The organism is Pallidibacillus pasinlerensis (assembly GCF_009996845.1).
Taxonomy (GTDB): domain Bacteria; phylum Bacillota; class Bacilli; order Bacillales; family Caldibacillaceae; genus Pallidibacillus; species Pallidibacillus pasinlerensis.
Map to the genome: position 1 here is coordinate 1 of NZ_JAACYS010000005.1, position 57671 is coordinate 57671.

The following is a 57671-nucleotide window of genomic DNA, read 5'->3' on the forward strand; positions in this document are numbered from 1 at the left end:
CTACAAGAGGAAATGTCTGCTGCTGAAATGTTAAATTAGAGGAGGCTGTCACGAAGACAGCCCCGATAAGCCAATATATTTAGTTTTGTGAGTAGTTTCCACCGTTAAGTTGTTGTTGTGCCATTGATACTAAACGTTTTGTAATTTCTCCACCTACAGATCCGTTTGCGCGAGAAGTCGTATCCGCTCCAAGATTTACACCGAACTCTTGCGCAATCTCATATTTCATTTGATTTAATGCTTCTTCCGCTCCAGCTACTAATAATTGGTTACTGTTGTTCGAACGTGCCATAACGTTATCTCCTCCTAAGTTTAGAGCGTCAAGCTCATTTTTGTAATCAACATTTTAATTTTTGTTGATTACGGTACTTATTTTGTTAAAAAACGAGCTTTATATACTTTTTTTAACGTGGTAATCCATTCCAAGTTACTGGTAATGTTTAACTTTATAATCTATAGTAGTTTGTTTGTATATTTTTTTACGTAAATTATAATCTTTTCAACTTGAGGCAAACTATAGAAAAAAGAAAGGGGATTGCGTATGTCAATTTGCCCGTTATGCAATGGATTTACAAATGTTCAGGAAACTTGTGAAAATTGCTCGACTAATTTAGAAAATCAAGGAAAAGTGAGCGATTATTATGATGATTATAGCCCTTATATGGATATTGATTTAATGAAATTAGAAGATGGTTATGAAAATAATTTGGCCGACCATCAATGTGTTCATCTACTACAATGTCCTTCTTGTGGAAAGGAACAAGTATATTTTGTTCAAGAATAGCAAAGGACATACAATTCTTGAGAAGAGATAACGTTATTAGATATTTTCGGTAATCAAATTATTGTAAAACTAGTTCGTGAAAGATTTTTTCAGGTTTATCGATAACTAATTTTGTTAAATTTACAGCATATTTTAATATGAGTTTATGTGTATAACGTTCATTTTTACTTAACTTTGGATGAGTAAAGATTAACCGTCCTGGTTTTGCGTTAGCTTCAAACAACCAAACTTTCCCATTCTGGTCGATCCCGATATCAAACCCAATTTCAGCGAGTTTTGCATCCCAATATTTATTAAGTTCTTTACTAACGGCAACGGCTGCTTGACTTAATTTTTTTGTATTTTTTTTACGTATTTCATCGTCAGGGAATACTTCCTGCAATGTTTGTACAGTACCGCCTAATAGGAGATGGGTCGTAGGGCTACATTGTGCTGATGCTTTACTCGCGATTGCGGTTACAATCCAATCACCGTTTTCATCTTTATTCGTATGAACACGAAAATCAATCATCCGATTGTCACTCGTAATTAATGGGATTCCTTCTTGGACTATATATTTATTTTTCTTTTCGTCAATTTTTAGGAAGTTAATCAAGTTAGTAAGCTTCGTAAATTTATAAAGGCACGTTTCATCATTTTCATCGCGAAAACGTACATAATAATGTTCTTTATATTTTTTTATTTGATAAATGCCGTTCCCTAAACTACCGTGGATTGGTTTTAAATATAGGTAATGAAAATCTTCTAATGCAGACTCAATTACGGCAGCCCCTGTTAAAAGAAAGGTCTTCGGTAATAACGGTTTTATTTGATTATTTTTCCGTAATTTTACATATATATCCCATTTATTGAAAAAGCCAGGATTAAACCATGGTATGACATACTCTTCAGAAAGCTTCATTTTAACTTCTTGAATCATTTTTAAATTCTCAACCGTACGATTAGGTAAGCGGTCATAAATAACATTAGGGATTGGGACTTTAACCTGTTGCCAATTATTTTCTGAATAAAAATATCCCGTTACGAGTCCTTGTTTCCAGTTAATATGTTGAAGTCCGAAAACGATTGGAAAGACTCCAACTTGATCATGTAAAGATAAAAGTTTAGCAAAATAACTTGAACGATTGCCAAGGGGTGTATGAGGATAATTTGTAAATCCCGCTGTAAAAATACCTAAAATCGGACCGATAAATAAAGTTCCTTCTTTTTCAAATAGATGAAGTTTTAACGGTAAATCAGGAATGTGTAACTCTTCAGCTAAAGACGAACTAATTTCGATTGTTTTTTTCTTAGATTGATGTGGTTCTGCCGATCCGATAACACTTAAATTACCAAAAGCAATCGTTTGAATCGGTTGAAGATTTAATTCCTGTGGATAGAAGACAATTCTTTTTTCATTTTGAATAATTTTAATTGGGTAAAACTTGTTCATTATTGAACACACCTTTCTTGGTGAAGCTTATGTTCATTTTAGTTGTACAACAGTTATTTACGCACTATCATTTGCTCGATGTCCATCGAAAAGGATATAATAAGTCAGTATTTACTTATTGTTAAAGAGTTTTTCTTATAGTCTTTTATCATTGTTTATCATATGTGTATTCGCCCAATTTGGTGATTTTGTTGGATTTAAAAAATTAAATAAAGAAGGTAGAAAATTTTATGGAAGCAATATTAACTATTATTTTTATGGCAGTCATTGGTGCAATTATTGGTGGGGCCACAAACTCATTAGCGATTAGAATGTTATTTCGCCCGTATGAAGCAAAATATATTGGCAAATGGCGTTTACCCTTTACTCCGGGACTAATTCCAAAAAGAAGGGACGAATTGTCTAATCAGTTAGGACGTTTAGTTGTTGAGCAATTACTAACTCCAGAAACATTACAGACGAAATTGAAAGAAGGAAAAATTTATTCCGAAATTGAAAGTTTTTTCGTCGATAAAGTTCGGTCATTTTTCAAAACGGAAGAATCAATCGAAAATATTCTTCATCGCATTGGAATAAAAAATGTTGGTCATGTAGCTGAAGAAAGAATAGTTAATTGGTTACAAGAAAAATACGGGGATTGGAAAAGTGAAAATAACGAGAAAAAATTAGCTGAGTTGATTCCTCAATCTGTATGGGAAAAAGTAGATGGAAAAGTAGATGAAGCGACAGACATTATTATTAGTAAGTTTAAAGTTTTTATTATGAGCCCAAAAGGGTATGAACTGATTAAACAAAATGTAGATCGTTTTTTTGAAGGTCGTGGTATGTTTGCTGGTATTATCCAAAGCTTCTTAGATAATCGAAATATTGCTGACCGGATACAACAAGAATTAGTGAAGATGGCAAATAATGAACAAACAAAGGAAGCCATTCAGCAATTATTACAAAACGAGTTAGAACAAGTGAAAAACTGGACTTTAGAAGAGACAATGAATAAATTCGTTGAAGGAAATTGGGAAGAAAATGTTTGGAAACAAATCCGAGGAAAATTGTCACTTCAAAAATGGTTAGATCGACCAGTTTCTTCGTTTCCTACGGATGAATTACAAGCGAAACTTATCGAAGTCGTTATCCCTGAATGTTTAGCTAAAGGCATCCATATACTGAGTTTACATGTTGGAAAATTAATGGAGCGGTTAGAAATAGAACAACTCGTCAAAAACCAAGTTGATACGTTTCCTACTGAGCGTTTAGAAGAATTAGTTATTGGTCTAAGTCGAAGAGAATTAAAAATGATTACATATCTTGGTGCATATCTAGGTGGTATTATCGGGATCGTACAAGGTATTATTGCTATATTTTTAAATTGAAAAGAAATGTGAAAGTACAACCTAGAAAATCCATTTAGAAAAAGGGAAGCACGCCCTCGCTTTTTTTATCATAGTTTGTTATAGTAAATTGACTGGTGTGTAACCAATTCGATAATTTTGGAGGTTTTTTTATGGCAACAATTTTAGATTCCGCTAAAGCGTTAGAACAAACAATTCGTGAAAGTGCTGAATTTGCGCATTTAAAACAGCAATACGATAATGTATATGCAGATGAAGCAACAAAAAAATTATTTGATGATTTCCGTAATCTACAATTTACTTTACAAACAAAACAAATGCAACGTGAAGAAATTACACAAGAAGAAATCATTCAAGCACAAGAACATGTTGTCGCTGTGCAACAAAATGAAAAAATTTCAGCATTATTAGAAGCTGAACAACAAATGAGTAATGTTATTCAACAAATTAACCAAATCGTAATGAAGCCTTTAGAAGAGTTATACAACGATTAATACTTTACGATAATGAACAGGATCGGTAGTGATCCTGTTTTTTTATTGTTTTTCCCTGTTCTATTATAAATGCGACTTTCATAAATATTTTATATATACATCTAGATCGGGCAGGGGGGCTTGTTCATGATTTATCGTTTACTAGCGATGAATATTGATGGCACGATCCTTCATGATAAACAAAAATTGAATAAATCTGTTAAGGAAGCGGTTGAGTATGTTCAATCTAGGGAAGTGATTGTTACTCTTGTAACATCTCGAAATTTTGTTTTTGCAAAAAGAATAGCGAAAGCATTAAAACTAGACTCCCTACTTGTAACCCATCACGGAGCATATATTTCACAAAATAATGATGAGCCATCCTTTGTAAGAAGAATAAATGATGAAACGGTTAACGATATTGTACAATTTCTAGAAAATTATCATACGCATATCCGCATCGTTAATGAAAAATTATCAGTTAGCAATGTCCCACCGAAACAAAAACGCTTATCACGCACTGTAATTGACCCGAATAGTTTCTCAGCATATCATCACCAATTTGTTAACAAAGTAAGTGATTATTTATTTAGTGAACAAGTTCATCCAACACATATTGAAGTTGTTTTCCATAATCAAGCGGACGTAGCTGAAGCAAAACTAGCTTTACAAAATATGTTTTATGAAGTAAACATTAATCAGTTTGGTAACCAATTAATTATTTTGCCAAGAGGCATTTCAAAATTAACAGGATTGCTTTATCTTTGTGACCAATTAAAAATTTCATTAAAAGAAACGGTTGTTATTGGTAGTGGTTTGGATGATAAAGAAATGATTGAGGCAGCAGGTTTAGGCGTTGCGATGGGGAATGCGCCAAAATCGGTAAAAGATGCTGCAGATTGGGTAACAAGGTCTAATAATGAACACGGTGTAGCTTATATGGTTAAAGAACATTTTCGAAAACAACAGCCTTTATCTTTTTTAGAAAAAATGAATATTATAAAAAAATAAATTAATTGTTCGTTTCGTTGGCGGACGCTTTCCGCGGGCACGGCCTCAGCCTCCTCGTCGCTACACTCCTGTGGGGTCTTCAGCTCGTGCTTGTCCCGTCGGAGTCGCCGCCAACTCCCTCTATTTTTTACCTGTTGGACAACCCCCATAAAAAAATATACTGATTAAAATCAAAAATTTATGAAGGGATTTTATAATTTTTGTAGAATATGTTTAAATGGAAATATTATTTTTAATATTCGAAATGTAAACGTTTACAGGGGAGGGGTAAATATGGTAAATACACCATTATTAATTTCACAAATGGTTGAGCGAGCAGAGAAGTTTTTTCCAAATAAACAGGTAGTTTCACGTACGTCAGCTGGGATTCAACGGTTTACGTACAAAGAATTTGGTGAAAGAACAAGAAAACTTGCAAGTGCTTTAGCAAAATTAGGGGTGGAAAAGGGAGAGCGAATTGGTACTTTAGGGTGGAATCATCATAGGCATTTAGAGGCGTATTTTGCTATTCCCGGAATTGGTGCCGTGTTACATACGATAAATATTCGCCTATCTCCGGAACATATTATTTATATTATCAATCATGCTGAAGATAAAGTTTTATTAATAGATGATGATTTTCTTCCGCTTATTGAAAAGGTGAAAGATCAATTAACATCCGTTGAAGCCTTTATTGTAATGAGTGACAAAGAAGAGCTTCCGGAAACGAGTTTATCACCAGTTTATTCCTATGAGGAGTTAATTAAAGATGGGGATGCAAAATTTGAATTTGTAACAGACTTAGATGAAAATGACCCAGCAGGAATGTGTTATACATCGGCAACAACCGGAAATCCAAAGGGGGTTCTATACTCTCATCGTGCCATTGTTCTTCATAGCTTAGTCCTAGGTTTGGCTGATACAGGTGCCATTAGTGAGCGGGATACAATTATGCCAGTTGTACCAATGTTCCATGTTAATGCCTGGGGTCTTCCATTTGCTAGTGTGTGGTTTGGTTCAAATATCGTACTACCAGGACCATTTTTCACACCGAAAATATTAGTAGAGTTATTAGAATCAGAAAAAGTGACACTATCTGCAGGTGTTCCAACTATTTGGTTAGGTGTAGCTAAAGAGTTAGAGGAAGGAAATTATGATTTATCAAGTGTTCGTGGTCTATTATGTGGTGGTTCTGCTGCACCAAAAGGTTTAATTAAAACCTTTGAAAAGACATTTAATATTCCGTTTATGCATGCTTACGGTATGACAGAAACAACGCCGTTAGCATTGGCTGCCAAATTAAAATCAGAACATGACGAGTTACCAGAAGAAGAAAGATATGATCTGAAGGCAAAACAAGGGATTTTAGTTCCTGGAATAGAAATGAAAGTCATCGGCCAAAATGGTGAAGTGGCATGGGATGGAAAGGAAATGGGTGAACTTTGCCTACGTGGCCCTTGGATTGCTTCAGAATACCATAATGATGAAAGAACGAAGGAAGCTTTTAAAGATGGGTGGCTTCACACAGGTGATGTTGTTACGGTTGATGAGCACGGATTTGTTAAAATTGTAGACCGGACAAAAGATTTAATTAAAAGCGGTGGAGAATGGATTTCATCTGTTGACTTAGAAAATGCATTAATGGCCCATGAGGCTGTGTTTGAAGCAGCAGTTATTGCAGTACCTCATGAAAAGTGGCAAGAAAGACCGGTCGCCTGTGTTGTGTTAAAAGATGCGTATAAAGATAAAGTGACAAAAGAAGAATTGATTGATTTTTTAAAACCACAATTTGCAAAATGGTGGTTACCGGATGAACTAATTTTTATGGATGAAATACCAAAAACTTCCGTAGGTAAGTTTTTAAAGCGTGCATTGCGTGAACAAGTTAAAGGAATGTTATCTGGAAAATAAAATTAATGATTTCAATGTTTCGGTTGTAAAGAAAGGTTTTAAAGGGAGCATTCTATCGTCATTAAGATGCAATGGATTGCTCCTTTTTTACAATAATAAGAATTATTTTCTGAAGAATTGTGTTAATTAAATTTCACTGTGTTAAAATTGTTAAAAAATGCTATGTAATTTTGTCTAATTTATGAAAAGTTTTTTTGATTTTTAAAGAAAAATAGGTTATCATAATATTGAAGAGAGGTAACTTTAATTATTATAAGGTATATAAAAATTTTATAGGGAAGTTTGTGAAAAACGAAACAAGGGAGTTAAAAATTGAAAGGGTTTGCAAGACGGCCTTATTTAGTTATATATCATTTTTTATTATATACCTTAATCATACCTTAATCGTGTTGAATACAAAATGAAGGGAGAAAGGGAAATGTCAAAAGTATTGGAAGAAGAGAACGTACAAACTCAAACAACTGGGATTCAAGATGAGCGTGAATTATTAGATCAATTATTAAAGCCAGAAGTACAAAAGTCATTAACGACTTTAGTTGCATTACTTCCACAACTGACAGAACTTGTGACAACTTTAGCGAAGTCAACTGAAACAGTAAAGTCCCTTGTAACGGATGAAAGACTACAACAAGATACAATTGGTGCGATGAAAGAATTTGTTGGACCGGTAACAAATTCAGTTAAACAAGTAGCAGCAAATGTGATCGAAGCAAAAGACCGTGCAGAAGAAAGCCAAGAAGTAATTGGTATTTTTGGCTTGTTAAAAATGTTAAAAGATCCTCAAGCACAGAAATTATTCCGTTTCTTAAACGCTTATCTACAAGTTTCTGCAGAGAATGCAAAAAAATAATATGGGAACGTTAAAAAATAATATGAGCAAATAATAATACACATTGAAAAGCGGGGGATTATACAATGTCAAAAAATATCGTTATATTAGGCGCAGGTTACGGTGGTGTATTAACCGCTTTAACGGCTCGTAAATATTTAACAGAAGATGAAGCAAAAATTACGATAGTTAATAAATATCCAACACATCAAATTATTACAGAATTACATCGTTTAGCTGCAGGAAATGTTTCTGAAAAACGTATTGCTTTACCATTAAAGAAAATTTTTAAAGGTAAAAATATCGATATCGTTATTGCTGAAGTAGAATCTTTCTCCGTTGAAGATAAACAAGTAAAACTTTCAAATGGCGATACTTTATCTTATGATGCATTAGTTGTTGGTTTAGGAAGTGTTACTGGATACTTTGGAATTCCAGGGCTTGAAGAAAACAGTATGGTATTAAAATCTGTGGAAGATGCCCACAACATTCGCGAACATATTAAAGAACGTGTTAAAGCATATGCAGAAACAAAAGATCCAGCAGATGCTACAATTTTAATTGGTGGTGGCGGTTTAACAGGTATTGAACTAGTTGGTGAATTAGCTGACGAACTACCTGAGTACCTAAGAGAACTTGGCATTCCACGTGAAGAAATTAAACTAAAACTTGTTGAAGCCGGACCAAAAATCTTACCAGTTTTACCTGATGAGTTAATTGAAGTCGCACAAAAGAGTTTAGAAGACCGTGGTGTTGAATTCTTAATCGGTGTAGCTGTAACAAGTGTAGAAGGAAATGTTGTTTCTCTAGGTGATGGTAGCACAATTACAACAAATTCCTTTGTATGGACAGGTGGTGTAGCTGGTAACCCAGTTCTAGCTGATAGTGGCTTAGAATTAAACCGTGGTCGTGCATCAGTAAATGAATACTTACAATCCACAAACTTTGACAATGTCTTTGTTGTAGGTGATAGTGCAGTTGCAATGGCTCCAAATGGTCGTCCATATCCGCCAACAGCACAAAATGCATGGCAAATGGGTGAATTAGTTGGTTATAATTTATTTGCATACTTTAACAATAAGCCGATGGAAAAATTCAATCCAACTGATTCTGGTACATTAGCTAGTCTTGGCCGCAAATACGCAGTAGCAAAAGTTGGCGACAATCAAACTCAACTTAAAGGCTTACCAGCTATGTTATTAAAAGAAGCTAGTAATGCACGTTATTTATCTCATATTAAAGGTTTATTCGCTTACGTATATTAACCATTTGACCGGATGGGCATTGCCTATCCGGTTTGTATTTTACTAAACTATCTGAATTAACATGTTAAATTCTTTGCAGGAGTTAAAAGAAATTTACTTTATAATCAAGGTGAGATTTTTATTTATACATGAAACAGTAGTAATCTTCCATCTGGAGATACACAACGGTGAGTTTTATCTAATAAATTCTTTTCAGCTAATAATTGTTCAGCTAGTTTTTTTGCCTCTTCATCGCTATTTGCTTCAATAGCTTCATCTAATAATTTTTCCCCATTTTTTTCAAAAGCTGTACATTTATAAATAGCCACATTTTTACCCCCCTTAATCAATTCGCTTATGAAAATACTTTGTGAAATCATAATTTTCTCTATATGATAAATTCTACAATATTTCTAAAATTCCTGCAAAAATTAAGCCTTTATAAACTTTTTCGTTTTATATTGGCTAATCTATTATAATAAAAATACGACGTTACATATGAAAGGGGTAATTTATCATTGGCATTAGTAATCAAATATTATTATTAATAATCGGGCTTGCGATCGGGATTATCGGAATTATACTAAAATCATTTTTAAAATCATTATTTGTAGGTATTATTGAAGGGGTATTAATCGTTGCCGGTCTTATTTACATATTTATAAAAATGGAAATGTTAGAAATCCCTTTAGCTATTAGCTTACTTGTTTTTGGGTGGGCAACGTTTACAACTGTTTTTACACGAAATAAAAACAATAAAAAGTTATCGAATGAAATTGTGAATCGTCCTGAAAATCGTCAAGTTGAGTTAAAGAAAAAGGTAACTCGTCTTTTAATCGATATACTTTTTACTACTGTATTGTTAAGCCTATCAATCATTTATTTCATATTTAATCCAAATCCGATTATTTCTTTAATTCTCCTTTTTGGACTATTCCAACTCATTTTAGAAATGATCAAACGTATCATTGTTTTTACAAGTTTACGTGTTTATTATGAAGAAGAATTAAATTCCCTTTATGTTTTAACTGTTTTTGATGTGAAAAAATATCCGTTGGCTGAAGCGACAGAAATTGAAATTCACTCTAGGGTTGATGTATTAAGGTTATTTCCGTTATTTACGATGTTTAATAGCACCGCAGATTTTACAACGGAAATGGGGAGAACCGTGAAGATTTCTTTTCCGGGAGAAAAGGTGTTTATCAATATTCCTGAAAATCAGCTAGAAATCATTGATCGCGATTCTTCGGACATTAGTGAGCAGAAAGAAAGTACTGATGCGATAAATGAAAAAGAAGTATTGCCATTTTACCATCGGAAAAACTTGAAAAGACTTATAGGTAAAGGTTATTTTGCCGTCACTGTAAAAGGTGTAGGTGCCTATGCGACATTGCTTTTGATTTTATCATTATTAAATGTTGAAGTTTGGATAAAGATTACTGCAATAGTCGTATTTTGGATTTTTAATTTATTAATTTCAGATCGGATTATTAAAATTGCATTAGATGTAGAAAAAATTACGGATGAAGAAGTATTGGAAGTAGGAAGGAAAATTTTTAAGCGGGCTAACTTGCCAAATATCACATTATATCAAACGGAAACAGCAGATTTTAATGGCTTTGCTGCAGGAGCTAATATCGGTCGTTCGATAATTACATTAACGACAGAAACGTTAAAACTACCATTAGAAGCAATTGAAGGGATTTTAGCCCACGAGGCTATCCATGTAAAGAAAAGAGATGTATTAATTGGTCAATTAATGCGTTTTGTAAGTATGGGAATTGTAATTGCGATTATTTTTCTTTTCAAAGATTTTTTTGAGAAACAAACGATGGTCCTTTACTTTGTTGTTTGGATATTAATGATGATTTTTCCTGCCATATATTCTTTATTTACCCAATGGATGGAAGTTCGTGCCGATCATTTAGGGGCTACATTACTTGATGATGGTAATGTACAGATGGCTAATAGTTTAAAACAATTAGCGATGAAACAGGATGAGGCGATAGAAAATTCTGAACAGTATAATATAGACGATGAAAAGGAAAATTCTTCTGATAAAAAGATGTCATCAATAAATCGCGATAAATGGTTTATTCGTTTACTAGAGTTCCAATTTTTTTCCCATCCACCGATGTATTGGCGAATCCAATCGTTGGAAGAAAGTTTTTGTAATTGGGACAGGAAGAAGTTGAAGAATTGGTGTGTCGACCGATTTAAAGAGTCAATTCCTGATAAAGTAATAAAATATTTTGCAAAGTAACAAGCACTTTTCCTAGTGTTTGGTACAGGGGGACGGGTTCGGTGTTTCATTTTCGAAGGTGGAACATTGGACCCGTCCCTTTGTTGCATAAGAAGCGGTACAGGGGGACAGGTCCGGTGTTTCAATATTGAAATTGGTACGAAGGACCCGTCCCCCTGTACCACCCCCCCTGTACCACCCCTGTACCACATATTAATTAATGCATGTTCGGAAAAAATATGGCATAATAAAAGAACATACATTCGATTGTTGCGAGAGCTTTTTGATATAGGAAAAAGAGGTGATTTTTTGAAAAAAATTAAATTTCTTCATTGTGCCGATCTTCATTTAGATAGTCCTTTTGTCGGTTTATCAACTTTGCCTGCAACGGTTTATGAAAAAGTTAAAAACGCAACTTTTGCATCTTTTACAAAAATAATAGATTTAGCAATTGAAGAAAAAGTTGATTTTATCATTATTGCTGGAGATATATATGACGGTGAGGACCGAAGCATCCGAGCACAACTATATTTTAAGAGAGAAATGGAACGGTTAGATAAAGCGGGCATTCCTGCTTATCTTGTACACGGAAATCATGATCATTTAGGAGGGAGTTGGACGAAGATTTCCTTACCGAAAAATGTTCATGTGTTTCCGGCTAATGTACAAATGCTTCCTTTTCAAAAGAACAGTGGGGAAAAGGTCCATCTATATGGATTTAGTTATCCAAAAAAACATGTGTTTGAACGAGAAATTCAGCATTATAACAAAATAAGTGGGGCTGATTTCCATATCGGAATTCTTCATGGCCATGATACGAACAACCAACATCATTATGCCTATACCCCATTTTCCCTCGAAGAACTACTGGAGAAGGACTTTGATTATTGGGCTTTAGGTCATATTCATAAACGTGAAATTTTACATAAACATCCATATGTAATTTATCCTGGAAATATTCAAGGAAGGCATCTTAATGAACGAGGTGAAAAGGGCTGCTATATTGTAGAAATGGATGAATTAAATACAGATGTACATTTTTATGTAACAGCCTCCATTCAATTTCTATCAAAAACAGTTGAACAGAATCAGCCTTTTAAAACCTTTGAAGATTTATATAATACTTTAACAAATATAAAAAGTGAACTACGTGTAAAAAATATTGATTTATTTTTAGAAATTAATATGAAGGAAGAGATAATAGATACGAGTGTACAAGCCTTTCTTAACTCTGGTGAACTATTATCTCTCTTACAAGAAGGAGAAGAACATCATAGTCCCTTTGTATGGATTGATCGAATCAATATCGAAAGACAAAATACGACGTTAGATACGGTTAATGATGACTTTTATAAAACATTACATAAAGAGTTACAAGAAGCGGATTTGCAAGATGCCTTGTCTCTTGTTTTTAACAATCCGCGCGTGAAAAAATATTTGGACTCATTAACACAAGAAGAAGAATTACAAATTAAAGAAGAAACTGATCAACTGTTAGCCCAATTATTAAAAGGAGCAGGAGGTGATTTCAGATGAGGATTAAAGAAATCTTGATATACGGCTACGGGAAATTTGAACAATTCCATTTAAAATTTTCTCCATATCATATCGTTTTTGGAAGAAATGAAGCGGGAAAGTCGACAATTATGTCTTTTATCCATAGCATTCTTTTTGGTTTTCCAACTAGACAACAATCGGAAGTGCGTTATGAACCAAAAATGAATTCAAAGTACGGTGGTCAAATTACCCTCGAAATGGACAATTGGGGAGAAGTTCGGATTGAGCGGATAAAGGGAAAAGCAGTCGGTGATGTAACCGTATATTTAGAAGATGGTACAAGAGGGGAAGAAGAATTATTACAAGAAATTTTAGGCGGGATAGATAAGGAAACGTACCAATCGATATTTTCATTTAATGTCCACGGTTTACAACAAATTGACCGGCTAAAGGGTGAAGAGATAAGTAAGTTTTTATTTTCGACAAGTGCCGTTGGAACGGATCGGATTTTAGAAGCTGAGCAATTAATTCAAAAGGAGCTAGATAAATTATATAAACCTACTGGTGTGAAGCCAGAGCTGAATGTACAGTTAAATAAGCTGAAACAAACAGAAAAGAAGTTGAATGAAGCGAAGGTAAAAATTGATCAATATGAAAAGTTTCTTGATAAATTAGAGACGGTAAAAAATGAATTAGTATCAAAACGGGAGAGGCTTGAACAACTTGAAGCAAACATTATAGAAGGACGCGAGTGGAATCGTATATATCCGTTATTAATCGAAAAGAAAAATATCGTACAACAACTTGAAGAAATTGGGAATATTTCCTTTCCTGACGATGGTTTAACAAAACTTGAACGGTTTGAACATGAAAAAAAATCAATTCAAAACCGGTTATCGGTTTTATTAGAGAAACAAAAACAAATTCAAGCTGAAATTGATAATTTAAATGTACAAGATGATGTGATAAAGAATAAAGATTCAATTGAACTAATCGTTGAAGATATACCGACGTATCGAAATGATGAACAAAAAGTAAAACAGTTACAAGTTCAACTACAACAACTGGATGACGAAATTCAAAGATTAATAGGCAGTTTAGGTTTTCAAGGATCTGTTGAATCAGTTTTACAATATAATCTAAGTTTTGCTAGAAAAGATGAAGTAAAACAGTTATCGGAAAAGCGAAATCTTTTAATTGAAAAGAAAAAGGAATTAGAACAAAGAGAAGAAGAATGCCGTGATAAACTAATTGAGGCTGAAATCTATATCGAACAATTACGAAACCGCATATTAAAAGTAAATGAACAAAAAGAGTTCGAACAACTCATTGAGAATCATGAGAAGCAAAATGATTTATCAAAGGAATTGGAGTTAATAAATAAACAAATACAGATGTTTGAAAAAGATGGCGATAGCAACGCTTATACGAAACCGAATGTTTTTCTTTTAAGTTTTATTATAAGTTTAGTAGCCGGGATACTTACCTTTTTCTTCCAGTACGGAGGGGTAGCAGCCAATCTATTCGTTCTTTCAATTATATTTCTAATCCTTTATTTTACAAAGCGGAAAGGGCCGAAAGGTAACACCTTTATTGATACTTTAAAAAAGCAAAAGGCCCAAGTGGAACAACAAGTAAGCCAAGCTCAGCCGCAATTGAATGAAATCGAAGTGGCGAAGCAAAAACTTGCTGCAAACAATGATTTGCTCAGGAAAATTGAAATTGAGGAAATTCAACTCCGGTCTTTAAATCATCAATTCGATAACATAATTCAAAGTTTCGAACAATGGGAGACTGAATGGGTTAACAATGAAAGTAAGATGCTCAAAATTGGAGCGGAATATAATCTCCCAAAACAAATGGCGACACAATTTCTCATGGAAAGCTTTGAAAGACTTGAACAACTTCGAGAAAAGCTTTTACAACGAAATCAATTAGTAAAGCAGTTTAATCTGTTACAAAAAAATATTCAAGAGAAAGCAACGAAATTAGAGAGACTTGCCGAGCAAGTAGAGTTAAAAGGAACCAACTATCAAGAACAAGTTTTATTATTAAAACAAATGTTAAGTGAACAGTTAGAATTATTAACGAAGCAAAGTCATTTACGTGAAAAATATGAAGAAATAGGTGAACAAATTCAAGCACTTCAAACCGAATTAAAAACGATTGAGGAATCGATTGCAGAGCTTTATCAAGTTGCTCAAGTCGATACAAAAGAATCTTTTATTAAAAAAGGTGAGCAAGCAAAGCAAATTGAACAATTAAAAAATGCATTAGTACCAATTGAAAAACAGCTATTATATACGAATATACCATTGCCATATTCACAGGAACAAATTCCAGCGAAATTGACGAGCCAACAGTTTGAACGAATGGATGCGGAAAAAAACCAGCTACAAGAAGAAATTGAACAGTTAGAAAAAGAGCGGGCCCAATTATCTTATGAAATAGAAACGATGGAAGAAGGCGGAACTTATACAGACTTACTTCATCAATTTCATCAAGAAAAGTTTGAGTTACGTGAAGGTGTGAAAAAGTGGGCAGTGTACCAAACGGCAAAATATGCACTAGAAAAAAGTATGGACATATATAAAGTTGAAAAGTTACCTAAAGTGATTGAATTAGCTTCTGAATATTTCTCTCTATTAACAGACGGAAATTATGAACGAATTCAACTAGATAAGGAGAAAGACTTACTTTACGTTAAACGCCGTGATGGAATGATTTTTGAACCGAAAGAGTTAAGTCAAGCAACAGGTGAGCAGTTGTATGTAAGCATTCGCTTTGCTTTAGCTATTACGATGAGTGAGCAATTAAAGTTACCATTTTTAATCGATGATGGATTTGTTCATTTTGATGGAACACGACAGGTGAAAATGATGGAACTATTAGGGAAACTATCACAACATGTACAAATTTTATATTTCACATGTCATGAAGACTACTTACAATATTTTCCGAAAGACCAAATGACAATCATAGAGTAGTTGTAAACTAATCCCAAATATCTAATATTATTCTTATGTTATAATTTTAAAAAATAGAGTGGAGGCATATGATGAATAAAGGGATTCGCTTTTTTGAAATTGGAGAACAAATAGAACAATATTTTTTAATTAAAAGTAGTACGAAAGGTATAGCTAGTAACGGGAAACCTTTCCTTACGTTAATTTTACAAGATAAAACAGGGGAAATTGAAGCGAAACTATGGGATGCAACAGAAGAAGATGAACTTCGTTATACGGATCAAACAATTATAAAAATCCAAGGGGACGTGCAAAGTTTTCGTGGGAAACAGCAATTACGTGTTCGAAAAATCCGTCCTTTAATGGAACAAGAACAAATTCCGATTGATTATTTTATTGAGCGTGCACCGTTGGAAATAGAGGAAATGCAAAGTAAAATAAATGAATATATATTTGAAATGACAAATCCGAATATCCAACGGATTACTCGTTATTTATTGAAAAAATTTGAAACTAAATTTTACGAATATCCAGCAGCAACGAAAAATCATCATGAGTTTTATTCTGGGTTAGCTTTCCATGTCGTATCTATGCTTGATATTGCTAAATCACTTGTGAGTTTGTATCCGCAATTAAATAAAGATTTATTGTATGCCGGAATCATTCTTCATGATTTGGGCAAGGTCATTGAGTTATCTGGCCCAGTATCTGCTAGTTATACGTTAGAAGGAACGCTATTAGGGCATATTACGATCATTGTTGAGGAAATTGGTAAAGCGGCTGAACAACTTGAAATCGAAGGGGAAGAGGTTGTAGTTTTACAACATATGGTGTTAGCTCATCACGGTAAAGCTGAATGGGGAAGTCCGAAACCACCAATGATCCGTGAAGCAGAAGTACTTCATTTTATTGATAATTTAGATGCGAAAATTACGATGATTAATCGTGCCCTTGATAAAACGAAACCTGGTGAATTTTCAGAACGCGTATTTGCTTTAGACAATCGGTCCTTCTATAAACCAAGTTTTCAAGATTAATAATATGTGTTAGATTATAGGTTTAGTTAACGCCATTTCAGTCATATAAATTAAGCTACTATAACATTCTATGAATTTAAAATCCAAAATGGTAGGTATATTAATCTCATTCTTTTAATAGGATAGTATAAAGTTCAAAGTAAAAGGAGGAGTAAAAGTGGACGTGCCATTTTGGATTTGGTTAGTCGTTGCCGGAATTGTTTTTAGTGCGTATATGACCATCCGTACGAACCGTGAAGAACAAGAGTTTGAAATGAAAGAAGCGGAAATGGAAGGAGAAATTTTTATTGAACGGATGGAACGTGAAAAAGAAAGAAGAAAGAAATTATCTTCTGAGGGATAAATGATTAGCATAAATGTAAAAAAAGCAAAAAATATAGGGCTGTCCAAGGACAGCCCTATATTTTTTATCCAAGTTGATTTGTATTATCTTTTTCAAACAAATCTTTAAAGTCTTTGTCTTTTATTTTCACATCTGCATCTTTAATTAACTCATTTAATTCTTTTTGAATTGTATCTTGATCCATCTTACGAATTTTTGCTTCTAATTCAATGTCTTCTCTAATTTCATCAAGAGGCTTTGTATTTTCTTTATCTTCAACTTTAGTTACAAGAATAATATGATATCCGTAGTCAGATTCAACTGGTTCACTCATTTCACCTTCTTTTAATTGGAAGGCTGCTTTTGAAAACTCAGGAACTAATTGATTTGGATCTAATACACCTAAATCTCCACCGTTTTCAGCAGAACCTGGGTCTTCAGAGTATTCTTTAGCGACTTCAGCAAAATCTTTACCAGCATTTAGTTTTTCCATTACTTCAGTAAGCTTTTCTTCTGCTGTTTTACCATCTTCAGATTCACTACCTTCTTGATCATAGGCAATTAAAATATGGCTCGCTGAAACGTTTTTTGTTTGGAATAAATATTCTAATTCAACTTCTTCATCAGTTACATCAATATTTTTTGTGAAGGCAATTTCTTGAAGAAGCATATATTCGATATCTTCTTTTAAAGATTCTTCATTAATGTTGTAATCCTTAATGTATTTTTCATATTCTTCTTGGCTGCCGAAGTTTTCATCAATAAACTTTTGTAATTCTTTTTCCACAGCTTCTTCAGATACTTCGTATTTGTCAGCTAATACTTGGCGGTACACCATATCTTTTAAAATTGTTTCTGTATCGGTACTGTAAATACGTTTCATTTGATTATAAAAATCCTCTGTCGTAATCGTACCTGATTCTGTTTCAATCAGTGTTTTGCCACCGCTATTATCATTATTACATCCGGCTAAAAGTAAAATACCGGCAGTTAGAGCAAAAATTAACATTAATTTTTTCTTCATAAATTAAACAACTCCTATTTTAAATTGCGTACTTGTCTAATTTTACCACAAATTTCACTATATCATAACTTAAATATAGAATAAATGTCACTTTAATGGAAAAGTTGTTTAATTTTAATGTGAATGTTTCATGTTTTATGTTACTAATAATTCATTTTTTTAAAAAAATGGGTGTTTTCCTCAGTCATTTTAGCACGGATAACATAGGATATAACGAATTCGAAAAAGGAGGTATGACAGATGTCTCATTCGTACGGTAATTCCTTCGTGTTAATTGTCGTATTGTTCATTTTGTTAATAATTGTAGGGTGTTCATATCTATAATGAATCGACCTAAATTTAAAAATGTAAAGCTTTGAAATGTGGGGAGGTGTGAATATGTCAGGAGGATACGCAGGAGCAGGCTTTGCTTTAATCGTTGTTCTATTCATCTTGCTCATTATTGTAGGTGCTGCATACGTTTGGTAAAAATGAAACGGCAAAACATTTTGTTTTGCCGTTTTTAATGTTATATAATTAATATTTCAATGTATGTTGTGATTAAAAGGATGATCGTAAAAATATTTGCTGTTTGAAAAACATTATCTTGCTTTTCATCGGGAACTTCTTTCACTTGGCAAAAACGTTCCATTAAAACGTTCATATACATAATTAAAAAGACAGCTAAGAATAAGTAGACGATAATCAAATATCTCCCTCCAATACGGAAATCTCTTGTCCGACTAAGAAAAAAAACAGTATTGTAACAAGTTAAGCTAAAAAGTAGAATTATGTTAGATTTGTCGGTTTATGTACTTTACAAAAGTTTATGAGAAGCACTAAATATGATGCTATAAAATAATAACCATACTATTAATATACTATTTAATATGAAAAATGACATTGATTAAGAGTTTTATATAAAAAATTTTAATGACAGGGGGACTGTCCTCGTTTCAAAATTAAACTAATTTGATGAAATATATCTGTTTAAATATGTTTTATGTGTAGATTGGGTAACGTCAATAAAGAATTGATAATCGTGAAGAATCTTGAATTGGAAATATGATCTACTTTTGAAAAATGGCAGGAAAAAGAGTGCGAGGAAGCGAAATGATAAGTATGGAAAAAGGCAGGGCAGAAAGGGTGAAGGCGATGATTAATGAACTATTAAAAAGAATTGAGCGACTAGAATACCATCAAAAATTATTGATTCAACTAGTTGATCATGCAGAAATAACCTTTACAAAACTTATTATTCAAAAAAATCTCGGTCCGCTAGAAGTTGAAGAGTTCCACCGGTTATGTGAGTATTTGAACAATAAAATGCAAGAACAAAAAGCGGAAGGATTTTTATATTTTCATCCGCTATTAAAAGAATTCACAGAAAAACTTAATAAAAAGCTTGAAGTACGGGAAACGATCATCGGTTGTCTCAATGAAAATTTACATGTTGATTTAATGGAAGAGCTATCGAAATACCTCGATGATTAAACGACCTCTCTCTCTGTACTGTCTTCTTGTTTCTTATCTTCTTCAAGTTTTGATAAATTAATTTTCTCTATATCTGAATACATTTTTTGGAAAATGTCCATAAAATCATCGCCATAAATATTACGTACCATAGCCATCAATTCAAGGATATCAGGGTATTTTCCATAAATATCTTTTAGTGGTGATGCCCCTTGTAAAATTGTGTGTTTTGATGGCTCGAAATGTTCTAATAAATCGATTACTAACTTTTCACCCTTTTCAGTTAGTTGGATGTAAGTGTTCCGCTTATCTTCTACCTTTTTAGAGAAAGTTAAGTAGCCTCTTTCTTCTAATTTTTTCGAGAAATTAAAGGCTGTAGAAACATGCATCACCCCGAATTTTGCAATATCAGAGATTGATGCCCCGTGTAAATGATAAGCAATCCATAAAATATGATGTTCGTTAATGTTCAAATCGTATGGTTTGATCCATTGCTGCCAATCTTTTTCGATAGCCTTCCATAATGCCTTTCCAAGCTGTGAAATTTTTTGGGTAAATAGTAGAGCTTCTAATTTTGCATTTTTATCCATTTTATCACCTACTTTTTATAATTTGTTATTTTTGAAAAATAATAGTGTTCAAAGGTTTGAATATACTGAATATTGAAACACAAAAGAGTAAAATAATATAGATGTGTTTTAAGTATAAAAAGATTTAAAATTTTTCCCTTATTAATTGACAAATTCTACATGAAATTAAAAAATCCTCTTTATTTTAGAAAAATTTTTGGATTTTTATTATATATACTATCACAAATTCATAAAATGAAGTAGATGAATTTGATGGGAGGTAATAATGGAAGGTGTAATTTACGGTTTAGCTGCGATTTGTCTCCTGTTATTGATTTTGCTCAGTTCTTTCAAAAGTTTAAAGAAACCTCAGCTAGTTACAAAAATCTCGATACAAGAAGAACCTCACCGTAATTGCCGTTGGAAATTTATTTTTAGTATTTATAACCGTACTACTTATTTTTATTCACGTCCACCAGTAACAATCCCAATTTTCCAAAAAATTAATTTAAAAAAGTGTATTAACTGTATTTGAAAAATTTACATGTTTTTTTATTGAATCAATGGTTTTTGTAAAAACTATACTTACACATTTTAAAATTTTCTTGAGTAGAATAAATTGCCTTCTACAACTATTGTAACCTCAAATATCTAGAATATGAGGTTTATAGAAGTGTAGAAGGCAAAAAATGATTTTTAGCTTATTTATTTTATTTCAGCGACTGTAATCTTACTTCGTTTTGCAATGCTGGCAACTATTGGGTACACTATGATCATAGCTAATGTGTTAAGTGCAGCAGTTGGCAGGACTATTGCTCCAAATAAGACGAGAAATGCCTCTGAAAATTGGAGAATCAATTTTGCCGAAATTAAAAAGATTGTTCCCGAAATAATTGTACCTACAGCAGTTAATACCGCATATGAAACGATGGAGCGGAATTTTTTAATCAATAGGAATAATCCGAAGAAAATAATTGCTGTAAAGAATTTATCGAGTAAGTTTGGAACAAATCCGCCCGGTACAGTAGTTGAAAGTCCAGAAATAATTCCTGTGGCAAGCCCAAGTATAAGGACGTTTTTAAAATTCGGAAATAAAATGATTGCTAAAAACATCATTAGCAAACTAAAATCTGGCTTCATTCCGCCTGCACCAATACCAGGAACAATAAAATGTAAAGCTGCACCTATCCCTACGAATAGTGCCATAACAACGAGCTCTTTAGTTTTCATAACTCAACTCTCCTCTTCTTTTCTAATCTCAACTCTCTATACTCCTATTGTGTCCTCTCTGACCAATAGCGAGTAATATTAATATACCATATAAAAATGTTCTGAAAAAGAGGAAATTTATAAAAAGGCGTTTTGCTATCCAAAAAATATTTGAATAACAAAACGCCTTATTGTTAAATGTTTTTATTAATTGTTTCGGCAATTTCTTGAAGTTGTTCCGGAGTATAATCATCGTTATGAGTTTCCCATTTTAGGCCGAATCCATCTTCATTACCGTAACGTGGGATGATATGTAGATGATAATGGAATACTGTCTGATAAGCTTGCTCACCGTTATTGTTTAATAAGTTTAAACCAACTGGATTATAAGCCTTTTTAACAGCATTTGAAATTTTAGGTACAGCTGCAAAAAGTTTTCCTGCAAGATCTTCAGGTAGTTCAAAGATGTTAGCGTGGTGTGCTTTCGGAATAACTAACGTATGTCCCTTTGTTACTTGAGAAATGTCAAGGAATGCATAGACATGTTCATCTTCGTAAACCTTCGCGGACGGAATTTCACCGTTGATTATTTTACAAAAAATGCAATCGCTCATTCTAACCATCCTTTCGTTGATCAGGTTATGTTTCTTCATATTTTAGCATAAATTGGACAAAGATGGAAAAAGGATAGGGTCTCGTTGACAAAAAATGAGTGGAGATTAGCTCGAAATGTCATTGAGGGGGCGTCTCATGGACAAAATGGAATGGTGAGAAGCGTAAAATGTCATCGAGGATGCGTCTCGATGCCAAAATGGGATAGATTGAAGCTCGAAATGTCATCGAGGATGCGTCTCGATGACAAAATGGGATAGAGTGAAGCGTAAAATGTCATCGAGGATGCGTTTCGATGCCAAAATGGGATAGAGTGAATCGCGAAATGTCATCGAGGATGCGTCTCGATGCCAAAATGGGATAGATTGAAGCTCGAAATGTCATCGAGGATGCGTCTCGTTGACAAAATGAGAAAGTGTGCATCGTAAAATGTCATCGAGCGAGCGACTCGTTGACAAAATGAGAAAGTGTGCGTCGTGAAATGTCATCGAGCGAGCGACTCGTTGACAAAATGAGAAAGTGTGCATCGTAAAATGTCATCGAGCGAGCGAATCGATGCCAAAATGGGATAGATTGAAGCTCGAAATGTCATCGAGGATGCGTTTCGATGCCAAAATGGGATAGATTGAAGCTCGAAATGTCATCGAGGATGCGTCTCGTTGACAAAATGAGAAAGTGTGAAGCGTAAAATGTCATCGAGGATGCGTCTCGATGCCAAAATGGGATAGATTGAAGCTCGAAATGTCATCGAGGATGCGTCTCGTTGACAAAATGAGAAAGTGTGCATCGTAAAATGTCATCGAGCGAGCGAATCGATGCCAAAATGGGATAGATTGAAGCTCGAAATGTCATCGAGGATGCGTCTCGATGCCAAAATGGGATAGATTGAAGCTCGAAATGTCATCGAGGATGCGTCTCGATGCCAAAATGGGATAGATTGAAGCTCGAAATGTCATCGAGGATGCGTCTCGTTGACAAAATGAGAAAGTGTGAAGCGTAAAATGTCATCGAGCGAGCGTCTCGATGCCAAAATGGGATAGATTGAAGCTCGAAATGTCATCGAGGATGCGTCTCGTTGACAAAATGAGAAAGTGTGAAGCGTAAAATGTCATCGAGGATGCGTTTCGATGCCAAAATGGGATAGAGTGAATCGCGAAATGTCATCGAGGATGCGTCTCGTTGACAAAATGAGAAAGTGTGCGTCGTAAAATGTCATCGAGCGAGCGTATCGATGCCAAAATGGGATAGATTGAAGCTCGAAATGTCATCGAGGATGCGTCTCGTTGACAAAATGAGAAAGTGTGCATCGTAAAATGTCATCGAGGATGCGTCTCATGGACAAAATCAAATAAATATGGGATTGAAATGACCTCGAGGAAGGATTTTTGCAGATAAACGACAAACTGAGGACAAAAAATAAAGAAGGCAAGGCATACGTATGCATCTGCAAACGTGTGCCTTGCCCGTATGAAGGGAAATTTTGTTACGGGTTGCATTGCTACTCGACTTACAGGTTTTCTAAGTCACCTAAAGCATTCAAGCTCATCATCCCCGTTTCGTCATAAATAATTATGAACTTTCGGTTGATGACCTCCGATTAACACCCCATTTTACTGGTAGTGTACTACTGAATGCTACTTATAAAACGAGTAAAGCATCTTTCGCAATCACCCCATTTAACTGTTTGGTGATTTCCCTTCGCTAATTATATTAACCAGCTTACAAAAAATCATACATACTTTTTTCGTGAATTTTTTAAAATTCCTTCTCGAATGTATTTTTGTTAAACTAGATGATGATTAAAGCAATATAAGCAGATTTGTTTGACAATCAACAAATATGTTCTTATATATTTTTAAATTAAAAAGGAGAGTGCCTATGCCTTTATTGGAAATTGAAAACCTCACTGGTGGCTATACGAAGAAAAATGTTTTAAAAGACATAAGTTTTTCTGTAGAAAAAGGAGAAATTGTTGCATTAATCGGTTTAAATGGTGCAGGAAAGAGTACTACGATTAAACATATTATCGGTTTAATGGAACCAAAGAAAGGACAAATTCGTATTAATGGTAGGACGATTCAAGAGAATCGTAATGAATACCGCAAGCAGTTTTCTTTTATTCCAGAATCTCCAGTACTTTATGATGAATTAACGTTGGAAGAACATTTACATTTAACTGCAATGGCTTATGGATTGAGCGAGAAGCAATTTAAAGTGCGCCTTGACATTTTATTAAAAGAATTCCGTATGCAAAAACGATTAAAATGGTTTCCTTCACATTTTTCAAAAGGGATGAAACAAAAAGTAATGATTATGTCAGCTTTTTTAGTAAAACCGGATTTATTCATTATTGATGAACCATTTGTTGGTCTTGATCCACTTGCCATCCAAAGCCTGCTAGATCTAATGAAAGAAGAACAAAAGAAAGGTGCGGCCATATTAATGTCGACCCATATTCTTGCGACAGCGGAAAAGTATTGCGACCGGTTTGTTATTTTACATAATGGTGAAATTAAGGCGCAAGGTTCGATGGACGAGCTTCGTCAGCAATTCCAATTGAAAAATGCGAGTCTCGATGAAATTTATATTCAATTAACAAAGGAAGACGCGTCCGATGAATAGTGTTAATTTATGGAAAAAAAGATCAAATGAACGGTTAAAAGAAATTTTACGATACGGTCGTTATATGTTTAATGACCACTTTATGTTAGTACTTCTTTTTGCTTTTGGAGCTGGCGCTTTTTATTATAAGGACTGGGTGGAGACGCTTGATGCTACTTTTCCGACGGCACCAATTTTTTCGATAGTTTTCGGTTTGCTTTTAACAACAGGAACGGTTATTACTTTTTTTAAAGAGCCTGACAAAGTATTTTTACTGCCAATTGAAACGGAGTTAAAGCCATATTTAGTTCGTTCCTTTATATTAACTTATATTTGGAAAGCGTACTGGGTGTTTATGGTTTTACTAGTAGCAGCACCAATTTATGTGAATACTATAGGAACAGGAAGGGAGTTTCTCTATTTTGCGGGTCTTACCTTTTTATTAAAAGGGATTAATTTATGGATTCGTTGGAGTTGCGAATTTGATTCAGACAAGGAAACGATTCTTTGGGATTCCCTTATCCGGATTCTATTAAATGGCGCGATCGTATTTCTGTTTATAAAAGGAAGTTATATCCTTTTTGTGACAAGTTTACTCATTTTTATCAGCTACGGTGTATATTACCACATACGAGCGAAAAAAAGTGGTTTGCCTTGGGAAAGACTAATTGAAAATGAAGAAAAACGAATGGTATTCTTTTACCAGTTAGCAAATTTATTTACTGATGTCCCTCATTTACGCAATCGTGTAAAACGAAGAAAATGGTTAGATGTATTTTTAGGAAGAATTACATTTACAAAACATCACACCTATACGTATTTGTATGTACGGACTTTTTTCCGTAGTGGGGATTATTTTGGTTTATTCATACGTCTTACAATAATTGGCGGCTTCCTTGTTTGGGGAATGGCAGGATCTTATATTGGCTATATAATCGCAGTGCTGTTCATTTATTTAACTGGTTTTCAATTGTTAAGTTTATGGAAGCATCATGAAGCGATAATTTGGACAGACCTATATCCTGTTGGTCAGGATGAAAAAAAGAAAGCTTTTCTAAAATTGCTAGTTAATATTTCTTTGATTCAAAATATTATTTTTACTGTTCTCTTTTTAACATCGATGGAATGGGTAAAAGGAATTGGATTGTTTGCGCTACTCGCAATTTTTAGTTATTGTTTCGTTTACTTATATTGTCAAAATCGTATAAAGAAGTGGGAAGAACAATATTTATAAAGTATAGTTCTAGCACCGTTGTGAGGTGAAGGATTTGAAGTATGAAGAAAAAGCTTATGATGAACTGTTAGATTGGCAAAGAAAATTACGGAGAAGAGGAAATAAGTTCGGTCGGTTATCGAAAAATGTTCAAAATAAAATGAATGGCATGATTCCTGAGAAGGTCCACAAAGCGTTGACGGAAGCCATTAAAGGAATGGTTCAAACGGTTTTAACGGGATCCAACCTTGTATTTAAAAATAACTTCCCTCAAATGTTTACGCTAGAGGAGAAGGAAACGAAAATAAGAGAACAGTTGGATATATATCGAAAAACGGCAACGGTAGAAGGGGCGGGGACCGGAGCGGGGGGATTGTTACTCGGTCTCGCTGATTTTCCACTTCTATTGTCAATTAAGTTGAAGTTTTTATACGATGTTGGGCGGATTTACCAATACGATTTAAAAAATTATGAAGAACGGATTTTTTTATTAATGGTATTTCAACTTGCCTTTTCAAGTGACGAAAAACGGATTGAAACTTTAAATATTATTGAAAATTGGGATGAAGAGAAGAAACGGTTTGTGGATTTAGATTGGCAGACGTTTCAACAGGAGTATAGGGATTATATTGATTTAGTGAAAATGCTTCAGTTAGTGCCTGGGATAGGTGCAGTTGTTGGGGCATATGCGAATTATAAATTGTTGGACCGGCTTGGTGAAACAGCGATTTACGCATACCGAATGCGGTATTTTAATCAATTGAATAATTTGAATGCTTATTAAAAAATGATTCAAGTGTCAGTGGCGGACGTTTTCCTAGAGGATGCTTTGAGCCTCCTCGCCTCGCAAGCTCGGCTCTGGGGTCTCAAGACTCACGCTTTTCCCGCTGGACTCTGAAAAAGCTTCACTGAATAAGCACCGCAGGAAAAATGCCTTGAATTTTTCCGAGTCGCCGCCACTTCCACATACTTATTTTTTCTGTTTTAGATGCATTAAGCCTCTAAACCTTCTTCTTTTTTCTTCTCTATAATATTATTTACCGACTTCATGATAGCGAACAGCAGCAGTGAACAATGTTTTTGCTGCAATGAGTAATGCTTTTTCGTTAAGATCAAATTTTGGATGATGGTGAGGGAATCTTGCTTCTTCTTTTTCTGGCATTGCCCCTGTAAAGAAGAACGTACCCGGTACATGTTGTAAATAATATGCAAAGTCCTCACCGCCCATACGAGGTTCAGCTTTGCGGACTTCTTCAACATCAGGTATATTTTTCGCAATTGTTGCGAGAAATTCTGTTTCTTCTTGATGGTTTACAAGCGGCGGGTAGCCTCGGAAATAATCGAATTCATATTCACAATCATTAGCTAAACAAACGCCGCTTACGATTTTTTTAATTTCTTTTTCAATATTGTTGCGTACATCTTCATCAAAGGTGCGCACAGTTCCGACTAATTCAGCTGTGTCGGCAATAACATTAAAGGCATTATCAGCAACGAACTTCCCGATAGAAACGACTGCTTCTTTAATTGGATTCACTCGTCTTGCTACTATTTGTTGTAAATGAACAACGAGTTGGCTTGCTGTTACGATGGAATCTTTTGTAAGATGTGGATATCCACCATGTCCACCTTTACCTTTAATTGTAATTGTAAATCGGTCAGCTGCAGCCATAACTGGTCCTGTGCGATATAAAACATGTCCAACTCGTTCCGTTGACCAAAAATGATTGCCGAAAATGACATCAACCCCATCTAAACAGCCATCTTCAATCATCGTAATGGCCCCACCTGGAGCATATTCCTCTGCATGTTGATGAATAAAAACATAAGTACCAGGAAGTTCATCTTTTAATTCATAAATTACTTTTGCAACATGAAGTAATGTCGATGTATGTCCATCGTGACCACAAGCGTGCATAATACCTGGAACTTTTGATTTATATGGAACATCCTTTTCATCTTGAATTGGAAGAGCATCGAAGTCTGCCCGTAAAGCAACGGTTTTACCAAATTTGCCACCTTTAATTCGTGCTACTACACCATTTCCACCAACATTTGTTCGAACTTCGACCCCTAGTTTTTCATAAAAATTGGCGATAAATTCGGCTGTTTTAAATTCTTTAAAAGAAAGTTCCGGATGTTGATGGAGATATCTGCGGACGTCAATCATATTGTCGTAATTCTGTTCAAGTAGTTGATATCCTTTTTCAATCATGTAATCCCCTCCCATTTTCCATTATTATATCGTAAAATTTACACAATTGTTTCTCTTTTTTAAATATAATGAGAAATGAATTATTAGCTCATTTTTTTAAAAAAAAATCAGTCTCGAGACCGATTGGAATTCAATCTATTTAGTGTTTAAAATTGGTCGTTAATCAAATACAATAGATGTAACAGAAGAAAGAAAGAAGGGTCAATATGAGAAGAAAAACGGCGACGCAACTTTTGTGGGCACTTTGTCTAATCGCAGTTGGAGTTATCTTATTATTAGTTAACTTAAACTTTATTTCTTTTGAACTAAAACGAATATATTTATTAGTTTATCCGTTTGTTCTTGCACTATATGGACTGTATTTATTTTTTAAATCTTTCTCATATCATTCATCAGGAAATTTGTTTTGGGGGTTATTTATAACGACCTTATCTGGATTTCTCATTGCCGACCGATTTAATATGATTGAATTTGGTTTTTGGGATTTTTGGAAGTTATGGCCAGTAATCTTTATTTTCATGGCGTTAAATATGCTCTTTTTTAAAAAAAAAATTATAGATATCGAAATCGATAGAAACTCCTATTGGATAGACGATGAAGAAGATGATGATGATTGGATTGAGACAGACAATCAAGGTGAGGACAAGAGGCAAGAGAAAAAGAAAGAAAGTCAAATTACGGTAGATATAGACATGGATCAAATTTTTAAGACAATCAATGAGAATATTTCCGATGAAGAAACTCGTGAAAAAGTGAAAAAACAGTTAGAAAAATATCAATCACGAAAAAAACACGGAAAAGTTAAGGTTAATTTTAGGCATGATGATTCGGAAAAATATATGAATTTTCATAAAGAAAATGGTAAAAAAAATAAAACGACCGATATTAATGTGTTCGGCTTATCGATTTCTGAAAAAGAGTTTAAAGATCCAAATTGGTTACTTGAGCCAATGAAATTAAGTTCGGTCATTGTAGATTATTATTTTGACTTTAGTAAAGCTTTTATTCCAGAAGGAACAACACCTGTAAATGTGAAAGGAAAAGTCGGACAAATTATTATGTTAATCCCTGAAGATTTACCGATTAAACTTCATGTGAAAAATTCAATCGGTAATGTATCAGTTTTTGGAAAAGACTTAACGAATACAGGTTCAGGCAGGACTTATACGTATGTTAGTCCAAATTATGAGGAAGCGACTCGGAAATTAAATTTAGATATAAAATTATCAATTGGATCAATTGAAATTGTCCAAGTGTAGGGGATTGATACAATGCGGAAAGGTAATGATTACACTTACATCATTATTAAAAATACTTTTTTAAGCTCGATTTTTATTACTGTTGTCTTTTTTATATTTTTTCAAACGTATATGTTGTTAATCCCTGACCACGGTTTGTCCATGAAGTTCGTTTTAATTTTAACAGGTGTTGTTTTTATCATTAGTTTAATGTGTGGTCTTTATTTTGGATATAACGCAATAAATAATATAAATAAACAATTTCGTATGCTTCTCCAATTTATATCCATGTTAAGAAGAGGGAATTTTACAGAACGGGTTCGTTCTAATGAAATGGGGATTTTGGGGGAAGAGTTGAATGAAATTGCGACTATATTAGAAGAACAGGTCCAAACGATACAGCGGATTGCGGATGAAAAAGCGGAATTGCATGAACAAGTTCATACGGCAGCTGTTATGGAAGAAAGACAGCGTTTGGCAAGAGAGCTACATGATTCCGTTAGTCAACAATTGTTTGCTTTAAGTATGATGGCATCGGCGACGATGAAGTTAATGGAGTCCAATCCAAAACATGCTAAAAATCAAATGGAACAAATTGCAGATATTGCAGCGAAAGCACAAGGTGAGATGCGGGCTTTGTTACTTCATTTACGACCGGTTGATTTGAGTGGTGAAAGTTTAAGTGACGGTGTTTTATCCTTATTAAAAGAGCTAAAAGCAAAAACAAATATAAATTTTGACGCCAGTGTCGATGAGATTGAAGGCTTATCAAAGTCGGTGGAAGAGCATTTATTCCGTATTATCCAAGAAAGTTTATCAAATATATTACGTCATGCTGATGCCGACTCTATTAAACTTGAATTAACTGAACGCGATCATTTTGTATATTTATATATACGAGACAATGGGAAAGGTTTTAATACGGAAGAGGAGAAAAAGGCATCGTACGGTTTAAAAAATATGCAAGAACGTTGTGAGGAAATCGGGGGGATTTTTACTTTACGGTCTCAAATAGGAAAGGGAACGTATATTGAGGTTCGTGTCCCGATTAGCCGCGTAGATTGATTAGATAAAAAGTGAGGGATTGTGATGGCGGATACGATTCGTGTTGTTGTCGTCGATGATCATGAAATGGTCCGTCGAGGACTGATTTCTTATTTACTTACAGAACCGAATATTGAAGTAGTAGGTGAAGCATCGTCAGGGAATAAAGGTGTGAAAGTTGTAAAGGAAACAAAACCTGACGTCGTATTAATGGATTTATTAATGGAAGATGGAAATGGGATTGATGCGACAAAGGATATTATGTCCTTTCTTCCAGAATGTAAAATTATCATTATTACAAGTTATTATGACGATGAACAAGTTTTTCCTGCTATTGAAGCGGGGGCCTTTAGTTATTTATTAAAAACAGCACGGGCCGATGAAGTAATAACTGCGATTCAGAAAGCGGTCCAAGGGGAGACAGTAATTGAACCGAAAGTAGCAAATAAAATGTTGAATCGGTTACGTCCAAAGGAAAAAATGCCCCATGATGATTTAACGGAACGGGAAATGGAAGTGTTATTGTGTATCGCAGAAGGGATGACGAATCAAGAGATTAGCCAAGAACTGTTTATCGGTATAAAAACAGTAAAAACCCATGTAAGTAATATATTGAGTAAATTAAATGTTCAAGACCGGACACAAGCGGCAATATATGCAAACCGGCATGGATTAGTGAAAAGTGAGCTGAAATAAATGATAAAGTTATGGTGGCGGTGGAGCTTGCGGAAAACATCCGCCACCGAACTCTTAAACTATTTTTCTTCCGCCTCATCTTTAATACCAATCGTATATTCTCGTATATATGATTGTCCTGCATACATCTTCGCTGGATTGAGTTCAATACTTTTTTCCCCACCTAAAGATTCCATAATTTTATCCGTTATTTTAGAACTTTCATAGGATAATCGATTTTCCCAACAAGTTATAATTAAATACGTATTGGATTGTAGAGGCCTGAGGGTTCGTGATGCTACAAATCCTGGGGATGTTTCTAAGTATTTCGGTCTATTTGTCATGCGATATTCAAATACTGGTCGAAAGTCATCGACTACAGGAATGTAATGAAAAACAGCAAATCCCTTTTCTGGAAAGTCTCCGGTTTTTTCAATAATTTCATACTTCCTAGGTGCCGAAAAGACCGTTTTTCTATCTGTCTCATGATAAAGTAAGGCGTGATCACGGTGAAGTAAAAATTTTAAGTTTTCATTAGCGAATTTTTTTAATAAAACAATCATAAAATTTCTTGTCCCTGTCGTTATATATGCATTAACCAACAACATCACCTCGATTATAGTGTTAAATGATGTATAATTATATATATATATTGTACAATAGATTCATATTTGTAGTTCATAGTAGTTTTAATTATAATTATTATAATAAGAGAATAATGATTATTTATTTCCAGCACAATTTTTAAGGGATTACACTTTTGCGGTACTTTTACAGTGATTACTAGAACTATTACGATTATAACGCATAAAATGGCAATTTTATGACATTTTCCGCATACGTATGTACATTATTACGTAAAAAAGATATATTTAATATATGCTTTTATTATAATAATTCTTTTCTCATAATTATTATTCTATAATCAATTAGTTTTTTTAATTGAGAATATACATAGTAAATCTCATGAAAGGTGGACAAACTTCCATGACGAAGGCTTTTAATGACACATTTTTGAAGGCAGCACGCGGTGAAAAAACGACTCATACACCGGTTTGGTATATGCGCCAAGCTGGACGATCGCAACCGGAATATCGAAAATTGAAAGAAAAATATTCTTTATTTGAAATTACACATCAACCAGAACTTTGTGCTTATGTAACTCGCTTACCAGTAGAACAATACAATGTTGATGCGGCAATTTTATACAAAGATATTATGACGCCACTACCTGCAATCGGTGTTGGCGTTGAGATTAAAGCAGGAATTGGTCCGGTTATCGATAATCCAATTCGTTCGCATCAAGATGTTGAACGTTTAGGGGAATTGAATCCAGAAGAAGATGTACCTTATGTGTTTGAAACAATTAAACTTTTAACGACTGAACAATTATCTGTTCCGTTAATCGGTTTTGCCGGTGCACCATTTACTTTAGCAAGTTATATGATTGAAGGTGGCCCATCAAAAAATTATCATAAAACGAAAGCTTTCATGCATGCTGAACCTGCTGCATGGCAATTACTAATGGATAAACTTGGCACAATGACAATTGATTATGTAAAAGCACAAATTCGTGCAGGAGCAAAGGCGGTCCAAATTTTTGACTCTTGGGTTGGTGCGTTAAATGTTGCCGATTACCGCAAATTTATTAAACCAACGATGGAACGTATCATTTCTTCAATAAAGGAAGAAAATGTGCCTGTTACATTGTTTGGGGTTGGCGCAAGTCATTTACTATTAGAGTGGAATGATTTACCTGTAGATGTTTTAGGACTTGATTGGCGCATGGAAATTAATGAAGCACGTAAACTAGGTATTACAAAAACATTGCAAGGAAATCTCGATCCATCATTATTATTAGCTCCTTGGGAATTAATTGAAAAACGTGCAACGGAAATTTTAGATCAAGGGTTAGCACAACCTAGTCATATATTTAATTTAGGGCATGGTGTGTTCCCAGAAGTAAACCCGGATACATTGAAACGACTTACAGCGTTTGTGCATGAATATACAAGTAAATAAAATACGGAAAAATTTAGTTTGAGGTGAAATTTTTAATGAGTAAAAAGAAAATAGGATTATTAGTTATGGCGTACGGTACACCGTATACAGAAGAAGATATTGAACCTTATTACACCCATATTCGTCATGGTCGACGTCCTGCAGATGAGCAACTTCAAGATTTGAAAGATCGCTATGCAGCAATTGGTGGGATTTCACCTTTAGCGGAAATTACTAGATCTCAAGCTAAAAAGCTAACAAATTGTCTTAATAAAGTTCAAAATAATTATGAGTTTGAACTGTTTATTGGTTTAAAACATATTCATCCTTTTATTGAAGATGCGGTAGAGGATATGAATAAAGCTGGTATTAAAGAAGCAGTCAGTATTGTTTTAGCGCCACATTATTCAACATTTAGTATTAAAAGTTATAATGAACGTGCCCAAAAAACAGCGGAAAAATACGGAATTGAAATCACATCCGTTGATCATTGGTATGACGAGCCGAAATTTATTGATTTCTGGGCAGACCAAATTCAAGCTGTATTTGAGAAAATGCCACAGGAAGATAAAGATAATGTTTGTGTTATCTTTTCTGCCCATAGTTTACCGGAAAAAATATTACAACATGGCGATCCGTATGCAGAACAATTATCTGAAACAGCAAAATTAATTGTTGAAAAAGCAGGCATTAAAGAATATGCAGTAGGCTGGCAAAGTGAGGGACAAACGCCTGAACCTTGGTTAGGGCCGGATGTTCAAGATTTAACGAGAGATTTATTTAATGAGAAAGGATATAAAGCTTTCGTTTATTGCCCAGTTGGATTTGTTGCGGATCATTTGGAAGTGTTATATGACAATGATGTTGAATGTCGTATCGTTTGTGAAGAAGTTGGCGCAAACTATTACCGTCCAGCTATGCCGAACGATGATGATGGTTTCATTAAAGTGTTAACAGAAGTTGTAATGAAAAAATTGAAATAATAAAAAAGCTGTCGTGAGGGAGAGGAATCCCTTTATGACAGCTTTTTTCTGTTACATGACATATTTTATTCCTTAAAAGAGGATGGTTTGATACTGGATTTTCTGTGGATGTAAGCAAAATCATGTATTATAACAAGTTTAATAAATTAAAGGACTTTTAGTTTGTTATTCATAAACGAATTATTTTAAATCCTTTAATCCAATGCAATGATGACAAACGTTTCCATAGCATTCAGCTTGCTCTTCGATTTGTTCACCACAATGTTGGCAATGTTTAGCTGGTAAATTTTTAAAGAACTCTACAATACTTTGAATCATTTTAACCCCCCTCTGTTTTGTAACATTTTTTTAAAACACCCATTTGTTCTATAACATATTGTATTACAACACATTTTATTTTGCAACCCCTGTTTTAAAACAAAAATAAAAAAGTATGAAAAGATGTTCACATTTAGTATAGTAATTTTAGAAAAGTTAAAATAAGTTAAAGGAGGTTATGTAATGAAATTAACGATTATCGGCCTGTGGGGAGCATATCCTAAGGTAAATGAGGCTAGCAGTGGTTATTTACTTGAACATAATGGTTTTAAATTATTAATTGACTGTGGTAGTGGTGTCTTATCAAAAATGCAAAACTATGTGCAACCAGAAGAATTGGATGCTGTACTAATAAGTCATTATCATACGGACCATGTTGCTGATATCGGTGTATTACAACACGCGTTATTAGTGAAAAGTTATCTTACAGATATTAAAAAAAGCCTGCCTATCTATGGTCATAATTTGGATGAAGAAGGATTTGCGCAATTATCGTATAAAGAATTTACAAAAGGAATTAGTTATAATCCGGATGAAACACTGCAGATTGGACCATTTACGATTCAATTTTTAAAAACAAAACATCCTGTACCATGCTTTGCTTTTCGTATTGAAGCAGACGGAAAATCCTTCGTTTTTACGGCGGATAGTGCGTATCAGCCTGAGTTTGTTGAGTTTTGTCAAGATGTGGATTTGCTTTTGTCGGAATGTAATTTTTATGGTAATATGAATGGGGAAAATGCCGGTCATATGACTAGTATAGAAGCTGGTAAACTTGCTCGTGAAGCGAATGTAAAACATCTCATTTTAACCCATCTTCCACAATATGGTGATTTACAACAATTGCTCAAAGAAGCAAGTGAAGAGTATTCCGGTCCAATTCATTTAGCAAAAATGGGAGATGTATGGAATATATAAGGAAATTTAGGAGGTATACATATGTTATACGTAGATAATAAGGGGATTAATGATCCGCGAATTAACCTTGCAATTGAAGAACATATTTTAAAAAACTTAGATATTAATGAATCTTATTTACTGTTTTACATAAACCAACCTTCCATTATTATTGGTCGAAATCAAAACACTGTTGAAGAAATTAATACAAAATATGTTGAAGAAAACGATATTATCGTTGTACGCCGTATGTCTGGTGGCGGTGCAGTATACCATGATTTAGAAAACTTAAACTATAGCTTCATTACGAAAGACGAAGGTAACAGTATTCAAGAAAACTTCAAAAAATTTACGCAACCCGTAATTAATGCACTACGTAATTTAGGTGCGAACGCGCAGTTAATGGGACGTAATGATATTGAAATTGATGGTAAAAAAGTTTCTGGTACCGCGCAATACGCAACAGGTGGAAGAATGTATACCCACGGTACATTAATGCTTAGTGTTGATTTAGATAGTGTTGGAAAAGCATTAAGACCGAAAAAAGAAAAAATTGAATCAAAAGGTGTTAAATCTGTTCGTTCCCGTGTAGGTAACATTAAAGATTATATCAACCAAGACATGACTGTAGAAGAATTTAAACAATATATCTTGAAGAGTGTATTCAAAGAGCAAGGTTTAGAAGTTCAAGAATATGTTTTAACAGAGGAAGATTGGAAACAAATTGAAGAAATTTCTAAAAATAAATATCAAACTTGGGACTGGAACTATGGTAAATCTCCAAAATCAAACATTTCAAACTCCCATCGTTTCCCAGTTGGTACGATTGATGTCCGTTTAAATGTGAACAGAGGTATTATTGAAGATGTGAAAATCTTTGGTGATTTCTTCGGTTGGGGAGATGTAGCGGATATTGAAAACAAACTAAAAGGTGTTCGTTACGAAAAAGCATCAATTGTAGAAGCGTTAAAAGATGTTGATATTCAACATTACTTCGGAAACATTGAAAAAGAAGATTTTATTAATTTAGTTTATTAATATTGATGAGTCTGCATATTTTTTATGCAGGCTTTTTTGTGCAGACGTAGTTTGTAAGGGGGATGTTAGGGAAATCGCTAATGAAACTTATTTTATCGCCAGTGAAATTAATTAAATCATTAGTAAATTAATCTAACATACCGGTTCCACCAATAACTAATGCGTGCTTCATCTTACTTTTGGTACACCGAACCCGTCCCCCTGTACCACTTACCCCTGTACCACTTACCCCTGTACCACTTAAATCATTAGTGAAATTTGTTATATCGATAGTGAAACTCGATTTATCATTAGTGATGCTTCATTTATCCACAATAAAGGGGCAGATATGAGCAGTGAGATCTCTTTTATCCGTAGCATCATGCTCGAAATCCGTAGTAAGCTTCAGTATATCCGTAGTATTGGGTCGAAAATCCGTAGTAAGTTTCAATTTATCAGTAGTAACGCTCTTAATATCCGTAGCAAATCTCCATATAGCCTTAGTTACCCAGCTCCATATCTACAGTAAATCCCTGTTTATCCAAATTTAACCCCACGCAACGAATGTTTTTTAAAATTCAAAATGAAAAATTAATACTTTACCCATTTAAAAAGTGAAAGGATTCTATTAAAATGGGAATTATACATAAATTTGTAAATTTGACAAAATGAAAAGGAGGAAGTGTTCTTGCAAACGAGTAGTGTCATTGAAAAGCCAGTTAGTCAGTTTAAGCAAGGGTTAAATGGCGGGTTATCGATTGCTATTGGATATATGCCGGTTGCGATTACATATGGATTTTTAGCTAAAGCAACGGGATTATCTTTATTTGAAACGGTGTTAATGAGTTTGATAGTTTATGCAGGGGCTTCCCAATATATGGCGCTTGATATGATTGCAAAATCAATTGGGGTGTTTGAAGTTATATTTACTACGTTTATTGTTAATATTCGCCATATGTTAATGTCAGCATCATTAAATGAAAAGGTTGTAAAGGAGCGGCCGTGGAAAAAAGGGATTTACGCCTTTGGGATAACGGATGAAACATTCTCAGTTGCAGCTGTTCAAAAGGAAAAGCTAACGACAGGTTACATGTTCGGTTTAACGTTGATTGCCTATAGTAGTTGGGTATGCTTTTCTGGGGTAGGTTATATAATTGGTTCTGGATTACCAGCGGTGTTCCAAGAGGGGATGTCAATCGCTTTATATGCGATGTTTATCGGACTGCTTGTTCCTTCAATGAAAGGAAGTTTAAAAGTCGTCTTCTTAGCTTTAATTGCTGCTGTATTTAATAGTTTCTTTGTTTTATTTGAATTATTATCGACGGGTTGGGCAATCGTTTGTTCAACGCTTATTTCTGCAATTTTAATTGAGAGCATTGAAGTCATCCGAAACAAGACGGGAGGGAATAGTAATGGTTAGTTCAGTAGTTTGGATGATTGTAGGGATGGGGATTGTTACCTATCTTCCACGTATGATTCCCCTTGTCTTTTTAGAAAAACTAAAATTACCGTCTTTTTTACAAGGTGTTTTAAAAAATGTTCCTTACGCTATTTTAGGCGCGTTAATTTTTCCGGGAGTTCTATTTATCCAGGAGGAACTTTGGTACGGTTGTTTAGGTGCTGTTGTTGCCTTTCTCATCGCTTATACGGGTGTTAATGTCATCTTTGTCGTAATCGGTTCTATTCTCGTTCTGACAGGAGTATCCATTTATTTTTAAAAAATAAATTCGGAATCCCTTGCATAATGTATTAATAGCTTGTTTACATTTTCGGAATGGGGGAGTTATTTGAGAAGGAAACTGCTTTTATCTTTCATTGTTGGCTATGTAATCTTTATCGCGTTTATTTATTTTTACTTATTTTATTTCGACACCGGAGCGATACCTGCCGAATTTAAAGGATCGAGTGTTGACCCAGAAACGTTTTTAACAGCCGAAGAACTTGTCAAATCAGAAGAGTATTCAAAAATCCGGAACTTCCTATTTTTTCTTGAAGTACCGTTAGAATGGTTGTTTTACTTACTTCTTTTGTTCTTTGGTATAGGTAAATTATTTGAAAAATGGGCAGAACAAACAACAAGAATGAAATTCGTACATAATGCATTGTTTACTTTCTGTTTATCATTCTTGTCATTTGTGTTCTTTTATCCGCTTAAATTTTTACGCTATTCGTTGTCAAAAAAATATGGGATTTCAACACAAAGTTTCCACGATTGGATGCGCGACCTATTAATCAACTTTTGGCTAGATTGGCTCTTATTATTTATTGTAGTATCGGCACTGTATTGGTTAATAAGGAAAAGTGAAAAGCGTTGGTGGTTGTATACTTGGTTTTTAGCCATTCCGTTTGCAGTATTTTTAATGTTCATTCAACCAGTCATCATCGATCCGTTATTTAATGACTTTTATGAAATAAAAAATAAGGAACTGGAAGAGCGGATATTGATGCTTGCAGATACGGCAGGAATTCCATCAGAACATGTATATGAAGTGAATATGTCGGAAAAGACGAATGCATTAAACGCCTATGTGACCGGTATTGGTACGAATTCACGGATTGTATTGTATGATACAACTTTGGAAAGGTTAAGTGAAGATGAAATAGTATTTATTATGGCCCATGAGATGGCTCATTATGTGGAGAAACATATTTATTTCGGTATGGCAGGGTATCTCGTATTATTACTCGGGTTAATGTTTATTATTGCAAAATTAGCTAATAAAATTGTGAATAAATATGGTCGACTACTGAATGTTTCATCAATGAAAAAGCTTTCGTCTTTTCCACTCATTTTATTAATCGTTTCTGTACTGACATTTGCGACAAGTCCAATCTCCAATGCCGTTTCAAGGCATATAGAAATGCGTGCGGATATCTATGCGTTACAATTAACGAATGATCAAGAAGCTGCTGTTTCAACATTTCAAAAGCTTTCCCAAGTTAGTTTAAGCCAAGTAAATCCGCCTATTTTAGTGAAGTGGTTTCGGTATGGGCATCCGACAATGTTGGAAAGGATACAAAGGGCTGAACAGTTTAGAGATTAGAGTAACTATATATGGAGGATTGAAAGTTAGAAGTACTGTAGGTAAAACTTGTAGAAGAGATACTTTCATTGCCCGTCAATTATTGATGGGCTTTTTTATTGCTCGACTCAGAAAAAAACTGCTAAGCAGCAGTTATCTATAGAAACTTAAGCATTTAGTTGCTGTTCTACTTCGTTTAATTTCTGCGATAAATCCATAAAAGATTCTTTATCATTTTGATCAATGGCCTGATCAATTTCATCTTTTAGCTTTTTACGTTTTTCCATCAGCAATGCTTCTTGAATCAAAAGATCAATATAAATGGATTGAACGAATTTTTCTTGTTTGTTGGCTCTTGCATATGCTTTTGTTAACTCTGCGTAAGAATTATCTTTTTTCAAAAGTTTTACCCCCTTCCAATTGGATTCACCTGACACCCGCGACCTAGAAAATATTTATTAATATTATATTAGCAATTAACGAAAAACTCAACTAAATCATCCTAATATTCTGAAAAACTTTTGTTGCGATTTTTGAATTGAAAATTAAGAAAAAACTTTCCAGGTAAAATAGTGACAATAATCAGATTCTTTGTTATACTTAGGTCGTAAGTCATATTTTGTAGAAAAATAGAAAGAGAGGGTGAAATTTGTCGGAAATGAACAATAAAGTAATTGAAGAAATCGACTTCGATCCACTAGTCATGGCAGTTATACCGATCAAGTACGGTAGTAAAATTTTTTCCAAAATATTAAAAATGGACAATGAACATATTTTTCCTTTGCGACCATTGGAAGTAATTAAGAGGAGTTGTCAATATTACGCATCTAGTTTTAATGGCAGAAAAGAAGGAACGAAAAAATTAATCGGTGTTACACATAAGCCACCGATAGTTATTGATCCGGTTCAATCGATTTATGTTTTTCCGACTGCATCGCCAAATCAACCTCACTGTATATGGATTTCACATGAGCATGTGTTTGATTATTATAAAGACAATAATGATAATACACGTACGAGAGTTATATTTCGAAATAATCAGGAAATCGTTGTACCAATTTCTATTCATTCTTTTGAAAACCAAATGTTACGAACAGCTTTGTTACGGACTAAAATTGATCAAAGATCTGCGCCGGAAAGGTGGAATAAACAGAAAATAATCGAAACCTCCTATAGAGGGGCGGAGGCTATGGAACCATATACACCATATGAAGTTAATTACGATATGTCGTTATTATCTATGGAATCTTTTTCAAAACGTTTAAATAAATAAAAGGCTAATAAATCCTCAACATAGTTTCTAAGCCTCGGATTAAAGTAGCTATGATACTCCTCATATCCCTTATACAAAAAAAGAAAGGTTGTGAATGTCTCGTCCCTTTTTACTTCTTGGACTTTCATACCTTGCCTTTTTAATTCCCTTTTTACTTCATATAATTTTTTGTGAACATCGGTAAGTGTTTTTTCAATTAATGTTTTATATGGTCGTTTTAATTTAAAGGGACTGTTTTCTACAACTTGTAAGTCTAGTTCTAAGACTTTAATAAGCATCGGATAATAAATGGCCATTTCCAACAAATCTCTATTTTTAGGTGGGATTCTTGTCATTTGCAAAACCTCCAAAATACCGAACCTACGTTCTGTATTTTATATTATATGATTTTATTAAAAAAATCAATCTGAATTAAATGAAGGAAAAAAGATAGTATTTGTCGAAATGTGTAACTACATAAAAATGTTGGAGTGGAGGAGAAATATGAATCGAGTAATACAAGCGAAAGATTTATTTGAATTAAAATCTGTGGCGGATCCACGTTTGTCGCCTAGTGGAGATAAAGTTGCCTATGTTGAAACAAAAATAAGTAAAGATGAAAATGAATATATTTCAAATATTTTTGTCTTAGATTTGCAAACCAATAAAACCCATCAATGGACTTTTGGAAATTATCGAAATCATTCACCAAGATGGTCACCGGATGGAAATCAATTGGCTTTCGTTTCAAACCGCGCAGAAGGTAATCAAATTTTTATACTCGATTTAACAGGTGGGGAAGCTCGCCAACTAACAAATATAAATAACGATGCAGAAAATCCGGTTTGGTCGCCTGATGGAAAGAAAGTTGCCTTTACAATCCAATTAAAAGAGAATGAACAACCTAGTCAAGATGAGAAAAATGCAAGAAAAGAAATGCCAGAGCCGTTAGAAATAGAGAAAATGCAATATAAAATGGATGGTATCGGCTTCTTCCGAGGGAAATATCGTCAAATCGGGGTTGTTGATGTAGAAAGTGAAGAACTGGAAATTTTAACGGAAGGGCCTGTTCATAAAAATTTACAAGGTTTCACGACAGATAGTAAGTTTATTATATATAGTGCGGATTACTCAGAGAATACGGATTTTTCCTTCCTGCAAGACATATATTTATTAAATCTTGATACTAATGAAAAAGTAAACATAACAAATGGAAAAGGGATTTACTATCACGCATCAGGATCTCCTGATGGCAAGTATATCGCCTGTGTTGGACACGAACGAGAATTTGAAAATGCTACACTTAATAAAATATATTTATACAATGTTGAAACAAAAGAGTTTACGAACTTATCGACGGAATGGGACATCCATGTAGGTGATGTTGTAGCCGCTGATTTTATACAAGGTGTTGTATCACCAGGAGTAATCTGGTCCCAGGATAGTTCAGGCTTTTATTTTACTGCATCCTATTTAGGAAATGTAAATGTTTATTACTCAGATTTACAGGGGAAATTGCAGCAAATTACAGAAGAAACTGGTCATATACATGGTCTAACGATGGCTGATGATAAAGCGATTGCTGCAATTTCATACCCGACAGAACCGTGCGATCTATATGAAGTGAACTTAAAAGAACGTTCAGTTCAACGATTAACAAGTTTAAACAAAGAAATGTTAGAGAATATACAACTATCAGAGCCAGAAAGTTTTGTGTTTAAACATGGTAATACGTATATCCATGGCTGGTTAATGAAACCGACGAACTTTGACGAAAATAAAAAATATCCGTTAATTTTAGAAATTCATGGTGGACCACATACGATGTATGCGAATACGTATTTCCATGAATTTCAAATGTTGGCGGCTTCGGGATTTGCTATTCTTTATACGAATCCAAGAGGGAGCCATGGATATGGTCAATCCTTTGTTGATGCAGTACGAGGGAATTACGGAAAGAGTGATTATGAAGATGTAATGGCAGCTGTTGATTATGCGATAGAAAATTACGACTTTATCGATACAAATCGACTTGGTGTAACAGGTGGCAGTTATGGTGGATTTATGACGAACTGGATTATCGGGCATACCGATCGATTTAAAGCAGCAGTAACTCAACGGTCCATTTCGAACTGGGTTAGTTTTTACGGTTGCAGTGATATTGGTTATTATTTTACAGAATGGCAACATCAATTGGATGATGATATTGAAGGATTATGGAAGATTTCGCCACTCGCCTATGTAAATAACGTGAAAACCCCACTATTAATTTTGCATAGTGAAGAAGACTTACGCTGTCCGATTGAACAAGCAGAACAATTATTTATTGCTTTAAAACATCGAGGAAAGGAAACGAAATTTATTCGCTTCCCGAAATCGAACCATGAATTGTCAAGAAGTGGAATTCCAAACTTACGGGTGAAACGTTTGGAATATATAAATGATTGGTTTAAACAATATCTTCTTTAAAAAACAAGCTAGAAGCAATTGCCACTTTCTAAATGTGGTAATTTGCTCTAGCTTTGTTTATATAATAATGACCAATAAAATGTTTTCTTACTTAAGCTCGTTCTGTTTGCGTAGGAAAATAATATAATTTTTTAGGAGTAGGAATTTTAAATATACAAATTATTTATGTTATAATTTGTATTATTATATTTGATTCGGAAATTTCCAGGAAATAGCGAGTTCGTTAAAAAGTTTTAGCAGCCACGAATTGATATTAAAGGGAGATTAGTATGGACTTTTCAAGTTTTAAAGCGTTTTTTACAGAAGAAAATTTAATGGAATTATTAGAAGGTTATCGTTCCTTTGGAATATTACCAGGGATATTACTGCCGATGATCGAAGCCTTTTTACCTTTTTTACCTTTAATTGTTTTTGTAACCGTAAATGCGAACGCTTTCGGTTTAGGGATTGGGTTTTTAGTATCATGGCTAGGAGCAGTTATTGGTGCGATGCTTGTTTTTTATGTCGTTCGTAAATTCGGTCAAAAACGATTCATGGCCTTCGTTAGTGAACATAAACGGGTAAAAAAATTAGTTGATTGGGTAGATCGCCGCGGATTCGGTCCTCTGTTTTTAATTCTTTGTTTTCCCTTTACGCCATCGGCCGTTGTCAATATCGTTGCAGGTTTATCAAAAATATCGATTTATCAATATGGATTAGCCGTTACAACAGGTAAAATGGTGATGATTTTTGTTGTCAGTTATATCGGTCATGATATTCCAGCGCTTATACATAACCCGATGAGAACGCTAATGGTAATCGTGTTAATTGTTATTCTTTGGTATGTCGGAAAAAGGGTGGAAATTTATATTAACAAAAAAGTTGAGTCGGATACTCCCGTAAAAGAAAAAATGAGAGAGTAAAGAAAAAGTGCTTTTCAATTTTATATTGATAAAGCGCTTTTTTATATGCTTTTTTCCATTTCTCTTTTTTGAATAGAGAAATGACTAATTATATAATTAATGAAAAATAAAGTTAAAATGATTGTGAGTACAATTTTATATGGAAATAATGAAGCAACAACAGGTCCCAAGCTTGCGCCAAGTAGTAAAATAAATGAATAAAGTGAAATGGCTTTTGCTCGTAAACTCCCACTATTTTCCCCAATTAAATGAATCAACGTTGGAATTAAAAGTGATATTCCCCCTACAAAAAATATGGAGAAAATCCCAAAGATGAAGATGGAGTTTGACATTAAAAGGATGAGAAAAATCGAACAGCAAATTAATGAAATACCAAATTTTAATGTTTTAATGGCTGAAATTTTAGCGATGATTTTTCCAGTGAAAATGGATAATACAACACCTGTAATACCGAGGCTACGAATCCACAACATTTGTTCATTAGCTTCGACTGTTTATTTAGGACCATGGAAATCACCTCTTATATAGGCTATTCAATTAACTCGCAGATGACATTAAAGAAAAAACATTCTTATGCCGAATGTACATTCGTCTATGGTAAAATATATGTAGGAAAAATGTTGAGCTTTTTTCTTTTGGAAGGAGGAAAATAATGGCACTACGATTTGTATTAGGACGATCTGGTAGTGGGAAAACAACTTTTCTTATTGAGGAAATGAAACGAAGACTAAAAGAAGATCCGACAGGACCGCTGATGGTTTATATCGTTCCAGATCAAATGACATTTCTTTCCGAATATAAAATTGTTTCCGATCCTGATGTTCAAGGGATGATACGCCTTCAAGTATATAGTTTTCCTCGTCTTGCTTGGCGAGTATTGCAAACTGTTGGCGGAATGGGACGTCTTCACATCAATTCAACGGGTATTCAAATGATGATTCGGAAAATTATATATGAAAATAAGGATCAACTTGAAGTTTTCAAGCAATCAGCAGATAAATTCGGCTTCATTGAACATGTTGAAAGTATCGTAAGTGAGTTTAAACGGTATTGCATTACGGATGAAGAACTGTTTACACATAAGGAAGAAATTGATGGTAATCCGACTTTACGTGCGAAGATGCATGATTTGGCGTTAATTTATGAAAAGTTTGAACAAGCCATTCAAAGTAAATATTTAGCATCAGAAGACTTTTTACAATTATTAGCAGAAAAAATTTCAGAATCTGAAACGTTAAAAAAGGCTGATATATACATTGACGGTTTCCATAGTTTTACACCGCAAGAATATATGGTCGTTGAGCAATTAATAAAAACATGTGCCAATGTTACGATTGCCTTAAATTGTGACCAGCCATATAAAAGTGTATTACCTAATGATTTCAGTTTGTTCCGTATGACTGCTGAAGCATATGCAACACTTGTTGAAATGGCTGAAGTTAATGGGGTGACGATTGAAGAAAATATTGTATTAGAAGAACAAAAACGTTTTCATAATCCATCATTAGCGTATTTAGAAAAAAACTTCGACAAAGTTCCTCCAACGCCTTATGAAGGTGAGACGAATATTTATTTTGCAGAAGCAGCAAACTTGCGGGCGGAAATTGAAGGTGTTGGCCGAAAAATAAAGTCTCTAGTACGTGATGAAGGAATGCGTTATAAAGATATCGCCATTTTAGTGCGAAACGGTGAAAACTACCAAGAACTATTTGATACGGTATTTTCTGATTTTGATATTCCATATCATATCGATCAAAAAGGTTCGATGTTAAATCATCCGGTAATTGAGTTAATCCGTTCAACTTTGGAAATTATTACGAATTATTGGCGTTACGACCCAATATTCCGTGCGGTAAAAACCGATTTACTTTTTCCATTAGAAGGGAATATTCAACAATTACGGGAACGAATGGACCGGTTAGAAAATTATTGTCTCGCATATGGAGTACAAGGTGATAAATGGACAAGAAAAAATAGATGGAAATATCGCCGTTTCCGTGGGCTCGACTTTGATTTTCCACAAACGGATGAAGAACGAGAATTCGAACAAGAATTAAATGAATCCCGTTTAATGATTTCTGCACCAATTATGCGTTTGGCAGGAAGGTTGAAACGAGCAACGAATGGACAGGAAATGTGTACAGCATTGTTCCTGTTTTTAGAGGAACTAGAGGTTCCAGCTAAATTAGAAAAAATGCAACTAGAGGCAGAAAAAGCAGGGAATTTGAGAAAATCCCGTGAACATGAACAAGCATGGAATGAAGTACTCAATTTACTAGATCAATATGTGGAAATTTTAGGCGAAGAAAAAGTAAGTTTAAAAGAATTTGCCGAAATTATTGAAGCAGGTCTTGAATCATTAGAATTTTCTATTGTACCTCCGGCAATTGACCAAGTCATTGTCGCAAACTTAGAACTTTCCCGTTTAGCAGACGTAAAAGTTGCCTTTGTGATCGGTTTAAACGATGATGTGTTACCAATGAAATATAAGGATAAAGGGATTTTAACGGATGAAGAGCGGGAGAACTTAATTCAATCTGGTCTTGTTATAGCACCGACAAATAAAGACAGGCTATTAGATGAGGATTTTATTGCTTATAAAGCTTTTACGACACCGTCTGAAAAATTATATATTTCCTATCCGATTGCTAATGAAGAAGGAAAGGCTCTTATGCCGTCACCATACATTAAGCGATTAAAAGAAATGTTTCCAGAAAGTGAGCAGCTTCAGTTTGATAATGACCCGATGGAGCTTAAAGCAAAGGAACAATTAGAGTATATCCTAAATTGGGACCAAGCGTTAACCCATGTCACGTATCAACTCCAAGGATATAAACGTAATTATCCAATCGAAGAACTTTGGTGGGATAGTTACAATTTGCTTATTGAAAGTAATAAAAAATATGAAGTGAAAAAAGTGTTATCAAGTTTATTTTTTGAAAATAAGGCAAAGAAACTATCCGATGATACGGTTAAAGATTTATATGGTGAAACACTTCAAGGTAGTATTTCCCGGATGGAAAAGTTCAACAGTTGTGCATATTCCCACTTCTTATCTTATGGCTTGCAATTACAAGAACGGGAAATTTATCGACTAGAAGCACCTGATATTGGAGAAATGTTCCACGGCGCATTGAAATTTATTGGCGATAAAGTGAATGAGGAAAATCTTGTTTGGGGCCAATTAACGAGGGAACAAATTCGTCAATTAGTCATTGAAGCGGTCGAGTTTTTATCACCGAAACTGCAAAATGAGATTCTTTTAAGTACGAATCGTTACCAATATATTAAACGGAAATTAGAAAGAGTAATTTACCGAGCAACGGAAGTGATTGAAAAGCATGCAAAAGCGAGTCAATTTATTCCCTATAAGTTGGAAATGAGCTTTGGGCCAAAGGGAGATCTTCCACCGATTCAGTTTGAATTGAAAAATGGAATGAAGATGCAACTTGTCGGCCGTATCGACCGGGTAGATAAAGCGGAAAACGATAAAGGTGTATTTTTACGGGTCGTCGATTATAAATCGAGCAAACGGGATTTAGATATCGGTGAAGTGTATTATGGAATTGCGCTACAAATGCTCACATATCTAGATATTTTAATTCGTTATTCGGAAAAATTAGTTGGCAAAAAAGCGAACCCAGCTGGTGTACTATATTTCCATATTCATAATCCGATTATTAGAAGTAAAAAACTACTTACGCTTGATGAAATTGAGGAATTGATTTTTAAAGAATTTAAAATGAAAGGTCTCGTCTTGTCTGATCCTGAAGTTGTTCGCATGATGGATGAGACGTTAGATTCCGGTGAATCGAAAATCGTTTCTGCAGGTATTAAACGAGATGGATCGTTGACCGCAAAATCTAAAGTGGCGACCGAGGAAGAGTTTACCGAATTACGTTCCTATGTTGAACGGAAATTTGTTGAAACGGGAAATAAAATTGTTGAAGGTAATGTCGATATTGCCCCATATAAAATTGGCGATAAAACAGCTTGTACGTTTTGTCCATTTAAATCGGTATGCCAGTTTGATACGAGTTTAAAAGAAAATGATTATCGCATCCTTCCAAAATTAAATCGGGATGAAGCGTTAGAACGGGTGAAGGGAGCTGTGAAGTCATGAACATTCCGGTAAAACCACAAGATGTCACATGGACAGATGACCAGTGGAAAGCGATTCATGCGAGTGGAAAAGATATATTAGTGGCAGCGGCAGCTGGTTCTGGAAAAACGGCAGTCCTAGTTGAAAGGATTATTGAAAAAATAATAAGTGAAACAAATCCAATGAATGTGGATGAACTGCTTGTTGCTACTTTTACGAATGCATCAGCAGCGGAAATGCGCCAGCGAATTGGCGTTGCTTTAGAGAAAGAAATTGCGAAAAATCCATATTCTAATCATTTACGTAGACAGCTAAGCTTATTGAACAATGCTACGATTTCCACACTCCATTCCTTTTGTTTAGAGGTAGTTCGAAAATACTATTACATGATTGATATTGATCCTGGTTTTCGATTAATGGAAGAGACAGAAGGAATGCTTTTAAAAGATGAAGCTTTAGAAAGTTTATTAGAAGAGGAATACGGTAAAAAAGACAATGAGCCATTTTTTAAAGTTGTCGATATGTTTACGAATGACCGTAATGATGATGAATTGCAAAAATTAATTTTACAACTTTTTGAGTTTTCTCGTGCGAATCCTAATCCGGAGCGTTGGTTGGAAAGCTTAGTTGATATATATGACATTGGTGATGATCAAAAGGTAGAGGACCTGCCGTTTATCGAACCATTGTTGTATGATTTAGAACTGCAATTAAACGAAGCGAAACGTCTTTTTGAAGAAGCATTAGAATTAACTCGTCAACCGGGTGGGCCAGATAAACGAGCGGAGAATTTTGAAAAAGATATACAACTTGTTAATTTGCTATTAAAAGCAAAAGATGAATCGTTCCAAATTTTATATGATGCTTTTCAAAATGTCTCATTCACAAGATTGAAAACTTGTCGCGGTGACGAATACTTGGAAGAACTTGTTGAAAAGTCAAAAACTCTCCGTGAACAAGGGAAGAAAATTATTACGAAACTTAAAGAGGATCTTTTCTCAAGAAAACCAGAAACGTATTTGAATGATTTACGAGCGATGAAAGAACCAGTCCGAACTTTAGTGAATCTAGTTCGTGGCTTTTCACAAAAATTTTCTGAACTGAAGAAGGAAAAGGGACTTGTTGACTTTTCCGATTTAGAACATTATGCGTTACAAATTTTAGGAACACCGAATGAAAATGGGGAATTAATACCGACAGAAGCAGCGTTAAGTTATCAAAAACAGTTTAAAGAAGTGTTTATTGACGAGTATCAAGATACGAACATGGTACAAGAGTCCATTCTTCAGTTAGTGAAAAAGCCATCGGAAGCAGAAGGTAATTTATTTATGGTAGGGGATGTAAAGCAATCAATTTATCGTTTCCGCCTTGCCGAACCGAATCTTTTCTTAAACAAATATTTACGTTTTACATTAGATGGTGAAAAAAGCGGACTTCGCATTGATTTATCGAGAAACTTCCGTAGTCGTAAAGAGGTCCTTGATGGGACAAACTTTATATTTAAACAAATTATGGGTAAAGCAGTCGGTGAAATTGAATATGATGAAGCGGCGGAATTAAAACTTGGAGCTGACTATCCACAGGACAAGCCATATCCTGTTGAGTTTACAATTATTCATAATGAGAGTGCAGAGGAAGATGAACAAACGGTTGATGATGAATCATATTCTGAAGCGGGTGAGGACTTTTTTACCCAAGAAGAATTGGAACAGTCAGAATTAGAATCGATTTATGTCGCGCGAAAAATTCGTGAACTTATCGATTCGAAGGTAGAAGTTTTTGATACGAAGAAAAGAACTTACCGACCAATTCAATATAGAGATATTGTTATTTTATTCCGGTCCTTTAAATGGGCACCACAATTTATGGAAGCATGTAAAGATGAAAATATTCCGGTGTATGCCGATATTTCAACAGGATATTTTGAAGCGGCGGAAGTATCAACAATGCTTGCATTACTCCAAGTCATTGATAATCCGTATCAAGATATACCGCTCGTTTCAGTCCTTCGCTCGCCAATCATCGGTTTAAATGAGGAAGAATTAGCGCAAATTCGCATTCATGCAAAGAAAACGAGCTTTTTTGAAGCGGTAAAAAAATTCCAGAGTTTACAGGCCAAGTCAAAATTTGAAGAAAGAATCCAACAAAAGTTGGACATGTTTTTACACAAATTAAATGATTGGCGTACACAAGCCCGTTCAGGTGCTTTATCAGATTTAATATGGCAATTGTATCGTGATACAAAGTTTTACGATTATGTTGGTGGACTTCCTGGTGGTAAACAACGCCAAGCAAACTTAAGAGCGTTATATGATCGAGCTCGTCAATATGAGTCAACGTCCTTCCGTGGCTTATTCAGATTTTTACGGTTTATTGAACGAATGCAAGACCGTGGTGAAGATTTAGGAGTTGCCCGTGCCCTTGGTGAAAATGAAGATGTTGTTCGTATTATTACCATTCATAAAAGTAAAGGACTAGAATTCCCAGTCGTCTTTGTTGCAGGAATGGGTAGGGAATTTAATATGATGGATTTACGGAAAAATTATTTGTTTGATAAAGAGTACGGTTTAGCAACAAAGTATATCAATCCTGAAAAACAAATTACGTATGATTCGTTAATTCATATGTCCTTTAATAGAAAAAAACGTTTGGAACTTATTGCAGAAGAAATGCGTGTATTATATGTTGCCTTAACTCGGGCGAAGGAAAAGCTATACTTAGTTGGTTCGACGAAAAATAAAGAGAAATTAATTGATAAATGGCAAAAACATTTATCTGAGCCAACTTGGTTATTAAGTGATTTTGACCGTATGAAAGCTAAAAGTTACTTAGATTGGGTTGGTCCTGCCTTAATTCGTCATCGGGATGCGGATAATTTACGATTATCAGAGATTGATACCACGAATGAAACAGTTCGTGAAGTTATTGAACATCCTTCCCTTTGGAAAATTGACTGGGTCTCAAGTCTTACTTTAAACAAGGCAGCAGAGGAAGAAAACGAGGCTGAAAACTTATTAAATTATGTTAAAAAGGGAGAACCAGTCCCCGTTGAATCCGAATATAAAGAAAAAATCGCAAGTCAGCTACAATGGCAATATGAGTACGAGACGGCAACGGTCCATCGTAGTAAACAATCGGTTACAGAAATCAAACGGTTAAGAGAAATAAAAGATGAATATAGTGATATGAAATTAGTTCGTTCCTTTAAAAAACCGATTACTGCAAGACCGAAGTTTATGCAAGAGAAGAAATTAACCCCAGCTGAAAAAGGAACAGCGATGCATATGGTCATGCAACATGTTGATCTGTCTACGAAACCAACGTTAGAATCGATTGAAAAACAAATTTTCTTCATGCAAGAAAAGGAATTAATGACCGAAGAAGAGGCAAAAGCAATTGATGTTGAAGCGGTTGTTCGCTTTTTCGATTCGAAAGTTGGTTTACGTGTCCTCGGTTCAGACTGGGTAAGACGCGAAGTTCCGTTTAGTTTTACACTTCCACCACAAGAAGTGTACCCTGACTGGCAAGAAGGTGACGACCCTGTATTTGTCCAAGGGATGATTGACTTATTAATGAAAGATGCAAACGGTCTTGTTTTAATTGACTTTAAAACAGATCAAATCACAGATCGTTTTAAAGGAGGTTTTGAAGAAGCCAAACCTGTCCTATTGAAACGATATGAAACTCAAGTAGAGTTATATCGGAAGGCTATTGAAACAATATTTAACGAACCTGTAACAACTTCCTACTTATACTTTTTTGACGGTGGGCATATTTTAACTGTAGAATAACGGGTAAATATGTGTTGTAAAATAAGTAAATTGATAGTAAATAGCGAAAGTGGCGGCGACTCCTGCCGTAACAGCACTGGCCGAAGACCCCGGAGGGACGAGGAGGCTGAGGCAGTGCCGGCGGAAAGCGTCCGCCACTGAAGCGAAAAAATTTTTAAGAGCTGTCTTATGGACAGTTCTTTTTTAATCATTTTGCACAGACGGTTGATCGACAACATCAGGATCAATATGATTCGTCGCATTAAACCCGTTATTGGCAACATTAAATATACCGGTTATAGCCGAGCCTGAACCGTTACTTGTTTTTGATACATTTTTTGGTGATATATTTAACGAATCGCCAAAATTGACGACTCCACCAGTGACATTGGCAACATTCACTGAACCAATAATACTAGGCATAAAAAACATCCCTTTAAGTGTTAGTAACTTACAAAATGTTTGGCAACCTTTGTGATTTTAAACTCTCTTATTATAAATTATGCATCCGTCCCATCATCGTTCATCTTGATTCGTTGACTTCTTTACATTTTTGTCTGGAGGGATGGTTAAATGGCGGATATGTTTTAAACGGGTTTCCGACTTCATCTTGTTATTACTGCCAATTTGAATTAGTGAAGAATTTGCGACACCAAGAACATCCACTTTTCCTACTTCAATTTTCCCCTTTACATTATTTGTTCTGACGACTAATGGTTCATACAAAGCTGGCCAAGTCGTTGGACGATGAAAAATTGGAAATTTATTAAAGTTTCCTTCGTTTCCAGTCCATATTTCAGCGTCACGAACCATAGCTAATGCATTTGTTTGCAGTTCAATTTCCTTTGCATCGCCAATTTGTAATTGGGAGGCACTTGTTAATGTATTGACATCAATGTAATCCACTTTAGACAACCGTTTTAACATATTAAGATTCCGGGGCAATTGGCACAAGGGGTGATATAACTAATGAATCTGAAGGTGTATCAAAGGCTGAAAAGATTTGCATCGAGTTTGTATCGCCAATAAGTAAAACAGAAGAACTAGAAATACTCCTAATTTGTATTTCTCCAACGACAAGCTCATGATTGGTCACTTCCAGAATCATTGCCCCCATCTCCTTTCGCTGGAAATTGTTTTAAAAAGGCGTTTATTGCTTGTGAAATGTCTTCAACAATTCGGTAAATAATTTCCTGTTCTTGTTCTTCTTGGGAACGATTGCTATTTTCTTGTGCTAATTTTTGTATATAAAAATGAATTCGGTCGGGCATTTGTTTCCGAATGTCATCTAAAATAAACTGAGTAAACGAATCATCCAATTGCAAATTGAATTCTTTTTTCTTTGCTTCAATTTCTTTAGGTAACTCATGGTCAATATAATCATTCAATTTATTACGGATTTGCTCGATCAATGATTGATTTTGAAAAAGAGGTTGCATTTGGTTGTTTGGTGTAATGGCAAATTCATCCATCCCTTGTAAATCACTTGGATTAAGTCCGATATTTAACGTTCCATCTAATCTTTCAATTTTTAATTGATCAAAATGATATTCAATCTTTTCAACATTAATTGGTGGTTGTTTTTTTAATGTATCTATCGTTTTCCTTAGTTCTTCATTATCTTTTTCTATTTTCGTTAATTGTTCTTCCTGTTTTTTAATTTTTGCAGCTAATTGGTTAAGGTAAAAGATTAACTCCTGTTGCAAAACATCACTTCCTTTGAAGTTTAGAAGTATTAACGGTTATTTTGTTGGTTTGATAGATTAGTCATTGGTTTGATTGAATCTATGACAAACCCTTGATGGGTCGTTGTTTTAGGGGCTGGTCCTGTAAACCCGCCACTGTTTGCTATATGGGTAGCAGATTTTATAATGCCTGACGTTCCAATTTGCAAAACAGAAGCGTTACTCAGACTGCCTACTCGCAATATATTAATATGAATCGATTGCTGGACATAAAAATTCATACAAATTCACCTACATTTGTTAAAATAAAAACTTTAGCCTGTAAGCCACGCCAGCGGAAAGCCTATGCCTGAAGCGGAATTATTAGAAAGATTAAACATTAAAACTATTCGGCTGGTCAATAAAGTCTTTATCATACGTATTCGTATTACTTTGATGGTTATATACATACAATGTTTCACCCGTGTTAAAGGAACCGGCTCCTGAGAAAGTCTTTGATGTTGAAAAAGGTGAAATACGAAACACATCTCCAATATTAAAAACCGCACTTGAGGTAACTAAATTAACATTTACCATACCGACGATGGCTGGCACGTTCTCACTTCCTCAATCGTAAAATTTTTCCGAATAATCATTACCTACATTCACTCAGTCAGTTTATTTTATGAATTACAAAAGAAAACGTGATACAAATGCCTACAACCATTAAAAGTAACGGAGATTTTTTATTAGATTGAAAATTAGCAATAAATTATACTTCTGTTATACGGAAAAAGAAAAGGAGTAAGAAAGGTTGGAAGAGAATAAAATCGAAGAGGGGCGGATATTTTCAATTGATGTATTAAGGGGAATTGCAATTTTAGGTATTTTTCTCGTTAACATCTTTTCATTTCATACCCCGTATCTTTATGTAGATTTAGCTGAGCTTGCCGATTCAAAATTAGATGAATGGATTTTTATCTTAAATGATATTTTTATTCAAGCCAGTTTTTATCCGCTATTTGCGATCATTTTTGGTTACGGCTTAATCATTATGAAAGAAAAGTTAGAGTCACGTGGTGGAAGCTTTTACTCTGTGGCCATTAGAAGGATGATGATTTTACTTATTATTGGTCTAATTCATGCAATTTTCATTTGGCCAGGGGATATTCTTGTGACGTATGCCGTGTTCGGTTTTTTATTATTATTATTTGTTCGATTATCAGCAAAAGTGCTAGCCATGATTGCGATCATCATGTACACGATTCCAAACTTATGGCTGTTTTTTCAAATTTTACCGATTGCACGCTTTTTAGAAAAAACCAATATTTCTATTTTTGATGATGAAAAAGCAACGTCTGTCACCGCAATTTACCAACAGGGATCATTTATTGAAGTAACAGTACAAAGGTTACAAGACTGGTTTATGCAAACGGGAAGTTCCTTTATTATGCTCACATTAATGGTCTTTCCACTTATTATATTCGGGGCAAGTTTAGCAAAAGGAAAGAAATTAGTCACGAATGAAAATAATGCTCGATTTTGGCGCTGGATTCTCATTTTTACTTTGCCTAGTGGGCTGCTCTTGAAATTAGTGCCATATATTATTGGGAAAAACATTGCGTTTCAACATTTACAAGATGTATTTGGTGGTGCTCTTTTAACCCTTGCTTATATCGCGATTATTTACTTATTTTGTCAAAAAGAGAGAAAAGTTTTTACACCGTTTAGTTATATTGGGAAAATGTCCTTATCAAACTATTTATTCCAATCTATTTTATGTTCGTTTACTTTTTACAGTTATGGGCTTGGACTTTTTGGACAAGTTTCATATACGCAAAGTACAATACTTGCGATTGCCATATATGTCATTCAATTAATTTTAAGTAAGTTATGGTTAAAACATTTTCGCATAGGTCCAATAGAATGGGCATGGCGAGGTTTAACATATGGAAAATTTTCACAAATTAAAAAGGAAATGAAAGGGGCTTAAAATAATGAAGTTTGTTACTGCTACAAATGAAAATGGAAATCAATTTGTTGGTGTTGTCGTTGATGAAAAGGTAATAGATTTAAAAAAGTTAGATGAACTGCAAAATGGGACATCTTATCTTCCAAATACATTAATTGAATGTATCGAACAAGGGGATCAGTTTTTAAATAAAGTTAACGAATTAACCGCCACGTTTCAAAAAAATGGAGAGTATGCTGAAGCGGTTTATTCAATGAATGAAATAGAATTAGCTGCACCAATTCCTGTCCCGAGGAAAAATATTTTCTGTGTAGGTAAAAATTATCGTGAACATGCGATAGAAATGGGAAGTGAAGCGGATATACCAACGGAAATTATTATCTTTACGAAGGCGCCAACAACGGTAAATGGACCGAATAAGCCCGTACCGAATCATAAAACTATTACGGATCAGCTAGATTATGAGGGCGAGCTTGCAATCGTTATTGGTAAAAAAGGAAAAGGAATAAAAGAGGAAGATGCCCTTGATTATGTATTCGGTTATACGATTATCAACGATATTACGGCTAGAGATATTCAAAGGCGACATAAACAATATTTTTTAGGAAAAAGTTTAGATGGGACATGTCCAATGGGTCCATGGATTGTACATAAATCCGAAATTCCGAATCCAAATGCGTTACATATTGAAACGAAAGTAAATGGGGAAGTACGCCAAAGTTCATCAACTGAACTACTTATTTTCCCAATTGAACAAGTGATTTCCATTATCTCAAGAGGAATGACGCTAGAACCAGGTGATATTATCGCAACTGGTACACCCGCAGGAGTCGGTAAAGGTTTTAAACCGCCACGTTTTCTAAAGTCCGGGGATGAAATTGAGATAACAATTGATAAAATAGGAACGCTTGTAAATCGTATTGAGTAAAAGCAAAAATCAGACTAAAAATTATTATTTTATACTGGAATATGTTACTATTTTGTTGATGTGAAAAAAGTTTATAGGAGGAAACACATTTATGACTCATATGCATATTACGTCTTGGGTATTGGCGATTATTCTATTCATTGTTGCCCTAGTCTTAATGAAAAGCAACAATGAAAAAGGCGCAAAAATTGTTTCAATGATAACACGCTTATTTTACATATTCGTGATCGTTACAGGTGTCATGTTATTTATGTCAATGCCTGAACCAACTGGCGATTACCATATTAAAATGTTAGCCGGAATCCTAGTTATCGTTGTAATGGAATTAATTTTCGCTTCAGTGAAAAGACACAGATCAGTAACTTTATACTGGATTTTGTTTATCGTCATTTTACTAACAACGATTTACCTAGGCCTTAAATTACCAATGGGTATGAAATTTTTCTAATTAAATATTTTTAAAAAAGAGGAAGAGTTTTGTCAAAATTCGTCAAAATTCTTCCTTTTTTTCGTTACAAAATTTGTGAATTGTGCTATTTTAATTATTAAGGGAGAATATTAATTTTCTATAATAATAAAGTAGGTGGACAAGGTGGCATTGGCCTATTCTTGTGAATATACAGACCGTAATCATTTAGAAAACTTTATATTAGAAAAGAAAATCAGCGAATATAATCATATTTTTGCTCAAGTAAGTTTAGGTAACGAGAGTCTTGATGATATATATAAGCTAAAAAAATTGTTGAAATCTTTATTACCTCAAAGCCAATTAATCGGTAATTTCACAAGTAATGAAATAGAAAGTGAATTTGATAATTCGAATAAAACAATTATTACCTTTTTTTTATTTGAAGAGTCGAATATGATGACAAACTTACTTTCTCAAATTGCTCGAGATAATGAAAAACAATTACATTTACAAACGTCTCTAGTGAGTCAATACGATCGAGTAACAGGCTTACCGAATCGATATAAAATCTATGATATCGTACAGCAATTTATAGAGCGTTCAGAAAAACAAGACAATCATTTTGCCGTTGCTTTTTTTGACTTGGATCGTTTTAAAATGATTAATGATAGTTTTGGCCACTTTGTTGGAGATCAAGTTATTTTAGAGATTTCGAACAGGATAAAAAGCCTACTTTCAAATGAAATGATTTTAGGTAAATTTGATGGGGATAAATTTATCATTATTTTTGATAAGGAAAACGATATTCAGATTTTGAGGCAATCTTGTAGGAAAATCATAGATTTACTTAATACCCCATTTTTATATAACGGACAAGAATTCTTTTTAACAGCAAGTTTCGGAGTAAGTATATATCCACAGGATGGTCAAGATGTAGAATCATTGTTAAAAAATGCAGATATGGCATTAAATCAAGTAAAAAAATTAGGTGGCAATGGGATCAAATTTTTTACAAGTGATATGAAAAAACAAATTC

Annotated in this window: 58 protein-coding genes (1 of these 58 running past the window's edge); 38 read left to right on the forward strand and 20 right to left on the reverse strand. The window is 34.3% G+C overall.

The window, feature by feature from the left end; translation table 11 throughout:
* Positions 1-79: 79 nt before the first annotated feature.
* Entirely contained in the window at positions 80-292 is a 213-nt protein-coding gene (locus GW534_RS01865; protein WP_161919360.1) for an alpha/beta-type small acid-soluble spore protein, read from the reverse strand.
* A gap of 249 nt (positions 293-541) precedes the next feature.
* Here GW534_RS01865 and GW534_RS01870 point away from each other — a divergent pair, with 249 nt between their 5' ends.
* Positions 542-784 carry a hypothetical protein gene (locus tag GW534_RS01870; RefSeq protein WP_161919361.1) on the forward strand — a complete coding sequence of 81 codons (243 nt, stop codon included), beginning with the start codon at positions 542-544 and terminating at the stop codon, positions 782-784.
* Positions 785-842: 58 nt separating this feature from the next.
* Here the strand turns inward: GW534_RS01870 and GW534_RS01875 are convergent, their stop codons facing one another.
* Entirely contained in the window at positions 843-2216 is a 1374-nt protein-coding gene (locus GW534_RS01875) for a YheC/YheD family endospore coat-associated protein (RefSeq protein ID WP_161919362.1), read from the reverse strand.
* A 230-nt stretch (positions 2217-2446) separates the two neighbouring features.
* Here GW534_RS01875 and GW534_RS01880 point away from each other — a divergent pair, with 230 nt between their 5' ends.
* The 6 genes from GW534_RS01880 (at position 2447) to GW534_RS01905 (ending at position 9033) form a co-directional block, all read left to right on the forward strand.
* Positions 2447-3586, forward strand: coding sequence for a DUF445 domain-containing protein (locus tag GW534_RS01880; RefSeq protein WP_161919363.1), 1140 nt, complete (start codon positions 2447-2449; stop codon positions 3584-3586).
* A gap of 131 nt (positions 3587-3717) precedes the next feature.
* Positions 3718-4059, forward strand: a complete 342-nt coding sequence (locus GW534_RS01885) for a YlbF family regulator (protein ID WP_161919364.1) — start codon at positions 3718-3720, stop codon at positions 4057-4059.
* Positions 4060-4185: 126 nt separating this feature from the next.
* Positions 4186-5049, forward strand: coding sequence for a Cof-type HAD-IIB family hydrolase (locus GW534_RS01890; RefSeq protein ID WP_161919365.1), 864 nt, complete (start codon positions 4186-4188; stop codon positions 5047-5049).
* Positions 5050-5322: 273 nt separating this feature from the next.
* A complete protein-coding gene (locus GW534_RS01895; RefSeq protein WP_161919366.1) occupies positions 5323-6939 on the forward strand; it encodes a long-chain fatty acid--CoA ligase in 1617 nt (538 codons plus the stop codon).
* 418 nt (positions 6940-7357) lie between these two features.
* Entirely contained in the window at positions 7358-7789 is a 432-nt protein-coding gene (locus GW534_RS01900; RefSeq protein ID WP_161919367.1) for a DUF1641 domain-containing protein, read from the forward strand.
* 65 nt (positions 7790-7854) lie between these two features.
* Positions 7855-9033, forward strand: a complete 1179-nt coding sequence (locus GW534_RS01905) for an NAD(P)/FAD-dependent oxidoreductase (RefSeq protein ID WP_161919368.1) — start codon at positions 7855-7857, stop codon at positions 9031-9033.
* 122 nt (positions 9034-9155) lie between these two features.
* Here the strand turns inward: GW534_RS01905 and GW534_RS01910 are convergent, their stop codons facing one another.
* The gene (locus GW534_RS01910; protein ID WP_312854618.1) at positions 9156-9341 is read right to left on the reverse strand and encodes a YhzD family protein; all 186 of its coding nucleotides are present in this window, start codon (positions 9339-9341) and stop codon (positions 9156-9158) included.
* A gap of 338 nt (positions 9342-9679) precedes the next feature.
* Between GW534_RS01910 and GW534_RS01915 the strand changes: the two genes are divergently transcribed.
* The 5 genes from GW534_RS01915 (at position 9680) to GW534_RS01935 (ending at position 17097) form a co-directional block, all read left to right on the forward strand.
* Entirely contained in the window at positions 9680-11275 is a 1596-nt protein-coding gene (locus tag GW534_RS01915; RefSeq protein ID WP_161919370.1) for a M56 family metallopeptidase, read from the forward strand.
* A gap of 288 nt (positions 11276-11563) precedes the next feature.
* On the forward strand, positions 11564-12790 hold the full coding sequence (locus GW534_RS01920; protein WP_161919371.1) for a metallophosphoesterase family protein: 1227 nt from the start codon (positions 11564-11566) through the stop codon (positions 12788-12790).
* The gene (locus tag GW534_RS01925; protein ID WP_161919372.1) at positions 12787-15738 is read left to right on the forward strand and encodes an AAA family ATPase; all 2952 of its coding nucleotides are present in this window, start codon (positions 12787-12789) and stop codon (positions 15736-15738) included. Before GW534_RS01920 ends, GW534_RS01925 begins: the two co-directional genes overlap by 4 nt.
* Before the next feature lie 71 nt (positions 15739-15809).
* A complete protein-coding gene (yhaM, locus tag GW534_RS01930; RefSeq protein WP_161919373.1) occupies positions 15810-16754 on the forward strand; it encodes a 3'-5' exoribonuclease YhaM in 945 nt (314 codons plus the stop codon).
* 157 nt (positions 16755-16911) lie between these two features.
* Positions 16912-17097 carry a sporulation YhaL family protein gene (locus GW534_RS01935; RefSeq protein WP_161919374.1) on the forward strand — a complete coding sequence of 62 codons (186 nt, stop codon included), beginning with the start codon at positions 16912-16914 and terminating at the stop codon, positions 17095-17097.
* A gap of 64 nt (positions 17098-17161) precedes the next feature.
* Here GW534_RS01935 and GW534_RS01940 read toward each other — a convergent pair whose 3' ends face one another.
* Positions 17162-18100 (reverse strand): peptidylprolyl isomerase, encoded by a 939-nt coding sequence (locus GW534_RS01940; protein ID WP_161919375.1) that lies wholly within the window; start codon positions 18098-18100, stop codon positions 17162-17164.
* Between the two features lie 240 nt (positions 18101-18340).
* On the opposite strand from GW534_RS01940, the gene GW534_RS01945 reads away from it, so the two are divergent.
* Together GW534_RS01945 and GW534_RS01950 are read left to right on the forward strand one after the other, a co-directional pair.
* Entirely contained in the window at positions 18341-18424 is an 84-nt protein-coding gene (locus GW534_RS01945) for a YjcZ family sporulation protein (protein WP_161919441.1), read from the forward strand.
* A gap of 54 nt (positions 18425-18478) precedes the next feature.
* Positions 18479-18568 carry a YjcZ family sporulation protein gene (locus GW534_RS01950; protein ID WP_161919376.1) on the forward strand — a complete coding sequence of 30 codons (90 nt, stop codon included), beginning with the start codon at positions 18479-18481 and terminating at the stop codon, positions 18566-18568.
* A 40-nt stretch (positions 18569-18608) separates the two neighbouring features.
* On the opposite strand, the gene GW534_RS01955 is transcribed toward GW534_RS01950, so the two are convergent.
* Positions 18609-18788 carry a hypothetical protein gene (locus tag GW534_RS01955; protein WP_161919377.1) on the reverse strand — a complete coding sequence of 60 codons (180 nt, stop codon included), beginning with the start codon at positions 18786-18788 and terminating at the stop codon, positions 18609-18611.
* Positions 18789-19201: 413 nt separating this feature from the next.
* Here GW534_RS01955 and GW534_RS01960 point away from each other — a divergent pair, with 413 nt between their 5' ends.
* Positions 19202-19573, forward strand: coding sequence for a DUF1878 family protein (locus tag GW534_RS01960; RefSeq protein WP_161919378.1), 372 nt, complete (start codon positions 19202-19204; stop codon positions 19571-19573).
* Here the strand turns inward: GW534_RS01960 and GW534_RS01965 are convergent.
* Entirely contained in the window at positions 19570-20142 is a 573-nt protein-coding gene (locus GW534_RS01965; RefSeq protein WP_161919379.1) for an HTH-type transcriptional regulator Hpr, read from the reverse strand. The genes GW534_RS01960 and GW534_RS01965 overlap by 4 nt on opposite strands.
* Positions 20143-20407: 265 nt before the next feature.
* Here GW534_RS01965 and GW534_RS01970 point away from each other — a divergent pair, with 265 nt between their 5' ends.
* Positions 20408-20656 carry a hypothetical protein gene (locus GW534_RS01970; RefSeq protein ID WP_161919380.1) on the forward strand — a complete coding sequence of 83 codons (249 nt, stop codon included), beginning with the start codon at positions 20408-20410 and terminating at the stop codon, positions 20654-20656.
* A gap of 170 nt (positions 20657-20826) precedes the next feature.
* On the opposite strand, the gene GW534_RS01975 is transcribed toward GW534_RS01970, so the two are convergent.
* Positions 20827-21351: a tryptophan transporter gene (locus tag GW534_RS01975; protein WP_161919381.1), complete on the reverse strand. Its 525-nt coding sequence runs from the start codon at positions 21349-21351 to the stop codon at positions 20827-20829.
* A gap of 173 nt (positions 21352-21524) precedes the next feature.
* A complete protein-coding gene (locus GW534_RS01980; protein WP_161919382.1) occupies positions 21525-21944 on the reverse strand; it encodes an HIT family protein in 420 nt (139 codons plus the stop codon).
* 1876 nt (positions 21945-23820) lie between these two features.
* Between GW534_RS01980 and GW534_RS01985 the strand changes: the two genes are divergently transcribed.
* The 3 genes from GW534_RS01985 to GW534_RS01995 are packed head-to-tail and all read left to right on the forward strand — an operon-like array spanning position 23821 to position 26540.
* On the forward strand, positions 23821-24564 hold the full coding sequence (locus GW534_RS01985) for an ABC transporter ATP-binding protein (RefSeq protein WP_161919383.1): 744 nt from the start codon (positions 23821-23823) through the stop codon (positions 24562-24564).
* On the forward strand, positions 24557-25777 hold the full coding sequence (locus tag GW534_RS01990) for an ABC transporter permease (RefSeq protein ID WP_161919384.1): 1221 nt from the start codon (positions 24557-24559) through the stop codon (positions 25775-25777). Before GW534_RS01985 ends, GW534_RS01990 begins: the two co-directional genes overlap by 8 nt.
* 34 nt (positions 25778-25811) lie before the next feature.
* Complete coding sequence (locus GW534_RS01995) at positions 25812-26540, forward strand: EcsC family protein (protein ID WP_161919385.1); 729 nt, start codon at positions 25812-25814, stop codon at positions 26538-26540.
* A 249-nt stretch (positions 26541-26789) separates the two neighbouring features.
* On the opposite strand, the gene GW534_RS02000 is transcribed toward GW534_RS01995, so the two are convergent.
* Positions 26790-27971, reverse strand: a complete 1182-nt coding sequence (locus GW534_RS02000; protein ID WP_161919386.1) for a M20 family metallopeptidase — start codon at positions 27969-27971, stop codon at positions 26790-26792.
* 206 nt (positions 27972-28177) lie between these two features.
* Here GW534_RS02000 and liaF point away from each other — a divergent pair, with 206 nt between their 5' ends.
* The 3 genes from liaF to GW534_RS02015 are packed head-to-tail and all read left to right on the forward strand — an operon-like array spanning position 28178 to position 30949.
* Positions 28178-29230, forward strand: coding sequence for a cell wall-active antibiotics response protein LiaF (gene liaF / locus GW534_RS02005; protein ID WP_161919387.1), 1053 nt, complete (start codon positions 28178-28180; stop codon positions 29228-29230).
* Positions 29231-29242: 12 nt separating this feature from the next.
* A complete protein-coding gene (locus tag GW534_RS02010) occupies positions 29243-30274 on the forward strand; it encodes a sensor histidine kinase (RefSeq protein ID WP_161919388.1) in 1032 nt (343 codons plus the stop codon).
* Between the two features lie 24 nt (positions 30275-30298).
* Positions 30299-30949 (forward strand): response regulator transcription factor, encoded by a 651-nt coding sequence (locus GW534_RS02015; RefSeq protein ID WP_161919389.1) that lies wholly within the window; start codon positions 30299-30301, stop codon positions 30947-30949.
* Between the two features lie 59 nt (positions 30950-31008).
* Here GW534_RS02015 and GW534_RS02020 read toward each other — a convergent pair whose 3' ends face one another.
* Positions 31009-31530, reverse strand: coding sequence for an antibiotic biosynthesis monooxygenase family protein (locus tag GW534_RS02020; protein WP_161919390.1), 522 nt, complete (start codon positions 31528-31530; stop codon positions 31009-31011).
* Positions 31531-31915: 385 nt separating this feature from the next.
* Here GW534_RS02020 and hemE point away from each other — a divergent pair, with 385 nt between their 5' ends.
* On the forward strand, positions 31916-32950 hold the full coding sequence (gene hemE / locus GW534_RS02025) for a uroporphyrinogen decarboxylase (protein WP_161919391.1): 1035 nt from the start codon (positions 31916-31918) through the stop codon (positions 32948-32950).
* Between the two features lie 35 nt (positions 32951-32985).
* Complete coding sequence (gene hemH / locus GW534_RS02030) at positions 32986-33912, forward strand: ferrochelatase (RefSeq protein ID WP_161919392.1); 927 nt, start codon at positions 32986-32988, stop codon at positions 33910-33912.
* Positions 33913-34092: 180 nt separating this feature from the next.
* Here hemH and yhfH read toward each other — a convergent pair whose 3' ends face one another.
* On the reverse strand, positions 34093-34230 hold the full coding sequence (yhfH, locus tag GW534_RS02035; RefSeq protein ID WP_161919393.1) for a protein YhfH: 138 nt from the start codon (positions 34228-34230) through the stop codon (positions 34093-34095).
* 183 nt (positions 34231-34413) lie between these two features.
* On the opposite strand from yhfH, the gene GW534_RS02040 reads away from it, so the two are divergent.
* The 5 genes from GW534_RS02040 (at position 34414) to GW534_RS02060 (ending at position 39188) form a co-directional block, all read left to right on the forward strand.
* Positions 34414-35148: an MBL fold metallo-hydrolase gene (locus tag GW534_RS02040; protein ID WP_161919394.1), complete on the forward strand. Its 735-nt coding sequence runs from the start codon at positions 34414-34416 to the stop codon at positions 35146-35148.
* Positions 35149-35169: 21 nt separating this feature from the next.
* The gene (locus GW534_RS02045) at positions 35170-36165 is read left to right on the forward strand and encodes a lipoate--protein ligase (protein ID WP_161919395.1); all 996 of its coding nucleotides are present in this window, start codon (positions 35170-35172) and stop codon (positions 36163-36165) included.
* Positions 36166-36832: 667 nt separating this feature from the next.
* Positions 36833-37564: an AzlC family ABC transporter permease gene (locus GW534_RS02050; protein WP_246203854.1), complete on the forward strand. Its 732-nt coding sequence runs from the start codon at positions 36833-36835 to the stop codon at positions 37562-37564.
* Positions 37557-37862, forward strand: coding sequence for an AzlD domain-containing protein (locus GW534_RS02055; protein ID WP_161919396.1), 306 nt, complete (start codon positions 37557-37559; stop codon positions 37860-37862). The genes GW534_RS02050 and GW534_RS02055 overlap by 8 nt, the downstream gene beginning before the upstream one ends.
* A gap of 69 nt (positions 37863-37931) precedes the next feature.
* On the forward strand, positions 37932-39188 hold the full coding sequence (locus GW534_RS02060) for a M48 family metallopeptidase (protein WP_161919397.1): 1257 nt from the start codon (positions 37932-37934) through the stop codon (positions 39186-39188).
* Positions 39189-39334: 146 nt separating this feature from the next.
* Here GW534_RS02060 and GW534_RS02065 read toward each other — a convergent pair whose 3' ends face one another.
* Positions 39335-39568, reverse strand: a complete 234-nt coding sequence (locus GW534_RS02065) for an IDEAL domain-containing protein (RefSeq protein ID WP_161919398.1) — start codon at positions 39566-39568, stop codon at positions 39335-39337.
* 257 nt (positions 39569-39825) lie between these two features.
* On the opposite strand from GW534_RS02065, the gene GW534_RS02070 reads away from it, so the two are divergent.
* A complete protein-coding gene (locus tag GW534_RS02070; RefSeq protein ID WP_161919399.1) occupies positions 39826-40440 on the forward strand; it encodes a competence protein ComK in 615 nt (204 codons plus the stop codon).
* On the opposite strand, the gene GW534_RS02075 is transcribed toward GW534_RS02070, so the two are convergent.
* Positions 40386-40775, reverse strand: a complete 390-nt coding sequence (locus tag GW534_RS02075) for a hypothetical protein (protein WP_161919400.1) — start codon at positions 40773-40775, stop codon at positions 40386-40388. The two genes, GW534_RS02070 and GW534_RS02075, sit on opposite strands and share 55 nt — an antisense overlap.
* Before the next feature lie 148 nt (positions 40776-40923).
* Between GW534_RS02075 and GW534_RS02080 the strand changes: the two genes are divergently transcribed.
* Positions 40924-42888 carry a S9 family peptidase gene (locus GW534_RS02080; RefSeq protein WP_246203856.1) on the forward strand — a complete coding sequence of 655 codons (1965 nt, stop codon included), beginning with the start codon at positions 40924-40926 and terminating at the stop codon, positions 42886-42888.
* 269 nt (positions 42889-43157) lie between these two features.
* Complete coding sequence (locus GW534_RS02085; protein ID WP_161919402.1) at positions 43158-43790, forward strand: TVP38/TMEM64 family protein; 633 nt, start codon at positions 43158-43160, stop codon at positions 43788-43790.
* Between the two features lie 41 nt (positions 43791-43831).
* On the opposite strand, the gene GW534_RS02090 is transcribed toward GW534_RS02085, so the two are convergent.
* A complete protein-coding gene (locus tag GW534_RS02090; protein ID WP_161919403.1) occupies positions 43832-44263 on the reverse strand; it encodes an MFS transporter in 432 nt (143 codons plus the stop codon).
* Positions 44264-44442: 179 nt separating this feature from the next.
* Here GW534_RS02090 and addB point away from each other — a divergent pair, with 179 nt between their 5' ends.
* On the forward strand, positions 44443-47913 hold the full coding sequence (addB, locus tag GW534_RS02095) for a helicase-exonuclease AddAB subunit AddB (RefSeq protein ID WP_161919404.1): 3471 nt from the start codon (positions 44443-44445) through the stop codon (positions 47911-47913).
* Positions 47910-51683, forward strand: coding sequence for a helicase-exonuclease AddAB subunit AddA (gene addA / locus GW534_RS02100; protein WP_161919405.1), 3774 nt, complete (start codon positions 47910-47912; stop codon positions 51681-51683). The genes addB and addA overlap by 4 nt, the downstream gene beginning before the upstream one ends.
* 183 nt (positions 51684-51866) lie before the next feature.
* On the opposite strand, the gene GW534_RS02105 is transcribed toward addA, so the two are convergent.
* From GW534_RS02105 to GW534_RS02130, 6 genes are all read right to left on the reverse strand, one after another.
* Positions 51867-52085, reverse strand: coding sequence for a spore germination protein (locus tag GW534_RS02105; RefSeq protein ID WP_161919406.1), 219 nt, complete (start codon positions 52083-52085; stop codon positions 51867-51869).
* Between the two features lie 93 nt (positions 52086-52178).
* Positions 52179-52568, reverse strand: a complete 390-nt coding sequence (locus tag GW534_RS02110) for a spore germination protein GerPE (RefSeq protein WP_312854619.1) — start codon at positions 52566-52568, stop codon at positions 52179-52181.
* 22 nt (positions 52569-52590) lie between these two features.
* The gene (locus GW534_RS02115; RefSeq protein WP_161919408.1) at positions 52591-52770 is read right to left on the reverse strand and encodes a spore gernimation protein GerPD; all 180 of its coding nucleotides are present in this window, start codon (positions 52768-52770) and stop codon (positions 52591-52593) included.
* On the reverse strand, positions 52745-53368 hold the full coding sequence (gene gerPC / locus GW534_RS02120) for a spore germination protein GerPC (RefSeq protein WP_161919409.1): 624 nt from the start codon (positions 53366-53368) through the stop codon (positions 52745-52747). The genes GW534_RS02115 and gerPC overlap by 26 nt, the downstream gene beginning before the upstream one ends.
* A gap of 29 nt (positions 53369-53397) precedes the next feature.
* Positions 53398-53628 carry a spore germination protein GerPB gene (locus GW534_RS02125; protein WP_161919410.1) on the reverse strand — a complete coding sequence of 77 codons (231 nt, stop codon included), beginning with the start codon at positions 53626-53628 and terminating at the stop codon, positions 53398-53400.
* A gap of 91 nt (positions 53629-53719) precedes the next feature.
* The gene (locus GW534_RS02130; RefSeq protein WP_161919411.1) at positions 53720-53941 is read right to left on the reverse strand and encodes a spore germination protein; all 222 of its coding nucleotides are present in this window, start codon (positions 53939-53941) and stop codon (positions 53720-53722) included.
* 199 nt (positions 53942-54140) lie between these two features.
* Here GW534_RS02130 and GW534_RS02135 point away from each other — a divergent pair, with 199 nt between their 5' ends.
* From GW534_RS02135 to GW534_RS02150, 4 genes are all read left to right on the forward strand, one after another.
* Positions 54141-55319 (forward strand): DUF418 domain-containing protein, encoded by a 1179-nt coding sequence (locus GW534_RS02135; protein ID WP_161919412.1) that lies wholly within the window; start codon positions 54141-54143, stop codon positions 55317-55319.
* A gap of 4 nt (positions 55320-55323) precedes the next feature.
* A complete protein-coding gene (locus GW534_RS02140) occupies positions 55324-56226 on the forward strand; it encodes a fumarylacetoacetate hydrolase family protein (protein WP_161919413.1) in 903 nt (300 codons plus the stop codon).
* A gap of 91 nt (positions 56227-56317) precedes the next feature.
* Positions 56318-56674, forward strand: a complete 357-nt coding sequence (locus GW534_RS02145) for a YisL family protein (protein WP_161919414.1) — start codon at positions 56318-56320, stop codon at positions 56672-56674.
* Between the two features lie 144 nt (positions 56675-56818).
* On the forward strand, positions 56819-57671 hold the 5' portion of the coding sequence (locus GW534_RS02150) for a putative bifunctional diguanylate cyclase/phosphodiesterase (protein WP_161919415.1). The gene runs 803 nt beyond the window's last position; the window shows 853 of its 1656 coding nt (coding positions 1-853); the start codon lies at positions 56819-56821; its stop codon lies beyond the right edge, outside the window.

Bases quoted from the DNA above. Each gene is read 5' to 3' on its own strand.
- GW534_RS01965 (WP_161919379.1), bottom strand. From the start codon at position 20,142: ATGGATAAAAATGCAAAATTAGAAGCTCTACTATTTACCCAAAAAATT.
- GW534_RS02070 (WP_161919399.1), top strand. From the start codon at position 39,826: ATGAACAATAAAGTAATTGAAGAAATCGACTTCGATCCACTAGTCATG.
- GW534_RS02055 (WP_161919396.1), top strand. From the start codon at position 37,557: ATGGTTAGTTCAGTAGTTTGGATGATTGTAGGGATGGGGATTGTTACC.
- GW534_RS02125 (WP_161919410.1), bottom strand. From the start codon at position 53,628: ATGAATTTTTATGTCCAGCAATCGATTCATATTAATATATTGCGAGTA.
- GW534_RS01875 (WP_161919362.1), bottom strand. From the start codon at position 2,216: ATGAACAAGTTTTACCCAATTAAAATTATTCAAAATGAAAAAAGAATT.
- GW534_RS01885 (WP_161919364.1), top strand. From the start codon at position 3,718: ATGGCAACAATTTTAGATTCCGCTAAAGCGTTAGAACAAACAATTCGT.
- yhaM (WP_161919373.1), top strand. From the start codon at position 15,810: ATGAATAAAGGGATTCGCTTTTTTGAAATTGGAGAACAAATAGAACAA.
- GW534_RS02015 (WP_161919389.1), top strand. From the start codon at position 30,299: ATGGCGGATACGATTCGTGTTGTTGTCGTCGATGATCATGAAATGGTC.
- GW534_RS01905 (WP_161919368.1), top strand. From the start codon at position 7,855: ATGTCAAAAAATATCGTTATATTAGGCGCAGGTTACGGTGGTGTATTA.
- addA (WP_161919405.1), top strand. From the start codon at position 47,910: ATGAACATTCCGGTAAAACCACAAGATGTCACATGGACAGATGACCAG.
- GW534_RS01890 (WP_161919365.1), top strand. From the start codon at position 4,186: ATGATTTATCGTTTACTAGCGATGAATATTGATGGCACGATCCTTCAT.
- hemE (WP_161919391.1), top strand. From the start codon at position 31,916: ATGACGAAGGCTTTTAATGACACATTTTTGAAGGCAGCACGCGGTGAA.
- GW534_RS02040 (WP_161919394.1), top strand. From the start codon at position 34,414: ATGAAATTAACGATTATCGGCCTGTGGGGAGCATATCCTAAGGTAAAT.
- GW534_RS01970 (WP_161919380.1), top strand. From the start codon at position 20,408: ATGGAAGGTGTAATTTACGGTTTAGCTGCGATTTGTCTCCTGTTATTG.
- GW534_RS02000 (WP_161919386.1), bottom strand. From the start codon at position 27,971: ATGATTGAAAAAGGATATCAACTACTTGAACAGAATTACGACAATATG.
- GW534_RS01990 (WP_161919384.1), top strand. From the start codon at position 24,557: ATGAATAGTGTTAATTTATGGAAAAAAAGATCAAATGAACGGTTAAAA.
- GW534_RS02115 (WP_161919408.1), bottom strand. From the start codon at position 52,770: ATGATTCTGGAAGTGACCAATCATGAGCTTGTCGTTGGAGAAATACAA.
- GW534_RS02075 (WP_161919400.1), bottom strand. From the start codon at position 40,775: ATGACAAGAATCCCACCTAAAAATAGAGATTTGTTGGAAATGGCCATT.
- GW534_RS02090 (WP_161919403.1), bottom strand. From the start codon at position 44,263: ATGTTGTGGATTCGTAGCCTCGGTATTACAGGTGTTGTATTATCCATT.
- GW534_RS02140 (WP_161919413.1), top strand. From the start codon at position 55,324: ATGAAGTTTGTTACTGCTACAAATGAAAATGGAAATCAATTTGTTGGT.
- GW534_RS01945 (WP_161919441.1), top strand. From the start codon at position 18,341: ATGTCTCATTCGTACGGTAATTCCTTCGTGTTAATTGTCGTATTGTTC.
- yhfH (WP_161919393.1), bottom strand. From the start codon at position 34,230: ATGATTCAAAGTATTGTAGAGTTCTTTAAAAATTTACCAGCTAAACAT.
- GW534_RS01975 (WP_161919381.1), bottom strand. From the start codon at position 21,351: ATGAAAACTAAAGAGCTCGTTGTTATGGCACTATTCGTAGGGATAGGT.
- hemH (WP_161919392.1), top strand. From the start codon at position 32,986: ATGAGTAAAAAGAAAATAGGATTATTAGTTATGGCGTACGGTACACCG.
- GW534_RS01950 (WP_161919376.1), top strand. From the start codon at position 18,479: ATGTCAGGAGGATACGCAGGAGCAGGCTTTGCTTTAATCGTTGTTCTA.
- GW534_RS01915 (WP_161919370.1), top strand. From the start codon at position 9,680: ATGGAAATGTTAGAAATCCCTTTAGCTATTAGCTTACTTGTTTTTGGG.
- liaF (WP_161919387.1), top strand. From the start codon at position 28,178: ATGAGAAGAAAAACGGCGACGCAACTTTTGTGGGCACTTTGTCTAATC.
- GW534_RS01870 (WP_161919361.1), top strand. From the start codon at position 542: ATGTCAATTTGCCCGTTATGCAATGGATTTACAAATGTTCAGGAAACT.
- GW534_RS01865 (WP_161919360.1), bottom strand. From the start codon at position 292: ATGGCACGTTCGAACAACAGTAACCAATTATTAGTAGCTGGAGCGGAA.
- GW534_RS02080 (WP_246203856.1), top strand. From the start codon at position 40,924: ATGAATCGAGTAATACAAGCGAAAGATTTATTTGAATTAAAATCTGTG.
- GW534_RS01880 (WP_161919363.1), top strand. From the start codon at position 2,447: ATGGAAGCAATATTAACTATTATTTTTATGGCAGTCATTGGTGCAATT.
- GW534_RS01985 (WP_161919383.1), top strand. From the start codon at position 23,821: ATGCCTTTATTGGAAATTGAAAACCTCACTGGTGGCTATACGAAGAAA.
- addB (WP_161919404.1), top strand. From the start codon at position 44,443: ATGGCACTACGATTTGTATTAGGACGATCTGGTAGTGGGAAAACAACT.
- GW534_RS02085 (WP_161919402.1), top strand. From the start codon at position 43,158: ATGGACTTTTCAAGTTTTAAAGCGTTTTTTACAGAAGAAAATTTAATG.
- GW534_RS02045 (WP_161919395.1), top strand. From the start codon at position 35,170: ATGTTATACGTAGATAATAAGGGGATTAATGATCCGCGAATTAACCTT.
- GW534_RS02145 (WP_161919414.1), top strand. From the start codon at position 56,318: ATGACTCATATGCATATTACGTCTTGGGTATTGGCGATTATTCTATTC.
- GW534_RS01900 (WP_161919367.1), top strand. From the start codon at position 7,358: ATGTCAAAAGTATTGGAAGAAGAGAACGTACAAACTCAAACAACTGGG.
- GW534_RS01980 (WP_161919382.1), bottom strand. From the start codon at position 21,944: ATGAGCGATTGCATTTTTTGTAAAATAATCAACGGTGAAATTCCGTCC.
- GW534_RS01960 (WP_161919378.1), top strand. From the start codon at position 19,202: ATGGAAAAAGGCAGGGCAGAAAGGGTGAAGGCGATGATTAATGAACTA.
- GW534_RS01895 (WP_161919366.1), top strand. From the start codon at position 5,323: ATGGTAAATACACCATTATTAATTTCACAAATGGTTGAGCGAGCAGAG.
- GW534_RS02010 (WP_161919388.1), top strand. From the start codon at position 29,243: ATGCGGAAAGGTAATGATTACACTTACATCATTATTAAAAATACTTTT.
- GW534_RS01925 (WP_161919372.1), top strand. From the start codon at position 12,787: ATGAGGATTAAAGAAATCTTGATATACGGCTACGGGAAATTTGAACAA.
- GW534_RS01940 (WP_161919375.1), bottom strand. From the start codon at position 18,100: ATGAAGAAAAAATTAATGTTAATTTTTGCTCTAACTGCCGGTATTTTA.
- GW534_RS02105 (WP_161919406.1), bottom strand. From the start codon at position 52,085: ATGCCTAGTATTATTGGTTCAGTGAATGTTGCCAATGTCACTGGTGGA.